The sequence below is a fragment of the Streptomyces lateritius genome, assembly GCF_014649715.1.
In the GTDB taxonomy this organism is placed as follows: domain Bacteria; phylum Actinomycetota; class Actinomycetes; order Streptomycetales; family Streptomycetaceae; genus Streptomyces; species Streptomyces lateritius.
The window spans coordinates 127,746-184,752 of the sequence record NZ_BMTO01000013.1; the positions used below are offsets into that span (position 1 = coordinate 127,746).

The 57,007-nt window shown below is 70.8% G+C and carries 49 protein-coding genes and 1 riboswitch; of the genes, 39 read left to right on the forward strand and 10 right to left on the reverse strand.

All coding sequences use genetic code 11. The features are described 5' to 3' along the window. A partial coding sequence (locus IE136_RS25285; protein WP_189601496.1) for a M4 family metallopeptidase occupies positions 1-1,983 on the reverse strand: 1,983 nt, incomplete at its 3' end. An 83-nt stretch (positions 1,984-2,066) separates the two neighbouring features. Here IE136_RS25285 and IE136_RS25290 point away from each other — a divergent pair. After that, positions 2,067-2,402, forward strand: a complete 336-nt coding sequence (locus IE136_RS25290; RefSeq protein ID WP_158990649.1) for a hypothetical protein — start codon at positions 2,067-2,069, stop codon at positions 2,400-2,402. A 44-nt stretch (positions 2,403-2,446) separates the two neighbouring features. On the opposite strand, the gene IE136_RS25295 is transcribed toward IE136_RS25290, so the two are convergent. The 3 genes from IE136_RS25295 to IE136_RS25305 form a co-directional block, all read right to left on the reverse strand. Then, a complete protein-coding gene (locus IE136_RS25295) occupies positions 2,447-2,617 on the reverse strand; it encodes a hypothetical protein (RefSeq protein WP_158990651.1) in 171 nt (56 codons plus the stop codon). A 195-nt stretch (positions 2,618-2,812) separates the two neighbouring features. After that, a complete protein-coding gene (locus IE136_RS25300; RefSeq protein ID WP_158990653.1) occupies positions 2,813-4,621 on the reverse strand; it encodes an ABC transporter ATP-binding protein in 1,809 nt (602 codons plus the stop codon). Then, positions 4,618-6,456: an ABC transporter ATP-binding protein gene (locus IE136_RS25305; RefSeq protein WP_189601497.1), complete on the reverse strand. Its 1,839-nt coding sequence runs from the start codon at positions 6,454-6,456 to the stop codon at positions 4,618-4,620. Before IE136_RS25305 ends, IE136_RS25300 begins: the two co-directional genes overlap by 4 nt. A gap of 178 nt (positions 6,457-6,634) precedes the next feature. Between IE136_RS25305 and IE136_RS25310 the strand changes: the two genes are divergently transcribed. Genes IE136_RS25310 through IE136_RS25325 form a run of 4 tightly spaced genes read left to right on the forward strand, consistent with a single transcriptional unit; the run spans position 6,635 to position 10,379 of the window. After that, positions 6,635-7,540, forward strand: coding sequence for an ABC transporter ATP-binding protein (locus IE136_RS25310; RefSeq protein ID WP_158990657.1), 906 nt, complete (start codon positions 6,635-6,637; stop codon positions 7,538-7,540). Further along, positions 7,537-8,319, forward strand: coding sequence for an ABC transporter permease (locus tag IE136_RS25315; protein WP_158990659.1), 783 nt, complete (start codon positions 7,537-7,539; stop codon positions 8,317-8,319). Before IE136_RS25310 ends, IE136_RS25315 begins: the two co-directional genes overlap by 4 nt. Before the next feature lie 7 nt (positions 8,320-8,326). Continuing rightward, the gene (locus IE136_RS25320; protein WP_189601498.1) at positions 8,327-9,709 is read left to right on the forward strand and encodes a sensor histidine kinase; all 1,383 of its coding nucleotides are present in this window, start codon (positions 8,327-8,329) and stop codon (positions 9,707-9,709) included. After that, positions 9,702-10,379: a response regulator gene (locus tag IE136_RS25325; protein WP_189601499.1), complete on the forward strand. Its 678-nt coding sequence runs from the start codon at positions 9,702-9,704 to the stop codon at positions 10,377-10,379. The genes IE136_RS25320 and IE136_RS25325 overlap by 8 nt, the downstream gene beginning before the upstream one ends. A 9-nt stretch (positions 10,380-10,388) precedes the next feature. Here IE136_RS25325 and glgX read toward each other — a convergent pair whose 3' ends face one another. Then, positions 10,389-12,623: a glycogen debranching protein GlgX gene (gene glgX, locus IE136_RS25330; RefSeq protein WP_189601500.1), complete on the reverse strand. Its 2,235-nt coding sequence runs from the start codon at positions 12,621-12,623 to the stop codon at positions 10,389-10,391. 165 nt (positions 12,624-12,788) lie between these two features. On the opposite strand from glgX, the gene IE136_RS25335 reads away from it, so the two are divergent. From IE136_RS25335 to IE136_RS25360, 6 genes are all read left to right on the forward strand, one after another. Beyond that, positions 12,789-13,997, forward strand: a complete 1,209-nt coding sequence (locus IE136_RS25335) for a L,D-transpeptidase (protein ID WP_229819124.1) — start codon at positions 12,789-12,791, stop codon at positions 13,995-13,997. A 175-nt stretch (positions 13,998-14,172) separates the two neighbouring features. Beyond that, a complete protein-coding gene (locus tag IE136_RS25340) occupies positions 14,173-15,420 on the forward strand; it encodes a L,D-transpeptidase family protein (protein WP_158990670.1) in 1,248 nt (415 codons plus the stop codon). A gap of 87 nt (positions 15,421-15,507) precedes the next feature. Further along, a complete protein-coding gene (locus tag IE136_RS25345; protein WP_158990672.1) occupies positions 15,508-16,275 on the forward strand; it encodes an enoyl-CoA hydratase/isomerase family protein in 768 nt (255 codons plus the stop codon). A gap of 99 nt (positions 16,276-16,374) precedes the next feature. Next, positions 16,375-16,890, forward strand: coding sequence for an ATP-binding protein (locus tag IE136_RS25350; protein ID WP_189601501.1), 516 nt, complete (start codon positions 16,375-16,377; stop codon positions 16,888-16,890). A gap of 401 nt (positions 16,891-17,291) precedes the next feature. Beyond that, a complete protein-coding gene (locus IE136_RS25355; protein WP_158990676.1) occupies positions 17,292-18,053 on the forward strand; it encodes a polysaccharide deacetylase family protein in 762 nt (253 codons plus the stop codon). Next, positions 18,053-19,234, forward strand: a complete 1,182-nt coding sequence (locus IE136_RS25360) for a YncE family protein (protein ID WP_158990678.1) — start codon at positions 18,053-18,055, stop codon at positions 19,232-19,234. The genes IE136_RS25355 and IE136_RS25360 overlap by 1 nt, the downstream gene beginning before the upstream one ends. A gap of 3 nt (positions 19,235-19,237) precedes the next feature. Here the strand turns inward: IE136_RS25360 and IE136_RS25365 are convergent, their stop codons facing one another. After that, complete coding sequence (locus IE136_RS25365; protein WP_189601502.1) at positions 19,238-19,876, reverse strand: GNAT family N-acetyltransferase; 639 nt, start codon at positions 19,874-19,876, stop codon at positions 19,238-19,240. Between the two features lie 74 nt (positions 19,877-19,950). Between IE136_RS25365 and IE136_RS25370 the strand changes: the two genes are divergently transcribed. Together IE136_RS25370 and IE136_RS25375 are read left to right on the forward strand one after the other, a co-directional pair. Continuing rightward, positions 19,951-20,178 (forward strand): EF-hand domain-containing protein, encoded by a 228-nt coding sequence (locus IE136_RS25370; RefSeq protein WP_158990683.1) that lies wholly within the window; start codon positions 19,951-19,953, stop codon positions 20,176-20,178. An 85-nt stretch (positions 20,179-20,263) separates the two neighbouring features. Further along, complete coding sequence (locus IE136_RS25375; RefSeq protein ID WP_158990685.1) at positions 20,264-21,172, forward strand: CopD family protein; 909 nt, start codon at positions 20,264-20,266, stop codon at positions 21,170-21,172. Positions 21,173-21,189: 17 nt separating this feature from the next. On the opposite strand, the gene IE136_RS25380 is transcribed toward IE136_RS25375, so the two are convergent. The 4 genes from IE136_RS25380 to gcvT all read right to left on the reverse strand — a co-directional run bounded on the left by IE136_RS25380 (position 21,190) and on the right by gcvT (position 25,592). Then, positions 21,190-22,560 (reverse strand): L-serine ammonia-lyase, encoded by a 1,371-nt coding sequence (locus IE136_RS25380; RefSeq protein ID WP_158990687.1) that lies wholly within the window; start codon positions 22,558-22,560, stop codon positions 21,190-21,192. 141 nt (positions 22,561-22,701) lie between these two features. Next, positions 22,702-23,961: a serine hydroxymethyltransferase gene (glyA, locus tag IE136_RS25385; protein WP_158990689.1), complete on the reverse strand. Its 1,260-nt coding sequence runs from the start codon at positions 23,959-23,961 to the stop codon at positions 22,702-22,704. 28 nt (positions 23,962-23,989) lie between these two features. After that, complete coding sequence (gene gcvH, locus IE136_RS25390; RefSeq protein WP_158990691.1) at positions 23,990-24,367, reverse strand: glycine cleavage system protein GcvH; 378 nt, start codon at positions 24,365-24,367, stop codon at positions 23,990-23,992. Between the two features lie 100 nt (positions 24,368-24,467). Beyond that, on the reverse strand, positions 24,468-25,592 hold the full coding sequence (gcvT, locus tag IE136_RS25395) for a glycine cleavage system aminomethyltransferase GcvT (RefSeq protein WP_158990693.1): 1,125 nt from the start codon (positions 25,590-25,592) through the stop codon (positions 24,468-24,470). Between the two features lie 146 nt (positions 25,593-25,738). Continuing rightward, a riboswitch (glycine riboswitch) is annotated at positions 25,739-25,851 on the reverse strand. A gap of 138 nt (positions 25,852-25,989) precedes the next feature. On the opposite strand from gcvT, the gene IE136_RS25400 reads away from it, so the two are divergent. The 26 genes from IE136_RS25400 to IE136_RS25525 all read left to right on the forward strand — a co-directional run bounded on the left by IE136_RS25400 (position 25,990) and on the right by IE136_RS25525 (position 56,951). Then, positions 25,990-26,661: an AAA family ATPase gene (locus IE136_RS25400; RefSeq protein WP_189601503.1), complete on the forward strand. Its 672-nt coding sequence runs from the start codon at positions 25,990-25,992 to the stop codon at positions 26,659-26,661. A gap of 222 nt (positions 26,662-26,883) precedes the next feature. Then, entirely contained in the window at positions 26,884-27,615 is a 732-nt protein-coding gene (locus tag IE136_RS25405; RefSeq protein WP_189601524.1) for an enhanced serine sensitivity protein SseB, read from the forward strand. 40 nt (positions 27,616-27,655) lie between these two features. Beyond that, positions 27,656-28,438: an enhanced serine sensitivity protein SseB C-terminal domain-containing protein gene (locus tag IE136_RS25410; protein WP_189601504.1), complete on the forward strand. Its 783-nt coding sequence runs from the start codon at positions 27,656-27,658 to the stop codon at positions 28,436-28,438. A gap of 331 nt (positions 28,439-28,769) precedes the next feature. Beyond that, the gene (locus tag IE136_RS25415) at positions 28,770-29,768 is read left to right on the forward strand and encodes an ABC transporter permease (protein WP_158990699.1); all 999 of its coding nucleotides are present in this window, start codon (positions 28,770-28,772) and stop codon (positions 29,766-29,768) included. Between the two features lie 26 nt (positions 29,769-29,794). After that, positions 29,795-31,558 carry an ABC transporter substrate-binding protein gene (locus IE136_RS25420; RefSeq protein WP_158990701.1) on the forward strand — a complete coding sequence of 588 codons (1,764 nt, stop codon included), beginning with the start codon at positions 29,795-29,797 and terminating at the stop codon, positions 31,556-31,558. 121 nt (positions 31,559-31,679) lie between these two features. After that, positions 31,680-32,693, forward strand: a complete 1,014-nt coding sequence (locus IE136_RS25425; protein ID WP_158990703.1) for an ABC transporter permease — start codon at positions 31,680-31,682, stop codon at positions 32,691-32,693. Continuing rightward, positions 32,690-33,814, forward strand: coding sequence for an ABC transporter ATP-binding protein (locus IE136_RS25430; protein ID WP_373309132.1), 1,125 nt, complete (start codon positions 32,690-32,692; stop codon positions 33,812-33,814). Before IE136_RS25425 ends, IE136_RS25430 begins: the two co-directional genes overlap by 4 nt. Beyond that, positions 33,811-34,974 carry an ABC transporter ATP-binding protein gene (locus tag IE136_RS25435; RefSeq protein WP_158990707.1) on the forward strand — a complete coding sequence of 388 codons (1,164 nt, stop codon included), beginning with the start codon at positions 33,811-33,813 and terminating at the stop codon, positions 34,972-34,974. The genes IE136_RS25430 and IE136_RS25435 overlap by 4 nt, the downstream gene beginning before the upstream one ends. Before the next feature lie 109 nt (positions 34,975-35,083). Further along, positions 35,084-35,761: a trimeric intracellular cation channel family protein gene (locus IE136_RS25440; RefSeq protein WP_158990709.1), complete on the forward strand. Its 678-nt coding sequence runs from the start codon at positions 35,084-35,086 to the stop codon at positions 35,759-35,761. 22 nt (positions 35,762-35,783) lie between these two features. Further along, entirely contained in the window at positions 35,784-36,638 is an 855-nt protein-coding gene (locus IE136_RS25445) for a thioesterase family protein (RefSeq protein WP_158990711.1), read from the forward strand. Between the two features lie 677 nt (positions 36,639-37,315). Further along, a complete protein-coding gene (locus IE136_RS25450) occupies positions 37,316-38,170 on the forward strand; it encodes a ParB/RepB/Spo0J family partition protein (protein ID WP_444545722.1) in 855 nt (284 codons plus the stop codon). Between the two features lie 149 nt (positions 38,171-38,319). After that, positions 38,320-40,821 carry an aminopeptidase N gene (gene pepN, locus IE136_RS25455; protein ID WP_189601506.1) on the forward strand — a complete coding sequence of 834 codons (2,502 nt, stop codon included), beginning with the start codon at positions 38,320-38,322 and terminating at the stop codon, positions 40,819-40,821. Continuing rightward, positions 40,821-41,876, forward strand: a complete 1,056-nt coding sequence (locus IE136_RS25460) for an NAD(P)/FAD-dependent oxidoreductase (protein ID WP_229819129.1) — start codon at positions 40,821-40,823, stop codon at positions 41,874-41,876. The genes pepN and IE136_RS25460 overlap by 1 nt, the downstream gene beginning before the upstream one ends. Positions 41,877-42,112: 236 nt before the next feature. Then, positions 42,113-43,087, forward strand: a complete 975-nt coding sequence (locus IE136_RS25465) for a 3-oxoacyl-[acyl-carrier-protein] synthase III C-terminal domain-containing protein (protein ID WP_229819131.1) — start codon at positions 42,113-42,115, stop codon at positions 43,085-43,087. Between the two features lie 27 nt (positions 43,088-43,114). Beyond that, entirely contained in the window at positions 43,115-45,001 is a 1,887-nt protein-coding gene (locus tag IE136_RS25470) for an HAD-IIIC family phosphatase (protein ID WP_158990719.1), read from the forward strand. Positions 45,002-45,023: 22 nt separating this feature from the next. Next, entirely contained in the window at positions 45,024-45,254 is a 231-nt protein-coding gene (locus IE136_RS25475; protein ID WP_158990721.1) for an acyl carrier protein, read from the forward strand. Between the two features lie 37 nt (positions 45,255-45,291). Next, a complete protein-coding gene (locus IE136_RS25480; protein ID WP_158990723.1) occupies positions 45,292-46,590 on the forward strand; it encodes a lysine N(6)-hydroxylase/L-ornithine N(5)-oxygenase family protein in 1,299 nt (432 codons plus the stop codon). 50 nt (positions 46,591-46,640) lie between these two features. Then, positions 46,641-47,009 (forward strand): cupin domain-containing protein, encoded by a 369-nt coding sequence (locus IE136_RS25485; RefSeq protein WP_158990725.1) that lies wholly within the window; start codon positions 46,641-46,643, stop codon positions 47,007-47,009. After that, on the forward strand, positions 47,006-48,604 hold the full coding sequence (locus tag IE136_RS25490; RefSeq protein ID WP_158990727.1) for a class I tRNA ligase family protein: 1,599 nt from the start codon (positions 47,006-47,008) through the stop codon (positions 48,602-48,604). The genes IE136_RS25485 and IE136_RS25490 overlap by 4 nt, the downstream gene beginning before the upstream one ends. After that, complete coding sequence (locus IE136_RS25495; protein WP_158990729.1) at positions 48,601-49,881, forward strand: ATP-grasp domain-containing protein; 1,281 nt, start codon at positions 48,601-48,603, stop codon at positions 49,879-49,881. Before IE136_RS25490 ends, IE136_RS25495 begins: the two co-directional genes overlap by 4 nt. Before the next feature lie 54 nt (positions 49,882-49,935). Beyond that, a complete protein-coding gene (gene ddaH / locus IE136_RS25500) occupies positions 49,936-50,814 on the forward strand; it encodes a dimethylargininase (protein WP_373309133.1) in 879 nt (292 codons plus the stop codon). Beyond that, positions 50,811-51,137: an avidin-fold protein gene (locus IE136_RS25505; RefSeq protein WP_158990731.1), complete on the forward strand. Its 327-nt coding sequence runs from the start codon at positions 50,811-50,813 to the stop codon at positions 51,135-51,137. Before ddaH ends, IE136_RS25505 begins: the two co-directional genes overlap by 4 nt. Further along, positions 51,134-52,960, forward strand: coding sequence for an ABC transporter substrate-binding protein (locus IE136_RS25510; protein WP_229819133.1), 1,827 nt, complete (start codon positions 51,134-51,136; stop codon positions 52,958-52,960). Before IE136_RS25505 ends, IE136_RS25510 begins: the two co-directional genes overlap by 4 nt. A 2-nt stretch (positions 52,961-52,962) precedes the next feature. After that, a complete protein-coding gene (locus IE136_RS25515) occupies positions 52,963-54,303 on the forward strand; it encodes a cation:proton antiporter (RefSeq protein WP_158990733.1) in 1,341 nt (446 codons plus the stop codon). 56 nt (positions 54,304-54,359) lie between these two features. Beyond that, entirely contained in the window at positions 54,360-55,664 is a 1,305-nt protein-coding gene (locus IE136_RS25520; RefSeq protein WP_229819135.1) for an ATP-grasp domain-containing protein, read from the forward strand. 6 nt (positions 55,665-55,670) lie between these two features. Then, positions 55,671-56,951: an MFS transporter gene (locus IE136_RS25525; RefSeq protein WP_158990735.1), complete on the forward strand. Its 1,281-nt coding sequence runs from the start codon at positions 55,671-55,673 to the stop codon at positions 56,949-56,951. Positions 56,952-57,007 lie beyond the last annotated feature (56 nt).

Sequence of the window (57,007 nt, forward strand, 5' to 3'; positions counted from 1 at the left end):
GTCCTGGACGCGGAGCTTCCAGGCGCCGTTGGCGACCTCGCTGGAGGCGTTGACCGTGTACGTGGCCTTCACGTTGTCGGCCGAGTCCGAGGACGAGAACGGCTTCAGGTTGTAGACCGAGCCGTCCGGGGCGAGCAGGTCGACGACCAGGTCACCGCGCCAGGTGTGGATGATGTCCACGTCCACCTTGAGGGTGGCGGGCGCGTTGCCGGTGACACCGGTGACGTTGACCGTGGAGGTCACCGCGGCGCCGTTGTCCGGGATGGAGACGTCGGCGGTGTTCTCGAAGATCTTGCCGGTGCCCGGGTCGCCGCCGCCGGGGCGGGAGCCCACGTTGACGCCGGCCCACGCGTGCTCGACCGCCTTCACCTCGGCGCTGCCGGCGCCGTACAGCTCGGTGGCCACCGCGACCGTACCGGTGCGGGCACCGGCGTAGTTGGTGTTCGAGCTGAACTTGGTGGTGAGCGCCTTGAACCAGATCAGCGAGGCCTTGTCCCGGCCGATGCCGGTGACGGGCAGGCCGTCGGAGGTCGGCGAGTCGTAGTTCACGCCGTTGACCGTCTTGACGCCGCTGCCCTCGGAGAGCAGGTAGTACCAGTGGTTCGCCGGGCCCGAGGAGTAGTGGACGTCGATCGATCCGATGCCCGAGTACCACGCGTCCTTGGACGAGCCGTCCTTGCTCGGCTTGTCCATGTAGCGCAGCGGGGTGCCGTTGCCGCGGATGTCGATCTTCTCGCCGACCAGGTAGTCGCCCTTGTCCTGGGCGTTGTTGGCGTGGAACTCGACGGCCGCCGCGAAGATGTCGGAGGTCGCCTCGTTCAGACCGCCGGACTCGCCGCTGTAGACCAGGCGGGCGGTGTTGGAGGTGAGGCCGTGCGTCATCTCGTGCGCGGCCACGTCGATGGACGTCAGCGGCTTGGCGTTGGCGGAGCCGTCGCCGTACGTCATGCAGAAGCAGGTGTCCTGCCAGAAGGCGTTGACGTACGCGTTGCCGTAGTGGACCCGGGAGTACGGGGCGACACCGTCACCGCGGATGCCGTTGCGACCGTGCACGTTCTTGTAGTAGTCCCAGGTGAGCGCGGCGCCGTAGTGGGCGTCGGCGCCCGCGGTCTCCAGGTTCTGCGGGGTGCCGTCGCCCCAGACGTCGTCGGAGCCGGAGAAGAGCGTTCCGGTGCCGGACGTACCGCGGTTGAGGTTGTACGTCTTGTGGTTGCCGCGGGCGGCGTCGGTCAGCGTGTACGGACCGGTGCCGCTGGTGCCGAGGGCGACCTGGCCGGCGTACTGCGTGTTGCCGGTGCCGGTGTGGACGGCCTGCCACTCGTAGAGCTTCTCGCCGGTGGTGGCGTCGGTGACGACGTGCAGCTCGTTCGGGGTGCCGTCGTGCTGGAGGCCGCCGACGACGGTCTCGTACGCGAGGACGGGCGAACCCTGGGCCATCCAGACGACCTTGCGCGGGGCCCGCTCGGTGGCGGCCTTGTCCGCGCCCTCTGCCTTCGCCTCGGCCAGCGCCTGCTTCTCGGCGGCGGCCGGGGCGACGTCGGCGCTCAGGTCGACGTTCTTCAGCTCCGCGCGGGACGCCTTGGTGACCCCGCGGGTCTGTCCGGCCTTGGTCTCGGCGACCACGAGGTCGCCGCCGAGGACGGGGAGTCCGGCGTACGTGCGCTCGTAGCGCGTGTGGGTCGTGCCGTCGCGGTCCTGGACGACGTCACGGACGACGAGTTTCTCCTGCGCGCCGAGGCCGAGGGCCTTGGCGGTCGCCGCCTTGTCGGCGTCGGCCGCGCGGATCAGCGCGGTGCGCTGGGCGGGGGAGAGGTCGGCCGGGAGGGCGCCGGGGTTGGCCGCGATGCCGGCCTGGGCCTTCGGGGCGCTGGTCCAGGGGTCGTCCGCGGCGGCGGAACCCGTCTGGACGGTGACGGCGATCATGGCGGCGGCAGCGATCAGAGCGCCGGTCGCGGTGGCGCGACGGCTGGGCGTGGATCTCACGCAGACTCCTTTTGCGAGGGGGGTACCGGACCACTGGGTGGGTCGGCCCGGGCGGAGCAAACAGAGCTGTGGAGCACGTACTCGTGAAGCGCGAACTCTGGTGCGAGGAACCGGGGGAGAGAGTGGCAGCCGTGAACGCTCCCTGTCAGGAGCGCGTCAACAAGTTGGCCGGAAATCGTCCGCTGCCCGAAAGGCCGTGTTCGTTAAGCGGACGTTTCGCCGGACGTTTCCCCGATCATGACCGCGATGCCGTCCAGCGTTCGCCGGAGCCCGAATTCGAAGAGCGTTCCGAGGCCGAGGTCGAAGTCCGTGCCCTCGGTGAGGCTGGTGAACAGGGGCTACGAGCCCCCGCCGAGATCGCGTCGGACCGTGGCTCGTTCCGGTCCGTCCACTCCCCGTCCGACATCCCGTTGGCCTGACGCGTGTGCTCCTCCAACTCCTCGGCCATGCCCAGCCCTTGGACTCATCGGGAGATCACCAGATGGGTCTGGATCTTCTCGAACGGGGTCAGGGACGTACCGCGCGGCGCCCCGGGGATCCACTCCAGGTACGCCGTCGCCTTCGGTGACGCGACCGGCCGCGTGAACGACGCCATCGCCCGGGCCGTCCACCGATGGCGCGTCCACTTCGCCATCCCCTCGATCAGCGCGGACCTCCACCCCGAGCGCCCAGCCGTGGATCCTGGGCGTCATGATCGCCGCGCCCGCCGGAGCGGGCCGGCCCGACGGCGGCGGTCCTCGCATCGGGCCAGGAACGGGGCGGGGCACTCGGCCTGGCGGTCCTCGGCGCCGCCGTCCACAGCTCGGCGATGCCGTCCTCGGCCCCGGCCTCAGCCCACCAGGCTGTCCCGCCAGGCGCGGTGGAGGTCCGCGTAGCGGCCCTCGCCGGTCACCAGGTCCGACGGGGCGCCGTCCTCGATCACGCGGCCGTCCTCCATCACCAGGACGCGGTCCGCGATCTCGACCGTCGAGAGGCGGTGCGCGATCACGACCGCCGTCCGGCCGGCGAGAACCGTGTCCATGGCCCGCTGCACCGCCCGTTCCCCCGGCACGTCCAGCGAACTGGTCGCCTCGTCCAGGATCAGGACCGCCGGGTCGGCGAGCAACGCGCGGGCGAAGGCGACCAGTTGCCGCTGGCCCGCCGAGATCCGCCCGCCCCGCTTCCGTACGTCCGTGTCGTAACCGTCCGGCAGCCCCGCGATGAAGTCGTGCGCCCCGATCGCCTTCGCCGCGTGCTCGATCTCCTCGCGGGTCGCGTCCGGCCGCCCGATCGCGATGTTCTCCGCCACTGTGCCGGAGAACAGGAAGGCCTCCTGGGTCACCATCACCACGCCCCGGCGCAGTTCCGGCGTCGACAGGTCCCGCACGTCGACCCCGTCCAGCAGCACCCGCCCCTCCGTCGGGTCGTAGAAGCGGGCCAGCAGCTTGGCGAGCGTCGACTTGCCCGCGCCCGTCGAGCCGACCACCGCCACCGTCTGCCCCGCCGGGATGCTCAGGTCGAACCGGGGCAGCACCTCACCACCGGTCCGGTAGGCGAAGCGCACCCCCTCGAAGACCACCTCCCGGCCCGGGATCCCCGGCCGGGCGGCCGGGAGTTCCCGCGGCGCGACGGCCTCCGGGACACCGGGCTCCTGTGCCAGCAGGCCCGCGATCTTGGCGAGCGAGGCGGCCGCCGACTGGTAGGAGTTCAGGAACATGCCGAGCCGGTCGATCGGGTCGTACAGCCGCCGCATGTACAGCACGGCTGCCGCCAGCACGCCGAGCGCCAGCGTCCCGCCGGCCACCCGGTACGCGCCCCACAGGCACATCCCCGCCACCGCCGTGTTCGCCACGAGCCGCGAGCCGACGACATAGCGGGCCATCTCCAGGAGCGCGTCCCCGTTGCTGCGCTCGTGCCGGTGGTTGAGTTCCGCGAAGACGGCGTCGTTGGCCCGCTCCCTGCGGAAGGCCCGCACCGGCCGGATCCCGTTCATCGTCTCCGCGAACTTCACGATCACGCCCGCGATGGCGGTGGACCGCTCGGCGAAGACCACGGCCGCCCGCCGCTGGTAGAGCCGTACGAGCAGATAGAGCGGGACGAAGGAGGCCACCGCCACCCCGCCGATGCCCAGGTCCAGCCAGAGCAGCAGCGCCGCGATGTAGACGAAGGCGAGGACGACGCCGATCAGCTCCTGCAGCCCCTCGGAGAGCAGCTCGCGCAGAGACTCCACGTCCGTGGTGGAACGGGAGATCAGCCGGCCGGAGGTGTACCGCTCGTGGAAGTCCACGCTGAGCGCCTGCGCGTGGCGGAAGATCCGGCCGCGCAGATCGAGCAGCACGTCCTGGTTGATCCGGGCGGCGCCGCGGACGAAGGCGTACTGGAGGAGAGCGGCGGCCGCCGCGCACAGCAGGTAGCCGACGGCGACGGCCACGACGGGGCCGTGGTCGCCCCTCCGGAACGCCGGGACGCCGCGGTCGATGGCGTACGCCACGAGCAGCGGACCGGCCTGGACGGCGGCCTGCTGGAGCAGCAGGACCAGCGCGGCGAGCGCGACGCGAGCGCGGTGCGCCCGGAGGAGCGACCGCAGCAGGGAACCGGTGGCCCCCGGGGCCACGGGCAGATCGTCCCGGTCGAAGGGGTCCGTGGTCGCGTCCGTCATCGTTCCTCGTTCCCCTTGCCGTACGTCTCGCCGTCGCCCTCGCCCGCACCCTCGCCCGACATCAGCCAGGCGTACTCGGCGTTGGCGCGCAGAAGTTCGTGGTGGGTGCCCACCGCGGCGATCCGCCCCTGCGACAGGAGCGCGACCCGGTCCGCGAGCATCACGGTCGACGGGCGGTGCGCCACGACCAGGGCGGTCGTGTCCCGCAGGACCTCGCGCAGGGCGGCCTCCACCAGCGCCTCGGTGTGCACGTCGAGCGCCGAGAGCGGATCGTCGAGGACCAGGAAGCGGGGCCGCCCCACGACCGCGCGCGCCAGCGCGAGACGCTGGCGCTGTCCGCCGGAGAGGCTCAGGCCCTGCTCGCCGACCTGGGTGGCCGCGCCCTCGGGGAGCGCCGCCACGAAACGGTCCGCCTGGGCGACGCCGAGCGCCCGCCGCAGCTCGGGCTCGGCGGCCCCCTCCGCAGCCCCCATCAGCACGTTCTCGCCGACGCTCGCCGAGAAGAGCGTCGGCTCCTCGAAGGCCACCGACACAAGGGCGCGCAGCCGCTCTCGCTCCATGAGGGTGATGTCCTCGCCGTCGAGCAGGATGCGCCCGCCGGTCGCCTCGTGCAGCCGCGGTACGAGGGCGGTGAGCGTCGTCTTGCCGGAACCCGTCCCGCCGACCAGGGCGAGGGTCTCCCCGGGCCGGATGTGCAGATCGATCCGGTCGAGCACGGGCGGCGCGTCGGCGGGCGCGTCCGGGTAGCGGAACGAGACGCCCTCGAAGCGCACCCCGTCCGCGACGGGGGCCGGGGTCTCGGGCACGCTCGCGGGCGACGCGGGCCCCGGTGTCTCCTCCCGCTCGTCCATCACCTCGAAGTACCGCTCGGTCGCCGTCGCCGCCTCCTGGCTCATCGCGAGCAGGAAGCCGAGGGACTCCACCGGCCAGCGCAGCGCGAGCGCCGTCGACAGGAAGGCGACGAGCGTGCCCGCCGACAGGTCACCGTCGGCGACCTGGACGGTACCGAGCACCAGCGCCGCGCCGATGGCCAGCTCCGGAACGACCGTGATGAACGCCCAGATCCCCGCCAGCAGGCGGGCCTTGGCCAGCTCGGTGGAGCGCAGCCGCTCTGCCAGCTCCCGGAAGGCGAGCGCCTGGCTGCGGTGACGGCCGAAACCCTTGACGATCCGGATGCCGAGGACGCTCTCCTCGACGACCGTGGTCAGATCACCCACCTGGTCCTGCGCCTGCCGCGCGACGACCGCGTACTTCGTCTCGAACAGCGAGCACAGCACCACGAGGGGGACCACGGGGGTGAGCAGCACCAGGCCGAGCGTCCAGTCCTGGCTGAGCAGCAGGACGAAACCGGCCAGGATCGTCACGGCGTTGACCAGCAGGAACGTCAGCGGGAAGGCGAGGAACATCCGCACCAGCATCAGATCCGTCGTGCCGCGGGACAGCAACTGACCGGAGGCCCAGCAATCGTGGAAGGCGATCGGCAGCCGCTGCAGACGCCGGAACAGATCGGCCCGCATCCGCGCCTCCACACCGGCCAGCGGCCGCGCCACCAGCCAGCGCCGGAAGCCGAACAGCAACGCCTCCGCGACGCCGAGCAGCAGCAGATACAGCGCCCCGAGCCACACCCCGCCCGGATCGCCCTCGGCCACCGGCCCGTCCACCATCCACTTCAGGACGAGCGGGATGACGAGCGACAGACACGAGGCGACGATCGCGACCGCGGCGGCCGCGGCCCACCGCCCGCGCACCGGCCGTACGTAGGGCCACAGCCGCGCCAGCGAGCGCACGGCCGATCGGTCGGGGGAGTCTTTGTCAACTGCGTGTTCTCCGGGCATCGGTCCCGAGCCTAGGGTCCACCACCGACATCGCTCACCCCGTTTTCCGTCCGGCCGGGCACCGGCCGCCGGCCCCCTGGCGGCCGGATGGTCGTACTCCCCGTCAACCGATCGGTTGATCGTGGTTCGAGCGTGATGGCCGATGTCCGGGAACCACCTCCGCGGCGACGCTCGATGCATGGCAATGATCGAAGTTCAGGGCCTGCACAAGGCCTACGGCGGCAGGAAGGTCGTCGACGACGTCTCCTTCGAGGTCGCCGAGGGGGAGATCTTCGGGATCCTCGGCCCCAACGGCGCCGGCAAGACCACCACCGTCGAGTGCGTCGAGGGGCTGCGGACCCCGGACTCCGGCACCGTGCGCGTCGGCGGGCTCGACCCCGTCACCCGTCACGACGACGTCACCCGGATGCTCGGGGCGCAGCTCCAGGAGAGCGAGCTCCAGACGAAACTGACCGTCCGTGAGGCGCTGGAACTGCACGCCTCGTTCTACGAGCGGCCGGCGGACTGGCGCGGGCTCGTGGCGAGGCTCGGGCTCGAAGCGCACCTGAAGGCCCGGTTCGGGAAGCTGTCCGGGGGTCAGAAGCAGCGGCTGTTCATCGCGCTCGCCCTCGTCGGCAACCCCCGCGCCGTCGTCCTCGACGAACTCACCACCGGCCTCGACCCGCGCGCCCGCCGCGACACCTGGTCGCTCGTCGAGGACATCCGGGCGGGCGGTGTCACCGTCCTGCTCGTCACCCACTTCATGGAGGAGGCCCAGCGGCTCTGCGACCGGATCGCCGTGATCGACCGCGGCCGGCTCGCCGCCCTCGACACCCCCGACGGGCTGATCGGCCGCGCCACCGCATCCAAGGTCATCTCCTTCGCCGCGCACACCCCGCTCGACCCCGCCGAGCTCCGCGCCCTCCCGCACGCCGTCTCGGTCGGGACCAGGGACGGCCGGACCGCCGTCGAGGGCACCGACGAGACCGTCAACGCCTTCGTCGCCCTCCTCGCCCGCCGGGGCGTCACCGTCCAGCAGCTCCGGGTCACCGACGCCACCCTCGACGACGCCTTCCTCGACCTGACAGGAGCCGACCAGCGATGAGCAGCCCAGCGACGAGCGGAGCGGAGATGCTGACGAGCCCGAGCGCCACCACCATGGTCCTGAGAACCGAGGCCCGTCTCTTCGCCCGCGAACCGGGCTCCCTGTTCTGGATGATGGTCTCCCCGACCGTGCTCCTGGTGATCCTCGGCCTGATCCCGTCCTTCCGCGAGGCCTCCGCCGACCTCGGCGGCCGTCGCGTCATCGACCTCTACGTCCCTGTCTCGGTCCTCTTCGCCCTGATCATGTCGGGGCTCCAGGCCATGCCGCCCGTCCTCGCGGGCTACCGCGAACGCGGCATCCTGCGCCGGATGTCCACCACGCCGGTCCGCCCCGCCTCGCTCCTCACCGCCCAGATCGTCCTGCACGCGGCCGCGGCGCTCGGCTCCTCCGTCCTCGTCGTCACGGTCGGCCGGCTCGCCTTCGGCGTCCTCCTGCCCGAGAACCTCGCCGGGTACGTCCTTGCTCTGCTGCTCGCGGTGGCCTGCGGCCTCGCCCTCGGCGCCGCTGTCTGCGCGCTCTCCCGGACGCAGAAGATCGCCACGGCCGTCGGTTCGGTCGTCTTCTTCCCGACGATGTTCACCGCCGGGGTCTGGGTCCCGGTGCAGGCCATGCCCGATACGCTGCGGGACATCGTCCAGCTGACGCCGTACGGGGCCGCCTCGCAGGCTCTCGACTCCGCGACGTCCGGCGGCTGGCCCGGCTGGGTCCCACTGGGGCTGATGGCCCTGTGGACGGTCGTCCTGACCGCCACGGCGGCCCGCTGGTTCCGCTGGGAGTGACACGTCCATGGGGGAGGGCACGCGGGTGGCGACGACGGTCGAGGAGCGCTGGCAGCAGTTCTTCCGCTGGGGCCCCTACGGCCTGCTCGGGATCGCCACGGTCGTCGCCGCGGTCGCGGCGGACCTGGTCATGGACGGTACGGAGAAGGCCGCGGCAGCCGTCCTCGTCCCGGCGGCCCTCCTCCTCCAACTCTGGTGGGGCGTCCACCAACGCCGCCGCCCGGCCGAGACAGACGAGGCGGCCGAGGCAGGCGAGACGGACGAGACGGCTGAGACGGACGAGACGGCTGAGACGGCCGAGGAGGCCGTCCCGCGTCACCCCGCCCCTCTCGCGCTCATACCCGGCGCCCCCGGCCCCGCCTCCGCCGTCTACTTCACCCTGCGCGCCACCCTCGCCTTCGTCCTCACCTGGCTCAACCCCTTCTTCGCCGTATACGCCTGCGTCGGCTACTTCGACGCCGTCCAGCTCCTGCCCCGTCACGCCGCCCGCGCCGGCCTCCTCTTCACCGCCGTCACCATGGCCGGCTCCCAGTCCGGTGGCCTGCCACCCGTCTCCGTCGTCCAGTGGATCGGCTTCGGCGGTCTGTTCGCGCTCAACGCCGGCCTCGCCGTGGGCTTCTCGCACCTCGGCGCGAAGGAGGCCGAGAAGGCCGCCGAGCGGGCCGCCGCCCTCGCCGAACTCGCCCGCGCCAACGCCCGCCTGGAGCGGGCCCGCGACGAGAACGCCGCCCTCCAGGCCCAGCTCCTCCTCCAGGCCCGCGAAGCGGGCGTGGCCGACGAGCGGCGGCGCCTCGCCGCCGAGATCCACGACACCATCGCCCAGGGCCTGACCGGGATCATCGCCCAGCTCCAGGTCGTCGCCGCCACCCCCGACCCGGACGTGGCCCGCGTCCACCTCCAGCGCGCCGCCGACCTCGCGCGGCACAGCCTGGGCGAGGCCCGCCGCTCCGTACAGAACCTCAGCCCGGCCGCCCTGGAGCACGACACCCTCCCCGAGGCGCTGGAGAAGACCGTCGCCCAGTGGTCCGAACGCACCGGCATCAGCGCCCGGTTCACGGTCACCGGCACCGAGGAACCCCTCCACGACGAGGTCGCCGCGACCCTCCTGCGGATCGCCCAGGAGGCCCTCGCCAACGCCGAACGCCACTCCGGCGCCTCCCGCGCCGGCGTCACCCTCTCGTACATGGGCGACGAGATCACCCTCGACGTACGGGACGACGGCATGGGCTTCGACCCGGCGGCCGTCCCCGCCCGGACCGGCGGCGGCGGGTTCGGCCTCGACGGCATGCGCGCCCGCGCCGAACGCCTCACCGGCTCCGTCGCCCTGGAGACCGGCCCCGGCGAGGGAACGGCGATCTCCGCTCGCGTACCGTTGGTCCGCCATGGCTGAGCACAGGACCATCACGCTGCTGATCGTCGACGACCATCCCGTCGTACGGGACGGCTTGCGCGGCATGTTCACCGCCGGTGACCCCGATCCCGCGGGGCCCCGCTTCGAGGTCCTCGCAGAGGCGTCCGACGGCGTCGAGGCCGTCGCGCTCGCCCAGCGCCTGGACCCCGACGTCGTCCTGATGGACCTGCGTATGCCGGGCGGCGGCGGGGTCGAGGCCATCGCCGCGCTGGCCCGGCTCGGCGCCCGGAGCCGGGTCCTCGTCCTCACCACGTACGACACCGAGACCGACACGCTCCCGGCGATCGAGGCGGGCGCCACCGGCTACCTCCTCAAGGACGCTCCCCGCGAAGAGCTGTTCGCGGCGGTGCGCGCCGCCGCCGAGGGCCGGACGGTCCTCTCGCCCGCCGTCGCGACCCGCCTGGTCACCCGCGTCCGTACACCCGCCGCCCCCGCCGTCCCGGCGGACCAGGCCCTCTCCGCCCGCGAACGCGAAGTCCTCGAACTCGTCGCCAAGGGGACCCCCAACCGCGAGATCGCCGCCGAACTCTTCATCAGCGAGGCGACCGTCAAGACCCATCTGACCCACATCTACGGGAAGCTGGGCGCCAAGGACCGGGCCGCCGCGGTCGCGGTGGCCTACGACCGGGGCATCCTCGGCCGCGCCTGAGCGCCCCCTTCACCCCCCGACCCGCAGCAGCAGCACCGACCGGGGCGCCACCGTCACCGTCTCACCGCCCCGGTGCTCCGTCCCCGGGGCGTGGGTCTGGTCCTCCAGGGAGGTGTCCAGGACCAGTTCGTACGTCTCGGCCCACGGCGGGGCCGGCAGCCGGAACTCCACCGGACGGTGGTCCGCGTGCAGGACCGCCAGGAAGCTGTCGTCGGTGACCTGCTCGCCCCGCGCGTCGCGGCCCGGAATGTCACGGCCCGAGAGGTAGAGGCCGAGCGTGGCCGCGGGCGCGTACCAGTCCTGCTCGGTCATCTCCGAGCCGTCCGCCGTGAACCAGGCCAGGTCCCGCAGCCCGTCCGCACCCTGCGGCCGTCCCGAGAAGAAGGCGCGCCGGCGCAGCACCGGGTGGTGGTGGCGCAGGGCCAGCAGCCGGCGGGTCAGGGCCAGCAGCTGGGCGCGACCGGGGTCCTCGGGCAGCGACCAGTCCAGCCAGCTCGTCTCGTTGTCCTGGCAGTAGGCGTTGTTGTTGCCGCCCTGGGTGCGGCCCATCTCGTCGCCCGCGACCAGCATCGGCACCCCGGTCGACAGCAGCAGGGTCGTCAGCAGGTTGCGCAGCTGCCGCAGCCGCAGCGCGCCCACCTCGGGATCCTCGGTCTCGCCCTCCGCGCCGCAGTTCCAGGCCCGGTTGTCGTTCGTCCCGTCCCGGTTGCCCTCTCCGTTGGCCTCGTTGTGCTTCCGCTCGTACGACACCAGGTCCCGCAGGGTGAAGCCGTCGTGCGCGGTGATGAAGTTGACCGAGGCGTACGGACGCCGGCCGCCCCACGCGTACAGGTCGCTCGATCCCGAGAGGCGGTAGCCCAGGTCCCGTACGTCCGGCAGCGCACCGCGCCAGAAGTCCCGTACCGCGTCGCGGTAGCGGTCGTTCCACTCCGTCCACAGCGGTGGGAAGGCGCCCACCTGGTAGCCGCCGTTGCCCACGTCCCACGGCTCGGCGATCAGCTTGACCCGCCGCAGCACCGGGTCCTGGGCGATGACCGCGAGAAAGGGGGAGAGCATGTCGACGTCGTGGAACGACCGGGCGAGCGCCGCCGCGAGGTCGAAGCGGAAGCCGTCCACGCCCATCTCGGTCACCCAGTAGCGCAGTGAGTCGGTGATGAGCCGCAGTACCTGTGGCTGGACGACGTGCAGGGTGTTGCCGCAGCCGGTGTAGTCGGCGTACCGGCGGGCGTCGGACTGCAGCCGGTAGTACCCCCGGTTGTCGATGCCCTTCAAGGACAGCGTCGGCCCCAGCTCACCGGCCTCCGCCGTGTGGTTGTAGACCACGTCGAGGATGACCTCGATGCCGGCCGCGTGCAGCGCCCGCACCATCTTCTTGAACTCGCCGACCTGCTGGCCCGCCGTCCCCGAGGCGGAGTAGCCCGCGTGCGGGGCGAAGTAGCCGATCGAGTTGTAGCCCCAGTAGTTGCGCAGTCCGCGCCGCAGCAGGTGGTCCTCGTGCGCGAACTGGTGCACCGGCAGCAGCTCGACGGCCGTCACCCCGAGCCGTACGAGATGCTCGACCGCCGCCGGATGGGCGAGGCCCGCGTAGGTGCCCCGCAGGGGCTCCGGGATGCCCGGATGCAGCCGGGTGAAGCCCCTCACATGGAGCTCGTAGATGACCGAGTCCGGCCACGGCGTCTTCGGCCTGCGGTCGTCGGACCAGTCGTCGTCGTCATGGACCACGACGCCCTTCGGCACGAACGGAGCCGAGTCCCGGTCGTCCCGCACGGTGTCGGCCACATGCTGCTGCGGCCAGTCCCGCACATGACCGTAGACCTCCGCCGGCAGCGCGAAGTCGCCGTCCACGGCCCGGGCGTACGGGTCGAGCAGCAGCTTGGCCGGATTCCAGCGGGCCCCCGTCCACGGGTCCCAGCGGCCGTGGACCCGGTATCCGTACCGCTGCCCGGAGCCCACCCCCGGCACGAAACCGTGCCAGATCTCATGGGTGAGTTCGTTCAGCGGCAGCCGTCTCTCCGTCCCGTCGGCGTCGAAGAGACAGAGCTCGACGGCCTCCGCCCCGCCCGCCCACAGCGCGAAGTTCGTGCCCGCCACCCCGTCGGGGCCGACCCGGCAGCGCGCCCCCAACGGCGTCGGCGCGCCCGGCCACACCACCGGCGCGGCACGCCGGCCGGCCTGTTCCACGGCAGGGGAGGGCCGCACGCCGTCCCGTACCGCCTCCGCCTTCTGCTCGGCTGCGCTCGCCACCTGTCGGCCTCCCGCGGCTCGTCGGGCCCCGTGCCCGGCGGAGCGCGGCGCCCCGGCCACGGCTCCCCGCACGGAGTCCTCCCACCTGTTCTGCCCGGACTGGTGTCCTCCCAACATGACCCGCACGCACGTTTCCCCTGGAGGGTGGCCGTCGTTGGGCCGGTCGTGAAACACGTACTGAAGCGGGTGACGCTCGCCCTGGTGGCAGCGGGACTGACGGCCGGGCTGACGGGCTGCACGGGGAACGGCGGCGTGGACCTCCCGTTGCCCGGCAAGGCGCGGGCGCCCGGCGACGTCATCAGAATCAGCCCGGAGGACGGCAGCAAGGCCGTACCCCCCGACGGGCCGATCGAGGTCAGGGTGGACAGCGGGCGCCTGGAGCGCGTCACGGTCGTACAGGTCGAGGACGCCCAGCGGGCGGCGGTGCCCGGGGAGATCAGCCCGGACGGGTTGCGCTGGCGGCCGCGCGCGGACTCCCGGCTCGCGCTGGCCGCGAAGTACAGCGTGGACGCGGTGGCGCTCGACGGGCACGGCCGGCGCTCCGCCCGGCACACCACCTTCACCACCGTGGTCCCCGAGCGCCGGTTCATCGGTTACTTCAAGCCGGAGAACCGGTCCACTGTGGGCACCGGCATGATCGTGTCCTTCGGCTTCAACCGGGCCGTCGAGAACCGCGAGGCCGTCGAACGGGCCATCAGGATCACCTCCGAGCCGCCCGTGGAGGTGGTCGGCCACTGGTTCGGCAAGGAGCGGCTCGACTTCCGCCCCGCCGAGTACTGGAAGCCCGGCACCAGGGTGACCGTCGACCTCGCGCTGCGCGATGTCGAGGGCGCGCCGGGGGTGTACGGAATCCAGCGCAAGAAGGTCGGGTTCACCGTGGGGCGTTCCCAGGTCTCCCTGGTCGACGCGGCCGAGCACACCATGGAGGTACGCCGGGACGGCGAGGTGCTCGCGACGCTGCCCATCACGGCCGGGGCGCCCAAGACCACGACATACAACGGGAAGATGGTGGTCACCGAGTTGTACGACGTGACGAGGATGGACGGCCGGACGGTCGGCTTCGGCGGCGAGTACGACATCAAGGACGTGCCGCACGCGATGCGGCTGACCGACTCGGGGACCTTCCTGCACGGCAACTACTGGGCGGCGTCCTCCACCTTCGGTACGGCCAACGTCAGTCACGGCTGTGTCGGGCTGCGGGACGTGAAGGGCGGCAGCGCCGACTCCCCGGCGGGCTGGTTCTTCGACCGGACGCTCATCGGCGACGTGGTGGAAGTGGTCAACTCCCGTGACCGAAAGGTCGCTCCCGACAACGGCCTCGGAGGCTGGAACATGGACTGGAAACAGTGGAAGGCCGGTTCCGCCCTGCGATGAGCCCTTCGTCCCCCTCGGCGACCTGCACACCGCCCGCACAACTGGGACTGAACGGTGACATTCGCGAGGATCTTTCGTGTCCTGCGGTGTGATTATCTAACGCCGTGTGCGCGAAAGATGCGCGCGGGGGTGCGGGCCGTGGCGAGACCAGGCCGTGCGAGGGGAGAACACCACAGTGAACGGGCAGCCGATATCGGGGGCATCGGCCGGGTCGCGGCGGAAGCGCGGGGGAGCGCGACTGCGGACTCTGGCGGCGGGGGCGATGCTCCTGGTGCTCACGGCGTGCGGGGGCGGGGACCCGGCCCCGGGGAGCGCGGGGGGACAGAATCCGTCGCAGGGCGGACAGCAGGAGAACGCGGCCTCGCAGGCGGTCGTGACGATCGCCCCGAAGGACGGGGCGGACTCGGTCGCCACCAGCGGCGCGCTGAAGGTGACGGCGGAGCAGGGCAAGCTGACCACGGTCACGGTCGCCGACTCCAAGGGCACCGAGGTCGAGGGCAAGCTCGCGGCGGACGGCACGAGCTGGCAGCCCGTCGGTCACCTGGCGGCGGGCACGCAGTACAAGGTCCACGCCGTGGCCAAGGACGCCGAGGGCCGTGAGTCGGCGAAGGACACCACCTTCACCACCCTGGTCCCCAAGAACACCTTCATCGGTCACTACACGCCCGAGGACGGTTCGACCGTCGGCGTCGGCATGCCGGTATCCGTCAACTTCACCCGGGGCATCACCAACCCGGAGGCGGTGGAGAAGGCCATCAAGGTGACCGCCGAGCCCGCCGTGCGGATCGAGGGCCACTGGTTCGGCAACGACCGTCTCGACTTCCGCCCGGAGAAGTACTGGGCCGCGGGCACCAAGGTGACCGTCGCGTTCAACCTGGACGGCGTCGAGGGCCGCCCGGGGGTCTACGGCAAGCAGAAGAAGACGATCTCCTTCACCATCGGCCGTCGCCAGGTCTCCACGGTCGACGCCAGCGCGAAGACGATGAAGGTCGAGCGCGACGGCAAGATCATCAAGACGATCCCGATCACCGCGGGCGCCCCGTCGACGACCACGTACAACGGTCAGATGGTCATCAGTGAGAAGTACAAGGTGACCCGCATGAACGGAGCCACGGTCGGCTTCGGCGGCGAGTACGACATCAAGGACGTGCCGCACGCGATGCGTCTGTCCACCTCGGGCACCTTCGTCCACGGCAACTACTGGGCCTCGGCCGGGACCTTCGGCTCGGCCAACGTCAGCCACGGCTGCGTCGGCCTGCGCGACGCCCGCGGCGCCGGCGACGGCTCCACCCCCGCCGCCTGGTTCTACGACCGCTCGCTCATCGGCGACGTGGTGATCGTGAAGAACTCCAAGGACAAGGAGATCAAGCCGGACAACGGCCTCAACGGCTGGAACATGGACTGGTCGGAGTGGATCAAGTAGTCACAGTCGTAGACGACTGAGTGCGGACCCGGTGCTGTGACCAACGGCACCGGGTCCGCCGCCGTTAACGGCCGCTAACCTGCCTCTATGACTGTGAATCTCGAAGTCACCGAAGGTGTCGGCGTCATCCGCCTCGACCGCCCCCCGATGAACGCCCTCGACATCGCCACCCAGGACCGGCTGCGCGAGCTCGCCCAGGAGGCGAGCGACCGCGACGACGTACGGGCCGTCATCCTGTACGGCGGCGAGAAGGTGTTCGCGGCCGGCGCGGACATCAAGGAGATGCAGGTCATGGACCACGCGGCCATGGTCAAGCGGTCGCGCGCGCTCCAGGACTCCTTCACCGCGGTCGCCCGCATCCCCAAGCCGGTCGTCGCCGCGATCACCGGCTACGCGCTGGGCGGCGGCTGCGAGCTGGCGCTCTGCGCCGACTACCGGATCGCCGCCGACAACGCCAAACTCGGACAGCCCGAGATCCTCCTCGGCCTCATCCCGGGTGCGGGCGGCACTCAGCGCCTCTCCCGTCTCGTCGGCCCCTCCAAGGCCAAGGACCTCATCTTCACCGGCCGGATGGTCAAGGCCGACGAGGCCCTGACGCTCGGTCTGGTCGACCGCGTCGTCCCCGCGGCCGAGGTGTACGAGCAGGCGCACGCCTGGGCCGCCAAGCTCGCCCAGGGGCCGGCCCTCGCGCTGCGCGCCGCCAAGGAGTCGGTCGACCAGGGGCTCGAGGCCGACATCGACACCGGTCTCGCGATCGAGCGCACCTGGTTCGCGGGCCTCTTCGCGACCGAGGACCGTGAGCGCGGGATGCGCAGCTTCGTCGAAGAGGGCCCGGGCAAGGCGAAGTTCGTCTGATCGGACCGCCTCCAGGATGTGCGGGGCGAATCCCCTGGAATTGCCGATTCCAGGGGATCGATTCCCTCGGAACGGCCACGCGGCCCGTTCCGTACGGCCATGATGGTGGGCATGGCGGGCCTGGAGGGTACGGAACAGCCGCGGCAGCACAGCGGTGCGACCGCCGCACGGTGGACACCGGCCGTCGAGGACGAACAGGCCCTGAAGGTGCTGGAGTTGTTCGGTAATCCGGCCGAGGAAGACGTCCGGCTGCCGTCACGGCCGCAGTCCGCCGCCATCGCCCGCCGGCTCACCCAGTGCGTGGTCCTGCGCCAGTGGTCGCTGTCCCCGCACATCGCCGAGCACGCCGTGTTACTCGTCTCCGAACTGGTCGGCAACGCCGTCCGGCACACCGGCGCCCGGGTTTTCGGCCTGCGGATGCTGCGCCGCCGCGGCTGGATCCGGATCGAGGTGCGCGACCCCTCGCGCGGCCTGCCCTGTCTGATGCCCGTCCATGAACTGGACGTCAGCGGCCGCGGTCTCTTCCTCGTCGACAAGCTCTCCGACCGCTGGGGCGTGGACCTGCAGCCGCGCGGCAAGACCACCTGGTTCGAGATGCGGGTCGCCGACCGCTGACCCCCCCGCTCGCGGACTCCCCGCCGCGGACGCACAGAAGCCCCCGTCCGCCGCGGTGAGGCGCCTGGGGGCTGCTGTGTGGAGCGCCGTGGACGGGGGGGTGTATCCACGGCGGCTTGGACGACCTGGCCCGGGTCAATGGGGGTCGTGTCTCCGACTATGACAGACGGGGGCCGTACCACCAAAAGTTCCTAGTGGGGCATTTCTGGACACAGTGGGACTGATTGCGAGTGAATCGTTGGTGACATAGCGCACTGACCTTGTAAACGATGAACAAGTATGGTGTTCGTCGATTGTTTCCTCCTCATTGCTGCTGCCCGGTGCGGGCGGATCGCGACCCGCCCACACCTCGAATGGGGTCAATCGTGATGAATCGCTCATAAGGGGACTTAAATGGCCGGGTGACCCTGACCGACCGCCGTGGCGCCCTACGAGCGGGTGCGGCCGTCGCCGTCGCCGGAGCCCTCACCGCCGCCTGCGGCACGGCCCCCCGCCCCCGGCGCACCCCTCCCGAGGCCGCGCCCACGCCCACGCCCGCGCCCGCGCCCCGCCGCTTCCCCGGCCACCCCGTCGAGATCGTCAGCGGCCCCCGTGACCGCGCCCGGGTCGCCCTCACCTTCCACGGCCACGGCGACCCGGCCCTCGCCCGCGCCGTGCTCGGCGCCGCCGAGAAGGGTGGCGCCCGCGTCACCGTCCTCGCCGTCGGCGAGTGGCTCGACCGCTACCCCGACATCGCCCGCCGGATCCTCGACGGCGGACACGACCTCGGCAACCACACCCAGCGCCACCTCGACATCGACACCATGACCGAGGACGAGGCGTACGCCGAGATCAGCGCCTGCGCCACCCGGCTGCGCCGCCTCACCGGCTCCGTCGGCACCTGGTTCCGGCCCTCCAGGACCCGGCACGCCGGCCCGGCCGTCCAGCGCGCGGCCCGCCGGGCCGGCTACCCGCACGTCCTCTCGTACGACGTCGACTCCCTCGACTTCACCTCACCCGGTGCCGCGGCCGTCGTCCGCAACGTCACCGGGCCGATCCGCGGCGGATCAGTGGTGAGCCTGCACTTCGGCTACGCGGACACGGTCACCGCACTGCCGCCCCTCCTCGCCGAACTCGACCGCCGCGGCCTGCGCCCGGTGACGACCACGGAGCTGCTGACCTGATGCTGCCTCTCACCAAGCGATCGAAGAGCCTCGTCGCGGCCGCGCTGCTCGTCGCGCTCGCCGGCTGCGGCACCCCGGACGACACGGCCCCGCCCGGCGCCGGCGCCAGGAAGGAGGCGGCGCCCGCCGTACCGAAGAAGACCGCCCCGGCGGGACTGCCCGGCATGCCGCCGGTCCTCGACCCCAAGGACGTGTACGCGGCCGACCGGCCGAACAAGCTCTCGCCCGTGGTCAAGGACTTCCCCTCCCGGGTCTACGTCCCCAACACCAACTCCAACACCGTCTCCGTCATCGACCCGGCGACCTACCGGGTCATCGAGACCATCCCGGTCGGCATCCAGCCGCAGCACGTCGTCCCCTCCTGGGACATGAAGACGCTCTGGGTCAACAACAACCGCGGCCACACGCTCACCCCGATCGACCCGGCCACCGGCACCGCCGGCAAGCCGGTCGAGGTCCACGACCCGTACAACCTCTATTTCACGCCCAACGGCAGGTACGCCGTCGTGATGGCGTCCCTCGACCGCGAGCTGGTCTTCCGCGACCCGCACACCATGGAACGGAAGAAGACCGTCCCCGTCTCCTGCTACGGCGTCAACCACGCGGACTTCTCGGCCGACGGCCGGTACTTCATCGTCTCCTGCGAGTTCTCCGGCGAACTGCTCAAGGTCGACACGGAGAAGATGGAGGTCGTGGGCCAGCAGAGGCTGCCCCTCGAGGGTGCGATGCCGCAGGACGTGAAGATCTCGCCGGACGGCAAGACCTTCTACATCGCCGACATGATGGCCCACGGCATGTGGGTCCTGGACGGCGAGAAGTTCAGCACCCCGTCCCTGATGCCGACCGGCAAGGGCTGCCACGGCCTCTACATCTCCCGCGACTCCAAGGAGATGTACGTCCCCAACCGCGGCGAGGGCTCCATCTCGGTTTTCGACTTCGCGAAGAACAAGCTGACCAAGAAGTGGTGGCTGCCGGACGGCGGCTCCCCGGACATGGGCGGCGTCTCGGCCGACGGCAAGGTGCTGTGGCTGTCCGGCCGCTACGACTCCGAGGTCTACGCGATCGACACCACGACCGGCAGGCAGATCGCCCGCATCCCGGTCGGCGGCGGCCCCCACGGCCTCGCGGTCTACCCGCAACCCGGCCGATACTCGCTCGGCCACACCGGAATCTTCAGGTGACCTTCAGCCGGCGACCAGGAGGGCCTCGGAGGCCACGGGGCGGTAGCCGGCCGCCTGGAAGACGCGGACGCTGCGGGCGTTGCCGGGGGACTGCTGGGCCCAGACGACCGAGCCCGGTGTCAGGTGGCGGGCGGCGAGGGCCAGCGCCCGGCCCAGGCCGCGGTGCCTGACGTGTTCCTCGACCTCGATCGCGGCCTCCCAGCGACCGGCGACGCCCCGGCCCAGGATCACCACGCCGCCGTCGGCCGCCCACACCCGTACCTCGTCGCGGAACTTCATCGCCCGCGCCACCCGGGGATGCCCGGGGTCCTCGATCTCGCGCAGCGGCAGCTCGGGGGCGCCCGGCAGCGCGCCCGCCACCGTCAGCAGGTCGACGGTGTTCATGTGCCGGCCCGTGCGCGCCATCAGCGCCGCGAGGAAGCCGGGGTTCATCGAGGCCGCCAGCGGGTCGCTCGCGGTCGCCGCCAGCTCCGCCCGTACCCACTCCGGGTCCTCGCCCGTGAAGACCACCGAGTGCGCGGTGAAGGCGAGGACACCGGCGTCCCGCGCGTTCGGCTGCGGGACCACGGTCGTACGCCCGTCCGGGGGAGGAAACTCCCCGCGGGCCGCCGCTGCCAGGATCCGTGCCACATCACCGCTCATACCCCCATCATCGGCCACGCCCGGGACCGATAATCTGACCCCCGTCATCGAAGCACCAAGAAGGGGCGGCAGCAGTGGCGGACATCGAGTCGGCACGCAAGGCATTCGAGCGGTTCGACGTGGACGGGGACGGCCTCATCACCGCCGCCGAGTACAAGAGCGTGATGGCCCAGCTGGGTGACTTCCACGTCACCGAGACGGTCGCCGAGGCGCTCATCAACCAGCGTGACGGCAACGGCGACGGCAAGCTCTCCTGGGACGAGTTCTGGGCCCACCTCGACAAGGGCTCCGCGCAGGCCTGACCGGCCGGGTGAGGGCGGGCGGCGCCGTGCCACGTGCGTACGTACGTGAGTTGCCGCCCGCCCGGCCCGAGGTGACGATCGACCGGTGACGCCTCCCGGTCCCGCAGGTGCCCCCATACGTCGGACGGCAGCCGTACTGGCCGCTCTCGCGGCCCTCACCGTCGCCTTGCTCGGCGCCGGTGTCGCCCAGACGGGCACAGGCGAACTCCGTATTCCGGCGGCCGGCACCACCAGCGTGCTGCGCGTGTTCGTCCTGGTGGCGCTCGCGGTCCACCTCGGTGAACTCGCCGGCGTCCGCATGGCCCGTGAGGGCCCGCTCCCGCGCCGCTGGTCCCCGGCCGCGGCCCTGGCCGGAGCGGTGGCCTCCGCCGGACTCCTCGTGCTCTTCGCGGCCGTCAGCGGCCTGAGCCTCGCCACCGTCTACGGCATCCGCGAAGGCAGGCTCCTCCTGATCACGGCCAACGCCTTCGCCCTCGCGTCCCTCTGCGCCGCCTCCCGCCGCCCCGCGCTCGCCCTCGTGCCGCTCACCGGGGTCGTCTGCGCCGAGGCCCTGCGCGCCCACCCGGAGGCGTACGCCCCCGCGATCGGCACCGGGCTGACCGTCGTCCACCTGACGGCGGCCTCGCTCTGGTTCGGCGGCCTGCTCCACGTCCTGCGGACCATGCGGCTGCGCGGTGGCGGCCGTGACGTCCTCGTCCGCTACGCCCGCACGGCGGCCTGGCTGTTCGCCGCCCTGGTGATCACCGGCACCTGCTCGACCCTGCGCCGCCTCCCCCTCGACGTCGTCCTGACCACGGCGTACGGCAGGGTGCTCCTTGCCAAGCTCGCCCTCTTCGGCCTGGTGAGCCTGCTGGCGCTCACGGCCCGCCACCGGATGCTGCGCGGCGGCGACGCCCGGGCACCGGCCCGGATCGAGCTGGGGGTGCTGGCGGCGATCGTCGTGGTCTCGGCCCTCCTGACGGTGGTACCGGACCCCCACTGGCTCTCCCCCTGATCAGCACCCCCGTCCGCTCAGCACTCGATGATGTTCACCGCGAGCCCGCCGCGCGCGGTCTCCTTGTACTTGACCGACATGTCGGCGCCGGTCTCCTTCATCGTCTTGATGACCTTGTCGAGGGAGACCAGGTGGTTGCCGTCGCCGCGCATCGCCATCTTCGCCGCCGTGACCGCCTTGACCGCCGCCATGCCGTTGCGCTCGATGCACGGGATCTGGACGAGGCCGCCGACCGGGTCGCAGGTCAGGCCCAGGTTGTGCTCCATGCCGATCTCGGCCGCGTTCTCGACCTGCTCCGGGGAGCCGCCCAGGACCTCCGCGAGCGCGCCGGCCGCCATCGAGCAGGCCGAGCCGACCTCGCCCTGGCAGCCGACCTCGGCGCCGGAGATGGAGGCGTTCTCCTTGAAGAGCATGCCGACCGCGCCGGCCGCGAGCAGGAAGCGGACCACGCCGTCCTCGTCGGCGCCCGGTACGAAGTTCATGTAGTAGTGCAGGACCGCCGGAATGATGCCGGCCGCGCCGTTCGTCGGGGCGGTGACCACGCGGCCGCCCGCCGCGTTCTCCTCGTTCACGGCCATCGCGTAGAGGGTGATCCACTCCATCGCGAGCGCCGCCGGGTCGCCCTCGGAGCGCAGCTTGCGGGCCGTGTTCGCGGCGCGGCGGCGGACCTTCAGGCCGCCGGGCAGGATGCCCTCGCGGGACATGCCGCGCGAGACGCAGGCCTGCATGACGCGCCAGATCTCCAGGAGGCCCTCGCGGATCTCCTCCTCGGTGCGCCAGGCCTTCTCGTTCTCCAGCATCAGCGCGGAGATCGACAGACCGGTCTCCTTCGCCAGGCGCAGCAGCTCGTCACCGGTGCGGAAGGGGTACTTCAGGACCGTGTCGTCCGGGACGATCGGGTTCTCGCCCTGGACGGCGTCCTCGTCGACGACGAAGCCGCCGCCGACCGAGTAGTAGGTCTTCTCCAGGACCGGGGCGCCCTCGGCGTCGTACGCGAAGATGGTCATGCCGTTGGCGTGGTACGGCAGCGCCTTGCGGCGGTGCAGGATCAGGTCCTCGTCGAAGTCGAAGCCGATCTCGTGCGCCCCGAGGAGCTGCAGCCGGCCGCTCGACTTGATCCGCTCGACCTGCTCGTCGGCCGTCTCGACGTCGACCGTGCGAGGAGAGTTCCCCTCCAGGCCCAGCAGGACGGCCTTCGGCGTGCCGTGGCCGTGGCCGGTGGCGCCGAGCGAGCCGAACAGCTCCGCCCGTATCGAGGCGGTGTGGGCCAGCAGGCCCTCGTTCTTCAGCCGGCTGGCGAACATCCGGGCCGCCCTCATCGGGCCCACCGTGTGGGAGCTCGACGGACCGATACCGATCGAGAACAGGTCGAAGACCGAGATGGCCACGGGAGACTCCTTGTGGGGGTGGTAGACGCCGTTGTCTGCCGGGGTGGAGCAGAAAAGCGCTGGAACATGGGGTGGGGCACCGCGCTCACAGTCCAGTGTGCGCGGTGCCCCGGAGGTTCGTCCGAACAAAAGGGTACGAAATTACTTCAGGCCGGGGTACAGCGGGTGCTTGTCGGCCAGCGCGGTCACACGCGCCTTCAGGGCCTCCGCGTCGAAACCGGGCTTCAGGGTCTCCGCGATGATGTCGGCGACCTCGGTGAAGTCCTCGGTGCCGAAACCGCGGGTGGCGAGCGCCGGCGTACCGATCCGCAGACCCGAGGTGACCATCGGCGGCCGGGGGTCGTTCGGGACGGCGTTCCGGTTGACCGTGATGCCGACCTCGTGGAGGCGGTCCTCGGCCTGCTGGCCGTCGAGCTCGCTGTCGCGCAGGTCGACGAGGACCAGGTGCACGTCCGTGCCGCCGGACAGGACCGACACGCCGTACTGGGTGACGTCGTCGCGGACCAGGCGCTCGGCGAGGATGCGGGCACCGTCGACCGTGCGCTGCTGGCGCTCCTTGAACTCCTCCGAGGCCGCGACCTTGAAGGAGACGGCCTTGGCCGCGATCACGTGCTCCAGCGGGCCGCCCTGGAAACCGGGGAAGACCGAGGAGTTCAGCTTCTTCGCGAACTCCTTCTTGGCCAGGATGATGCCGCCGCGCGGGCCGCCGAGCGTCTTGTGCGTGGTGGAGGTCACCACGTCCGCGTACTCGACCGGGTTGGGGTGCAGACCGGCCGCGACCAGGCCCGCGAAGTGCGCCATGTCGACCCACAGGTAGGCGCCGACCTCGTCCGCGATCCGGCGGAACTCCGCGAAGTCCAGCTGACGCGGGTAGGCGGACCAGCCCGCGATGATCACCTTGGGGTGGTTCTCCTTGGCCAGGCGCTCGACCTCTGCCATGTCGACCAGGCCGGCCTCGTCGACGTGGTAGGCGACCACGTTGAACTGCTTGCCGGAGAAGTTCAGGCGCATGCCGTGCGTGAGGTGGCCGCCGTGGGCCAGGTCCAGGCCGAGGATCGTGTCGCCGGGCTGGGCGATCGCGAAGAGCGCGGCCTGGTTGGCGGAGGCGCCGGAGTGCGGCTGGACGTTGGCGTACTCGGCGCCGAACAGGTCCTTGACCCGGTCGATCGCGATCTGCTCGGCGACGTCGACGTGCTCGCAGCCGCCGTAGTAGCGGCGGCCGGGGTAGCCCTCGGCGTACTTGTTGGTGAGAACGGAGCCCTGGGCCTCCATGACCGCGACCGGAGCGAAGTTCTCCGAGGCGATCATCTCGAGGGTGGACTGCTGGCGGCGGAGCTCGGCGTCGACGGCGGCGGCGACGTCGGGGTCCAGCTCGTGGAGAGGGGTGTTCAGAAGCGACATGAATCGATCCCTGGGGTCTCGGTCTCGGTTAGCCGGCGGTGAAAGCGGCGTACTCGTCGGCGGTGAGCAGATCGTCCGGCTCGTCCGTGATGCGCACCTTGAACAGCCAGCCGCCCTCGAACGGAGCGGTGTTCACCAGGGAGGGGTCGTCCACGACGTCCTGGTTGGCCGCGACGACCTCGCCGGTGACCGGGGCGTACAGGTCGCTGACGGACTTGGTCGACTCCAGCTCGCCACAGGACTCGCCCGCGGTGATGGTGTCCCCGACCTCGGGGAGCTGGGCGTAGACGACGTCACCGAGCGCGTTGGCCGCGAACTCCGTGATGCCGACCGTCGCGACGCCGTCCTCGGCGGTCGACAGCCACTCGTGCTCCTTGGTGTAGCGCAGCTGCTGGGGGTTGCTCATGGCCTGATTCTCCTGGATCGGGGGAGTGCTGATGAACGTGGGTCTTGCGAGGTGAGACACACCGTGAGACACCGGTGCGGGACCGAGTGGGACGGAAACGTCACTTCTGGCGCTTGTAGAACGGCAGCGCAACGACCTCGTACGGCTCGTGCGTGCCGCGGATGTCCACACCTACACCCTGCGTCCCGGGCTCGGCGTGCGCCGCGTCCACGTACGCCATGGCGATCGGCTTGCCGAGTGTCGGGGAGGGGGCGCCGGAGGTGACCTCGCCGACGACCTCGCCGTTCGCCACGACCGGGAAGCCGGCGCGCGGGACCCGGCGGCCCTCGGCGATCAGGCCGACGAGCTTGCGCGGCGGGTTGGTGGCGGCGCGCTCGGCGGCGGCCTCCAGGGCCTTGCGGCCGACGAAGTCGCCGCCGTTGGTCGTCTTCTCGAACTTGACGACCCGGCCCAGGCCCGCGTCGAACGGGGTGAGGGAGGTGGTCAGCTCGTGCCCGTACAGCGGCATGCCCGCCTCCAGGCGGAGCGTGTCACGGCAGGACAGGCCGCAGGGGATCAGGCCGACGGGGGCGCCGGCCTCGGTCAGCGCCTTCCAGACGCCCTCGGCGTGCTCGGGCTTCAGGAAGAGCTCGAAGCCGTCCTCGCCGGTGTAGCCGGTACGGGCGATCAGCGCGGGCACCCCGGCGACCGTGCCGGGCAGCCCCGCGTAGTACTTCAGCCCGTCCAGGTCGGCATCGGTCAGCGACTTCAGGATGCCGGGGGACTCCGGGCCCTGGACGGCGATCAGGGCGTACGCGTCACGGTCGTCGCGGACCTCGGCGTCGAAGCCGGCCGCGCGCTCGGTGAGCGCGTCGAGGACGGTCTGCGCGTTGGAGGCGTTGGCGACGACCATGTACTCCCGCTCCTGGAGCCGGTACACGATCAGGTCGTCGAGGATGCCGCCGTCCTCCTGGCAGATCATCGTGTAGCGGGCGCGGCCGAGGCCCACCGTGGAGATGTTGCCGACCAGCGCGTGGTCGAGCAGCTCGACGGCCTGCGGGCCGGTGACCGTGATCTCTCCCATGTGGGAGAGGTCGAAGAGACCGGCCTTGGTGCGGACGGCGTTGTGCTCGTCGCGCTCGCTGCCGTAGCGCAGCGGCATGTCCCAGCCCGCGAAGTCGGTCATGGTCGCGCCCAGGGAGCGATGCAGGGCATCGAGGGCGGTCAGGCGGGGGGCAGTGCTCATCGGTGTGGCTCCCGGGTCCCAGGGCAGAAATCATGACGGAGGAGGACGTCCTCCCCATCTGTCATGGAACCTGAGAGGTTCACCGAGGGCATCCCCGGCTTGCACCTTGGGTGGGGCGCGACGACGCGCCCGCTTTTCAGATCTGCCTCATCCACGCGGTACGGGGCCTGAGAGATTCAAGGGAGGGTCTTGCTCCTTCGGCGCCCGGACTGCTACAGCACTGCTACAGCCCTGTCCGGGACTCTCCCGCGCGGATTCGAGCGGCCAGTATGTGGTTGTGTGCGCTTGGCGCGCACATCATTGCACGCGGGGTCTGATCGGCAAATCGCTTGTGCCTCATTACCGTTTCTTTACACTTCTTGGGAAGGGTCCTCAGGACCCGACAGGGGGAGAGGCGATGACGTTCCACCACACCGGCGCATACGCGACGGGCACGGGGATACCGGCCCAGCGCGCCCGGGCGAGAACCCGCAGGCGCCACTCCGTCACGCCCCTCCTCCGTGACCTGCGCGAGCGGGGCGGCCGGGGCCCCCGCACCCTCGCCTTCGCCCTCGGTGACCTCGTGGTCGTCTCCGGGCTGCCCGGCAGCGGCAAGTCGACGCTGATGCGGCGCGCGGCCGACGGCCTGGGCATCGATTCGCAGGACGTCCGTGAGCGGTGGGAAGCGCGGATGCCCCGCTTCCTGCCGTACGCCGTCTACCGCCCGCTCGTCCGGATCGCCCACTACGCCGGGCTGCGCCGTGCCCTGCGCGCGGGGCGCAGCGTGATCGTCCACGACTGCGGCACCCAGTCCTGGGTGCGGAACTGGCTGGCGCGCGAGGCGCGGCGCCGGGGCCGCTCCCTGCATCTGATCCTGCTCGACGTCCCCCCCGCCACGGCCCGCGCGGGGCAGCGGGAGCGCGGCCGCGGGGTGTCCGGCTACGCCTTCGCCCGCCACCGCCGGGCGGTCGGCCGGATGCTGCACTCCGTCGAGACCGGCCGCCTGCCCCGAGGCTGCGACTCGGCGACCCTCCTCGACCGGGACGCGGCCGGCGCCCTGCGGACGATCGGTTTCCGCGACGCGGACTGACACCCGTACCGACACCCGTACCGACGCCCGTACCGACGGCCCGGCCGACGGCCGGATCACCCGGACGGGCGCCCGGGCCGACGAGGCGGTACCGGCCGCCGATGCGGACCGGCGCGCTCCGTACGCTTTTGGCCACGACGGCGTCAGGGCGGCGTTAGGGTTCTGCCCGGAAGGCGCCGTGACTAGGGCGCGTGAGAAGAGGAACCGAGGACCGTGGACGTCATGTGGCCGGGCAATGAGCTCGAAGAGGTGCTGGCCGCCTCGCTCGGCAACCCCGCCGCAGGGGGCCGGCTCGTCGAAGTGCTCGGACGGAGCCCCGTCTGGGTGCCCCTGCCCAACGGCGGCGGGCCCGACAGCACCGATCTCGACCTGCCCACCCTGGAGATCGACGGCCTCCCCTACGTCCCCGTCTTCAGCTCCGAGCAGCAGTTCCTGGCCTGCGTCGGCAGTCACATGTCCTTCACCGTCGCGCCCGCCCGTGACTTCGCCCGCGGACTGCCCCCGCAGCTCGGCATCGCCGTGAACCCGGGCGGCACCGTCGGCGCCCCGCTGCCGCCGCCCGCCGTCGCCGAGCTCTGCCGGGTCGGCCGCACCCCGCTGGACGGCCCCGCGAGCGGCGGCCGGGTCCGTCTCTTCGAACCGGACTGGCAGGACGACCCCGTCGACTTCCTCGCCGCCGCCGCCGCCGAGTTCGAGGCCACCGGCGTCGTCGTCAGCGCCCGCCGCGCCCTGGCCAGCGTCGAGGGCACCGAGCCGGCCCTCTTCGTCGGAGTCCAGCTCGCCGGCTGGGACGGCGTCGACCGCAACGCTCCGCTCGACGCCCTCGGGCGCGCGCTCGGCCGGGTCGAGGTGGCCTGGCCGGTCAATCTCATCCTCCTGGACGTTGCGCAGGACCCGGTCGGCGACTGGATGCTGGAGAAGGTGCGCCCCTTCTACCAGCGGGCCTCCGCATAACTAAGCTGATTCGGTGGACGAAAGAGGGGCGGAACCCAGGGTGAGCGCGTCAGGCACCGCTGCGGCCGGACAGGTCGAGCACATGCTGCGCCAAGTGGCACCCGGACGCTACGACGCGTACGAGCAGCTGCTGCACGCCCTGGCCGACGGCCGTCTCTGGATGCTGCTCTGGTCCGGTGCGCCCGGCTCGCCGGACGCCCAGTACGGAAACATGGAGGTCGACGGCCTCGGGTACGCCCCCTGCGTCACCTCGGCCCAGGAGCTCGCCGCCTCCGGCTGGAACCGCGCCCACGAGGTGGTCACCGGCCACGACATCGCCCGTGCGCTCTACCCCGACCGCTGGGGCGTCTGGCTCAACCCGCACGACCCCGGCGGCGGCGTCGGCATCCCGTGGGCCGACCTCCGCAGGATCGCCACGGGCCTGGACCGGATGCCCGCCGGACCCCTGCGGCTCTCCGAGCCCGCCCTGGAGATCCCGCAGTTCTACGCCCTGCTGACCCAGAACGCCCACCGCACCCCGTCCGTACGGACGCTGCGCCGCGCCTGGGTGCAGCCCGCGCTCGGCTCCCCGTACCTCGCCATCGGTCTCGACCTCTACGACACCTCCGCGGCCTCGGTCGAGGCGGTGCGCGCCATGATGCGCCAGTCGATCTCCGCGGTCCCCGACGGCCTGCCCGTCTCGACGGTCGCCATGTCCGACGCGTACGACCCGGTGGCGATGTGGCTGCGGGCCAACGCGCGCCCCTTCTACGACCGGGACGCGCACGCCGCCCCGGCCGCTCCGCACCAGGGCTCCGGCTACGGGTACGGGTACCCCAATTAGCCGTCTCGCCGTGGGCGTTGGCCTTATGTCCGACTTGATGGATTAGTGGCCGAGATGGTCCGCTGAGGCGATCGCCCCGTCCGGATAACGGAAGTTCACGAACCGCATCACGGTTGAGCAAACATTCCCCGTGAGGTCTGGCGGGTGATCGTAAACCCGTTGAAGACTCCCCGCTAACGAAGGACGTCGGTCCTTTGTGCGAGCCGCATCACATGCGGCGTTCTGGGTAATTTCCGCACCATCGGTACCGCTTGCACCACTGATGCGAGAACGGCCGTTGCGGTGACGGGGTATGGGCCGGCTACCGCCGGCCGGGAGGGGTCTAGGCACTGTGACCGCACCGATCGAGACCACCGGACCGGCTGCCGAGGCGCAGCCGGAGGCAGTACTCACGGGGGCCAAACAGAGCCAGATCGAGGGGCGTTCTCTCGGCCAGATCGCCTGGGCGCGCTTCAAGCGCGACAAGCTGGCGGTCGCGGGCGGCGTCGTCGTCCTCCTGCTGATCCTGCTCGCCGTCCTCGCCAAGCCGATCCAGGCGATCTTCGGTCTCGACCCGAACGAGTTCCACCAGGACCTCATCGACCCCGCACTGCTGGCGCCCAAGGGCGCCTGGGGCGGTATGAGCTGGGACCACCCGCTGGGCGTCGACCCGCAGTTCGGCCGCGACCTGCTGGCCCGCATCATCGAGGGCTCCTGGGTCTCCCTGCTGGTCGCCGGCGGTGCCACGGTCCTCTCCGTGGTCATCGGCGTGGTCATGGGCGTCGTCGCCGGCTTCTACGGCGGCTGGGTCGACACCGTGATCAGCCGCATGATGGACACGTTCCTGGCGTTCCCTCTCCTCCTCTTCGCGATCTCCCTCTCGGCGACCCTGCAGGACGGCGCGTTCGGCCTGAGCGGTCTTCCCCTGCGGATCAGCGTGCTGATCTTCGTGATCGGCTTCTTCAGCTGGCCGTACATGGGCCGCATCGTGCGGGCGCAGACGATGACCTTGCGCAACCGCGAGTTCGTCGAGGCGGCCAGGTCCCTCGGCGCCCGCGGTCCGTTCATCCTCTTCCGGGAGCTGCTGCCCAACCTGGTCGCGCCGATCCTGGTCTATGCCACGCTGCTGATCCCCACCAACATCCTCTTCGAGGCGGGTCTCAGCTACCTCGGCGTCGGCATCGCACCGCCGCAGGCCTCCTGGGGCGGAATGCTCACCACCGCGGTCGACACCTACCAGGCCGATCCGCAGTACATGTTCGTGCCGGGCCTGGCGATCTTCATCACGGTCCTGGCCTTCAACCTGCTGGGCGACGGGCTGCGAGACGCCCTCGACCCTCGCAGCAAGTAACCAACGATTGAGGGGGCTTTCCTCAGGTGAAGACGAGAAAAACGACTCTTCTGGTCGCCACGACAGTGGTGCTGGCGCTGGGGGCGTCCGCGTGCGGTGGTTCCAAGGACGACGAGGGCGGCAAGGGCGGCAAGGGCGGTTCGGCCGCGGCCGACGCCGCGCTGACGTCGATCGTCAACAAGTCCGAGAAGAAGGGCGGCACGGTCTCGTTCGAGATGTCGGACGAGCCGGACTCCCTCGACCCGGGCAACACGTACTACGGCTGGGTGCAGAACTTCTCCCGCCTGTACGGCCGTACGCTGACCTCCTTCAAGCCGGCCGCCGGTAAGGAAGGCCTCAAGGTCGTCCCCGACCTCGCCGAGTCCCTGGGCAAGCCCAGCGCCGACGCGAAGACCTGGACCTACACCCTGAAGAAGGGGCTGAAGTTCCAGGACGGCACGCCGATCACGTCGAAGGACGTGAAGTACGCCGTCGAGCGTTCGAACTTCGCCCCCGAGGCGCTGTCGAACGGCCCGACGTACTTCAAGGCGCACCTCGTGGGCGGCGACAAGTACCAGGGTCCGTACAAGGACAAGAACCCGGCCGGCATCGCCTCCATCGAGACGCCGGACGACACGACGATCGTCTTCAAGCTGAAGAACGCCTTCGCGGACTTCGACTACCTGGCGACCTTCTCGCAGACCGCTCCGGTGCCGCGCGCTGCCGACAAGGGCGCCGAGTACGTCAAGCACATCGTCTCCAGCGGTCCGTACAAGTTCTCCTCCTACGAGGAGGGCAAGGGCGCGACCCTCGTCCGCAACGAGAACTGGGACGCGAAGACCGACCCGATCCGCCCGGCCCTGCCGGACAAGATCACGGTCCGCTTCGGTGTGAAGCAGGAGACGGTCGACGCGAACCTGATCTCCGACAACCTCACCGTCGACGGCGCCGGCACCGGTGTCGCCCCGGCGACCCAGCCGAAGGTCCTCACCGACCCCAAGCTGAAGAAGCAGACGGACAACCCGTACGCGGGCGCCACGTCCTACATCGGCCTGAACGTCAACGTCGCGCCGTTCAACAACATCGAGTGCCGCAAGGCCGTCCAGTGGGGCCTCGACAAGGCGTCGGTCCAGGCCGCCGCCGGTGGCGACCCCAAGGGTGACGTGGCCAGCACGCTGATCCCGCCGAGCGTCGCGGGCTACAGCAAGTTCAACCTGTACGAGACCGCCGGCAACAAGGGCGACGAGGCCAAGGCCAAGGCCGCCCTCGCCAAGTGCGGCCACCCGAACGGCTTCAAGACCAACCTGTCGGCCCGTTCGGACCGTCCCTCCGAGATGGCCATGGCCACCGCGGTGCAGGCGTCGCTGAAGAAGATCGGCATCGAGGCGGAGATCAAGTCCTTCCCGGCCGGTAAGTACTTCCAGAACTTCGCGGGCAACCCGAGCTACGTCAAGGCCAACAAGCTCGGCATGATCATGACCGCGTGGGGCGCCGACTGGCCGACCGGCTTCGGCTTCCTGGACCAGATCATCAACGGCTCGGCCATCAAGCCGTCCGGTGGCAACAACGTCCAGGAGCTGAACGACCCGGCGATCAACAAGATGCTGAACGAGGGCATCGCGACGACCGACACCGCCGCCCGGGAGAAGATCTGGGGCGAGGTCGACAAGGCCGTCGCCGAGGGTGGCACCGCGGTGCCGCTGCTCTACCGCAAGAACCTGCTCCTGCGTCCCGCGTCGGCGACCAACGTCACCGTCAGCGAGGCCTACCTGGGCATGTACGACTACCTGCTCATGGGCTCCGCCAAGTAGCAGCGGGTTCCGCCACCCCGAGAGTTCGAAAGGCAGGTGATGGCTTCGGTGCCCGCCGTGCCGGCCAAGTGATCCCCATAAGGGACCACCGGCCGCCGGCGGGCACCGAAGCCGGATAGCTGTGGCTGCGTACTTCATCCGACGCGTCTTCGGCGCGGTGCTCCTGCTGCTGGTCGTCAGCGCGGTCACCTTCGCGATCTTCTTCCTCGTCCCCCGCATGGCGGGCCAGACGATGGACCAACTGGCGGCCCAGTACGTGGGCAAGGACGCCAACCCCGACACGGTGGCAGCGGTCAAGAAGAACCTTGGCCTCGACCAGCCGCTCTACGCCCAGTACTGGGACTTCATCCGGCAGATCTTCGTCGGCGCCGACTACAAGTTCGGGCCGGACGTCCAGCACTGCGACGCCCCCTGCTTCGGCTACTCGTTCAAGCGTCACATCGAGGTGTGGCCCGAGATCGTGAGCCGTATCCCGGTCACGTTCTCGCTCGCCATCGGCGCGGCGGTCATCTGGCTCATCAGCGGGATCGCCACCGGTGTCGTCTCGGCCCTGAAGCGCGGCTCCTTCCTGGACCGCTTCTTCATGAGCGTCGCCCTCGCCGGCGTCTCCCTGCCGATCTTCTTCACCGGCATGCTCGCCCTCGGCGTCCTCACCGTGCAGTGGCCGATCTGGTCGGACGGCATCAACTACGTGCCGTTCACCGAGAGCCCGCTCGACTGGGCCTGGAACCTGCTGGTCCCGTGGTGCTCGCTCGCCTTCCTCTACTCCGCGCTCTACGCCCGGCTCACCCGGGCCGGAATGCTGGAGACGATGAGCGAGGACTACATCCGTACGGCCCGCGCCAAGGGCCTCAAGGAGAGCCGGGTCGTCGGCAAGCACGGTCTGCGGGCCGCGCTCACCCCGATCGTCACCATCTTCGGCATGGACTTCGGTCTCCTTCTCGGCGGCGCCGTCATCACCGAGACGGTCTTCTCCTTCCAGGGCATGGGCAAGTACGCCATCAAGAGCGTGCAGGACAACGACCTGCCGATCGTGATGGGCGTGACCCTGACGGCCGCCTTCTTCATCGTCTTCTGCAATCTGCTGGTGGACCTGGTGTACGCCGCCATCGACCCCAGGGTGAGGTACTCGTGAGCGAGGTTTCCAAGGAGCAGACGGTCGGCACGCCGGCCGCCGCGGCGCTGGGAGAGCCGGTGCCCGCCCAGCGCTCCGGCACCGAGGACACCTTCCTCTCCGTCCGTGACCTGCGGATCCACTTCCGCACCGACGACGGCCTGGTCAAGTCGGTCGACGGCGTCAGTTTCGACGTCAAGGCCGGCGAGACGCTCGGCATCGTCGGCGAGTCGGGCTCCGGCAAGTCGGTCACCTCGCTGGGCGTGATGGGACTCCACCACGCCGCGCCGAACGCGCGGATCTCCGGCGAGGTCTGGCTGGACGGCGAGGAGCTGATCGGCGCCGACCCCGAGCACGTACGGCAGCTGCGCGGCCAGAAGATGGCCATGATCTTCCAGGACCCGCTCTCCGCGATGCACCCGTACTACACGGTCGGCGCGCAGATCGTGGAGGCGTACCGCGTCCACAACAAGGTCACCAGGAAGGTGGCCCGTGCCCGCGCGATCGAGATGCTCGACCGCGTCGGCATCCCGGAGCCGGGCAAGCGCGTCGACTCCTACCCGCACGAGTTCTCCGGCGGTATGCGCCAGCGCGCGATGATCGCGATGGCGCTGGTCAACAACCCGCAGCTGCTCATCGCGGACGAGCCGACGACCGCGCTCGACGTGACCGTGCAGGCGCAGATCCTGGATCTGATCCGGGACCTCCAGAAGGAGTTCGGCTCCGCGGTCATCATGATCACCCACGACCTGGGTGTCGTCGCCGAGATGGCCGACAAGCTGCTCGTGATGTACGGCGGCCGATGCATCGAGCGCGGCACCGCCGAACAGGTCTTCTACGAGCCGCGGCACCCGTACACCTGGGGCCTGCTCGGGTCGATGCCGCGCATCGACCGGGACCAGACCGAACGGCTGATCCCCGTCAAGGGCTCCCCGCCGTCGCTGATCAACGTCCCGGACGGGTGCGCCTTCAACCCGCGCTGTCCCTACGCGGACATCCCGAAGGACAACATCACGCGGACCACACGCCCCGAGCTGACGGAGACCGGGAGCGGCTTCGGCAGCGGGCATTTCTCCGCCTGCCACATGTCGCAGGAGGAGCGGACCCGGATCTGGACCGAAGAGATTGCGCCGAAGCTGTGACCGATAACAACGCAACCGACAGCGCATCCGTCGAGCCGCTGCTCAAGGTGGAGGGGCTGGTCAAGCACTTTCCGATCAGGAAGGGCCTGCTCCAGCGCCAGACCGGCGCGGTCAAGGCGGTCGACGGTCTGTCCTTCGACGTCCGCCCGGGCGAGACCCTGGGCGTCGTGGGGGAGTCCGGCTGCGGCAAGTCGACGATGGGCCGGCTGATCACCCGGCTGCTCGAACCGACCGGTGGCAAGGTCGAGTTCGCGGGCCACGACATCACCCACATGTCGGCGGGTCAGCTGCGGCCGCTGCGCCGTGACATCCAGATGATCTTCCAGGACCCGTACTCGTCGCTGAACCCGCGCCACACCATCGGCACGATCGTCGGCGCGCCCTTCAAGCTGCAGGGCGTGCAGCCCGAGGGCGGGGTCAAGAAGGAGGTCCAGCGTCTGCTGGGCCTGGTGGGTCTCAACCCCGAGCACTACAACCGCTATCCGCACGAGTTCTCGGGCGGTCAGCGGCAGCGCATCGGCATCGCGCGGGCCCTCGCGCTCAATCCGAAACTGGTCGTGGCCGACGAGCCGGTCTCGGCGCTCGACGTCTCGATCCAGGCGCAGGTGGTGAACCTGCTGGACGATCTCCAGGACGAGCTGGGCCTCACGTACGTGATCATCGCCCACGACCTGTCGGTGATCCGCCATGTCTCGGACCGGATCGCCGTGATGTACCTGGGCAAGATCGTCGAGCTGGCGGACCGGAAGTCGCTGTACGAGGCGCCGATGCACCCGTACACCAAGGCGCTGATGTCGGCGGTGCCGGTGCCGGACCCGCGGCGCAGGGGCGCCAAGAGCGAGCGCATCCTGCTCAAGGGTGACGTGCCCTCGCCGATCGCGCCGCCGAGCGGCTGCCGGTTCCACACCCGCTGCTGGAAGGCGACGGAGATCTGCGGAACGCAGGAACCGCCGCTGCTCGAGCTGAAGCCGGGCCGGCGGGTGGCCTGCCACCACCCGGAGAACGCGGAGGACCAGGTGCCGGACGACAAGGTGCTGCCGTCGGCACGAGAGGCGGTGGAGATCGTCTCGGTGTCGAAGGCGGAGCCGGCCTCGACGACTGAACCGGCGTCGAAGCCCGGGCCGGTGTCGAAGACCGAGCCGGAGCCGGACAGCGTGTAACCCTGGGGCTCCGGGAGCCCCTCGGGGGCCGTGAGGCCCCTGTCGTGTCCGCCCCCGGCCGTGCAGGCCGGGGGCTGGCCGCCGTCGCGGCGGGCGGCACAATGTCCTGGTGCTCCACGAACTGTTCACCCCCTCCGTTCAACACGCGCTCGACCTCGTCGGCATCTTCGTCTTCGCCATCTCCGGCGCCCTGCTCGCCGTCCGCAAGAACTTCGACGTCTTCGGCATCGCCGTCCTCGCCGAGGTCACCGCCCTCGGCGGCGGCCTCTTCCGCGACCTGATCATCGGCGCTGTGCCCCCCGCGGCCTTCACCGATCTCGGCTACTTCCTCATGCCGCTGGTCGCGACCGTCCTCGTCTTCTTCCTGCATCCTCAGGTGGAGCGCACCCAGACCGCCGTCAACGTCTTCGACGCGGCCGGCCTGGGGCTGTTCTGTGTCGCGGGAACCGTCAAGGCGTACGAGTACGGGCTCGGTCTGACGTCCTCGGCCGCACTGGGGCTCGCCACCGCCGTCGGCGGGGGTGTCCTGCGCGACGTGCTCGCCAACGAGGTGCCGTCGCTGCTGCGCTGGGACCGTGATCTGTACGCCGTCCCGGCGATCGTCGGAGCCACGATGGTGGTGCTGTGCATCCGCTTCGAGGTGCTGAACGGCGTCACGAGCGGCCTCGCGGCACTGACCGCGTTCGTGCTGCGGCTGCTGGCCATGCGCTTCCACTGGCGGGCCCCGCGCGCCTGGAACAGACGCTCGTCCGCGACGGAGGAGACCGAAAAAGCTACCGCTTGGTAATCAGTTGTTGTAGCGTGCCACCATGGCACAGGCAGCGCAGGTCAAGGCGACCATCGGGGACAGTGAGTTCGACCGCGACACGGCCGTCACACCGCGCGAACCGGGCGTGTACGACGCGGAACTCTCCGCGGGCTGGACCATCATCCACGCGGTCAACGGCGGATACCTCCTCGCGCTCCTCGGCCGCGCCCTCGGCGACGCCCTGCCGCACCCGGACCCCTTCACGGTCTCCGCGCACTACCTCACGCCCTCCGTGCCCGGCCCGGCCGTCGTCCGCACCCAGGTGATCCGGACCGGCCGCACCCTCTCCACCGGTCAGGCCTCGCTCTTCCAGTACGCCGAGGACGGCACCGAGGTCGAGCGCCTGCGGGTCCTCGCCTCGTACGGAGACCTCGACGCGCTCTCCGACGAGGTCCGCACCACGGCGACACCGCCGGCCATCCCGCCGCGCGAGCACTGCCTCGGGCCCTCCGACGGACCCGCGCCCAAGATCCCCGGCTCCTCCGCGATCACGGAGCGCCTCGACATCAAGCTCGACCCGGCGACGGTGGGATGGGCCGTCGGCGCTCCCTCCGGCAAGGGTGAGATGCGCGGCTGGTTCGGTCTGGCCGACGGCCGCGACGCCGACCCCTTCTCGCTGCTGCTCACCGTCGACGCGCTGCCGCCGACCTCCTTCGAGATGGGCCTGAAGGGATGGACGCCGACCGTGGAACTGACCACGCACATCCGCTGCCGTCCGGCCCCCGGCCCGCTGCGCGTCGCCATCACCACCCGCAACCTCGCGGGCGGCTTCCTCGAGGAGGACGCCGAGGTGTGGGACAGCGCCGGCCGTCTGGTCGCCCAGTCCCGCCAGCTGGCCAGGGCGCCGCGCGCCTGAGAGGCGTTCCGCCTCCTCGCGCCGCGCGCGGCGCGGCCGCGCGCGTCTTGGGACATATGCCCCAACCTCATGCCGATCCGGTATGCCCAACCGCTTCCCCGCTTGATCCATTGCGCGTTCGCATCACGTATGCGAACGCGTAAATTTTTGCGTAACCATCCCGTGACCTGGCTCGTACCGGTCGGTCGCGAGGCCCGGGTGAAGCAATGGGAATGGCGACCGTGCCGCATTTGTATTCGTTTGGGTGTGTCCTCTCTCCATCTGTGTGAGACGTGGCATCCGTCTCACCTGTCCGCTAGTGTGTTCGCCGTATCCAATTTCCGACCAAGTGGCGCAGATTCGTTTCAAGAGAATGAATAGGCGTTGCGGGTGGAAGAGCTGATTCCTAGGAACGGTGCGCGCGTAGTCGGTTCTCAGGAGAGGGATCCTCAATGGCTGGAGCGGGGGCGCGATTGTCCACTGCGGACAGTTCGCGTGGACGCGGTGGGACGGGTTCAGGGGGACGGGCCGCCACGAGGAATGGATTATCAATCGAATTGAGCCCGGTGGAATCCGTTCCTATAAGGTCGATCCTCCCCGGAGATTCCCCTCGTCTGGCCGGTGAGGATCACGCCCACGCCCAGCTTCTCGCGGATATCGAAGACCGGCTTCCGCCCATTATCGTGCATCGCCGTTCTATGCGCGTCATCGACGGGTCGCACAGGCTCCGCGCCGCCCTGATGAGGGGGCAGGAGACCATCGACGTCCGCTTCTTCGACGGACCCGAGGACATGATCTTCCTCATCGCGGTCCAGGAGAACGTCGCGCACGGCATGCCCCTCTCCCGGACAGACCGCGAGGCCGCCGCGCGCCGGGTGCTCAGCACGCAGCCCCAGTGGTCCGACCGGGCCGTCGCCACGCTGACCGGACTGGCGGCGAAGACCGTCGGCGCACTGCGCCGGACCGTGGCGGAGCGTTCGACTGATGCCGGTCCGCAGTCGAACACCCGCGTCGGCAGGGACGGCCGGGTCCGGCCTCTCGACTACACCCAGGGGCGGCTGCGCGCCGGCGAGGTGGTCACCGCCAATCCCGAGATGCCGCTCCGGGAAGTGGCACGTCAGGCGGGAGTCTCGGTGTCCACGGCGCGGGATGTCCGCCAGCGGATCCAGCGGGGTGCCGACCCGCTGCCCGCCAAGCTGCGGCTGGTCGGCAAGGACACCGCGGCCGACCGGCGGGACCGGGAAACCGAACAGGAGTGCCAGGCGGCCGACCAGCCGCCCACTCAGCGCCGCAAGCCCGTCGCCTTCCCCGTGGCCGAGTGGTCCGCGGTCCGGCCCAAGCTGCTGCGGGACCCCCTGCTGAAGTACTCCGAGTCCGGCCGGGCCCTGCTGCGCTGGTACGACACGCACGCGATCGACGGCCAGGACCTGATGGCGAGCGTCGAGAACGTGCCGCCGCACTGGACCGCCGAGATCGCCGCCGTCGCCCGGTCCTGCGGGGAGCGGTGGCTCCGGATCGCGCGCGAACTCGACAGCCAGCAGCAAGAGGCCTGACACTCCGGGGCGGCGCCGGTCCGCCGGGGGGAAGCCGTGGGGCCGAGGTACCGGACAGGTTCTCGGCCGCCCGGATCTCCGTTGATTCCCTTGACCGGGAAACCGCATTTGTACAACGCTTTCCGGGCCCATCGTGAAAGGACGCGCAAATGCCAAGCCTGACCCATGAGGAAGCCCGTGGACGCGGTTCCTTGCTGAAGGTTCGCGGCTATCACGTCGATCTCGATCTGACGACCGGACCGACGGTTTTCCGATCGACGACGAAAATTTCTTTCGATACGCTCGAGCCGGGCGGGGAAACGTTTCTCGACATCGACCCGGCAGTACTGCACTCGATCACGCTGAACGGCCGCGGACTCCCCACCGAGAATCTGTCGGACGGCAGGTTTCCGCTGACCGGTCTCGCACCCGAGAACGAGGTCGTGGTCGTCGCCGACATGAGCTACTCGAATGAGTGCGAAGGGCTCCACCGCTACGTCGATCCGGCCGACGGTGAAACCTATGTTTATTCCTTCGTGTACGTGGACAACGCGCCACGAGTCTTCGCCTGCTTCGACCAGCCCGACCTGAAGGCCCCGTACGAGTTTGCGCTTCAGACCCCCGAAACCTGGCAGGTGCTCGGCAACAGCGACGCCGTCCGCACGGGTCCGGGACGCTGGACGCTGACGGAGTCGCCCGCGCTCGCCAGCTACCTGACCGCCGTCGTCGCCGGGCCGTACGCCTCCTTCCGTACCGAGCACGACGGCATCCCCCTGGGCCTGCACTGCCGGGCCTCCCTGGCCGACTCCCTGAAGGCCGACGCCGACGAGCTCTTCGAGATCACCGCCCAGTGCCTGGACGCGTGCAACGAACTCTTCGGCGTCCGCCACCCGTTCGGCAAGCTCGACCAGGTCTTCGTCCCCGAGTTCAGCGTGCTCTCGCTCGACCACCCAGGCTGCGTCCTGCTCCGCGAGCAGTACCTCTTCAGCTCGGCGGCCACCGACAGCGAGCGGGAGACCAGGGCCGTCGTCCTCGCCCACGGCATCTCGCTGATGTGGCTGGCCGGCCTGGTGACCAACACCTGGTGGGACGATCTGTGGCTCGGCCAGTCGCTCGCCGACTACATGGCGCACCGGATCACCAGCGAGGCCACCCGGTTCACCGGGCCGCCCACCACCTTCGCCGCCCGCAGGAAGGGCCAGGCCTACGTCCCCGACCAGCGGCCCTCCACCCACCCGGTCAGCCTTGAGGGCCCCGACGTCCGTACGGTGCTGCTGGACCTGGACCGGATCTCCTACTTCAAGGGGCACTCCGCGCTGCGGCAGCTCGCCGCCCATGTGGGCGACGACGCCCTGCGCGCCGGACTGCGCACCTTCTTCGACCGGCACGCCTACTCCACCGCCGGCTTCGCCGACTTCCTCGCCGCGATGGGCGAAGCGGCGGGCACCGACCTGACCGCCTGGGCCCGCGCATGGCTCCAGTCGGCCAACGTCAACACGCTCACCCCGGAGATCACCGTCGCCGACGGGCGCATCACCGCCGCGGCCGTTCTCCAGAGCGCCCCGGACACCCACCCGGTGCTCCGCCCGCACACCATGGACGTCGGTCTCCACTACGCCGACGACAGCGCCACCGTCCGCGTCCGCGTCGACGGAGCCCGCACCGAACTGCCGGAACTGGTCGGCCGCCCGGCACCCGACCTGCTCCTCCTCAACGACGGCGACCTGACCTACGCCAAGATCCGTTTCTCGGCCGGCTCGATGGCCGCGCTCCCGGACGTGCTTCCCCGGCTGTCCCCCCTGAACCGCGCGATGGTCTGGTGCCAGCTGCTGCTCGGGGTCCAGGACGGGACGTTCCCCGCCGCCGACCATCTCGCGCTCGTGACCGACATGGTCCGCGAGGAGACCGAGCTGTCGATCCTGGCCGAGGTCCTCGAACAGGCCCGCCACGACGTCGCCGACCGGTTCCTCGAGCCCGGGGCGCGGCCCACGGCGACGGCCCGCGTCGCCGACGCCCTGCGGGCCAGGCTGGCCCGCACCGACGCGGACGACGAACGGCTGATCACCCTCTTCCGGGCCCTGACCGACTTCACCGCGGACGCCGGCGAACTGCGCCGCTGGCTCGGGGGGAAGGGACTGCCCGAGGGGCTGGCCCTGGACACCGATCTGAGCTGGCGCGTCCGCTACCGGCTGGCCGTGCTCGGCGAACTGGACGCGGCCGGCATCGCCGCCGCCCGGGACGCGGCACCGGGCGCCACCGCCGACCAGTACGCGGCCAAGTGCCGGGCGGCCCTGCCCGACCCGGCCGCGAAGGAGTCGGCGTGGGCGGCGATCACCTCCGACCCGGGCCTGTCCAACTACGAACTGTGGGCGCTGGCCGAAGGGTTCTGGCAGCCCGAGCAGGCCGCGCTCACCGCGCCGTACGTCGACCGGTTCTTCACGGAGATGCCCCGGGCCGCCCGGCTCCGCGGCGACCTGGTCCTCGACCTGCTGCTGCGCTTCCTCTACCCGCGCTACGCGGCCACGCCCCGGACCCTCGAGGCCGCGGAGCGGATGCTCGCCCTCGACGACCTCCCGGTGACGTTGCGCCGCCGGGCCGCCGACCACACCGACGACCTCCGCCGTGCGGTCGCGGCCCGGGCGCTCCTCGGATCCGGGCGGGCGGGGGAGTAGTGGGCGCGACGCGGCGGCCCGCGCTGCGGGTGGCGATCGTGGGAGGGGGAGTGGCGGGCGCCCTGCTCGCCCTCCGGGCGGTCACGGCCCCGGCGGCGGCCCGGGTCGATCTGTTCACCGCCGGCGCCCCGGGGCAGGGCGACGCCTCGGGGGTCTCCGGCGGCCTCGTGCGGGGATTCGAGGCCGGCACGGACGCCTGCCGCGCGGCCGCGGAGAGCGTCGCCGAGATCCGCGACAGCGCCGTCCTGCGCGACTGGACCGGCTACCGGGAGACCGGATCGCTGTACGTCCTGCCCGACGGGGCCGAGACCGAGGGGCCCGTCGCCGTGCTCGCCGCGTACCTGCCCGGTTCGGCCGAGGTGATCGGACGGGACCGCGTCCTGCGGGACTTCCCCTTCCGTACGCTCCCCGACGGCGCCGTCGCCGTGGTGGAGCGGCACGCCGGCCACATCTCCCCGCAACGGCTGCGGACGGCCGCGCTGCGGGAGGCGGTCGCGGCCGGAGCGACCGTCCGCGCCACGCCCGTCGACGTCGTCACACGGGGCCCGTCGGTGCGGACCGCGGACGGCGGCGAACACCCCTACGACCACGTGGTCCTCGCCGCGGGCGCGTGGACACCGCGGCTGCTCACCCGCAGCGGACTGCCGGCGGGAGGGCTGCGCACCAAGCAGATCCAGTACAGCGTCGGCGAGACGTCCCTGGCCGGGCTCGGCTCCTTCGTCGACGAGAGCTCGGGACTCTACGGCCGGCCCTACGGGGACGGCGCCTTCCTGCTCGGGTTACCGACGGACCGCTGGGACGCCGACCCGGACACGGTCAGGCCGGACGCGTCGCTGGCGGAGCGCGTCGAGCGGTGCGCCGAGCGGGTGTTCGGGGTCCCGTTCACCGCCGGCCGTACCGTGGCCGCCTGCGACTGCTACCACGACACACCAGGGCTGCTCCTCAGACGGGTCGGCCCCGGCCTCCACACCTTCACCGGAGGGAGCGGGGGAGCGGCCAAGACCGTCCTCTCCGCGAGCAGAACAGCGGCCGCGACTCTCCTGACGTCCACCTGACGGAAAACGCACCACACAAGAGTGCCCACCGGGTCAATTCCCGGTGGGCACTCTTTTTTTTGCTCGTGTTCGACTTCGGATTACGTGTTCAACCCCGCCGGCTCCGCACGCTGTTGATTTGTGAATCGAAAGCGGCCAGGATTCCTGACGCCCCCAGAAATCGCGGTGAGAGAGAGGCAGTAATGGCGCAACTTCCCGCTGAATTCGGGATTACTGGTTTCGGTTACGCGTTCGGCGTGGACCAGAACGTCGCGGAAGTCGCCGGACAGTATGTTCCGGATCCGGAGCGCATCGTGAGGTGGGGTTACCACACCTTCCACCGGGCCCCCGACGACGTCACCGCGACCGACCTGGCAGCCCGCGCCGCCCAGGACGCGCTGGCCCGCACGGGCGTGGCCGCCGACGACGTCGACCTCCTGGTGCTGGCCACCTCCGAACACCCGGAGTACCCGCACTGGGACGGCTCGGCCGCGCTGGGCCGCGCCCTGAAGATGGAGAACCGGCAGACGCTGCTGCTGAACGAGGGCTGCGCCTCGGGCGTCACCGGACTCGGCATCGTGGCCGGCCTCCTCGCTGTACAGCCGGAGATCAACACCGTCCTGTTCGTCGCGGTGAACCGCGTGAGCGAATTCCACCGCAACCGCATGACGGTCAACAACGCGGTCCACAGCGACGGCGCCGTGGCCGCGGTCCTGCGGCGTGGCCACGAGCGCAACACCTGGCTGGCCACCGAGCAGTTCACCGTCACCGACCTGTGCGACTGGTTCCGTACGGACTACGGCGGCGCCGTCACCCCGCTGCCCCCGGAGGGCTGGTCCAGCAAGACCGCCCCCGCCGGCCACATCCAGGTCCAGGAGCACTTCCAGCGAGACCCCAAGCGCCTGCGGGAATTCGGGCAGCAGGCCGTCACCCGCGTCTTCGACGCCCTCGACGGTGCCTGCAAGCGCGCCGGCGTCAGCCGCGACGACGTCACGCACCTGATCTACATCAACGACCCCGACGGCATCACCGACCTCGCTCAGCCGCTGGGCATCCCGCTGGAGCGGACCAGCTACGACATCGCCAAGGCCCACGGCCACATGGGCTCCGCGGACCAGCTCACCGCCCTCGGCCGGCTGATCGAGCAGGGCACGGTCGCCCCGGGGGACCTCGTCGCGCTGACCGGGATCTCCATCGGAATGCGCTGGTACTGCTCCCTCGTCCGGGCCTGATCCGACCCGAAGGAAGGCAATTTCACCGTGAGTGAGAGCGAGACCCCGCTCGCCGCGCTGCGCGCGGCCGTGCGGGAACACCGCATGCCCGACCCGCCCCTGCGCCGGGCGCTCCTGGAGAGCGACGACACGGCCCTCGCCCGGCAGGCGGGCAAGGCCCTCAAGCAGCTGACCGTCGACGGGGACCAGCCCCGCCAGGTCGAGGTGGCCCTCCTGGCCACGTGCACCATCGGATCGTACGAGCCGCTGCTGCGAGCCCAACTGGTGGGCGCCGGCTTCCTGCCCACCCTGCGGGCCGCCGACTACGGCACCTTCGGGATGGCCCTGGCGACCGGCCGGCTCGCCCCCGAGGGCGACCCTCAACTGGTCTCCCTGCTGATGGACGCCGGGTACTTCCTGCCGGGCGACTGGCACGCCGGCGATCCGGACGCCCTGGAGAAGCACGTCGAGGCCCGCCTGGACGAGTTCCGGGCCCAGCTCGCCGCCTGCCTGGAGCACACGGCCGCCACCGTCGTCGTCCACACCGTTCCCCTTCCCGCGCAGGTCAGGGACGGTGTCATCAGCCTCGGGGCCCGGGCCAGGGTGGGCCGGATGTGGTACCGGGTGAACGCGGCGCTGCTCGGCCTCGCCGAGGAGCACGCCCAGGTGGTCGCCGTCGACCTGGTCGGTGAGCTGGCCGAGGCCGCCGTCCCCGCCCGGGACGCCCGCCTGCACCGGTACGGCGACATGCCGCACACCGACGGAGCCCTGCTGCTCCTCGCCCGGCTCGTCCGGCGCGTCGCCCAGGCCCAACTGGGCCTCTCCCGCAAGGTGCTCGCCCTCGACCTGGACAACACCCTGTGGGGCGGCGTCCTCGGCGAGGTCGGCGCCCAGGGCGTCCAGCTCGGCGGGCTCTACCCGGGCAACTGCTACCTGGAGCTCCAGCGCACCGTGCACCGGCTCCGCGAACAGGGCGTCATCCTGGTCCTGGCCAGCAAGAACGACGCGGACGCCGTGGAGCGGGCCCTCACCGACCACCCGGACATGGTCCTGCGCCCCGACGCCTTCTCGGCCCGAGTGGTCAACTGGTCCGCCAAGGCCGGGAACCTGCGACAGGCATCCGAGGCGCTGTCCCTGTCGACCGAGTCCTTCGTCTTCATGGACGACTCCGACTTCGAGCGCGGGCAGGTCGGCGACGAGCTGCCCGAGGTGGCCGTCGTCTCCGCCGCCGGCGACCCCGCCCACCTGGTGGACGCGCTGCTGCGGCAGGGCTGGTTCGACGTCATGGAACTCACCGACACGGACCGCAAACGCCCCGAGCTGTACCGCAAGCGCGCGCAGCGCGGCGACTTCTCGGCCGGCTTCGGATCGTCGGAGGAGTTCCTGCGGGCGCTGGAGCTCAGCGTCGAGATCGCCCCCGCGAACGAGTTCACGATCGGCAGGATCGCACAGCTCGCCGCCCGCACCAACCAGTTCAACCTGACCGGGATCCGTTACGACGAGGCCACCACCCGGCGGATGAGCGAGGACCCCGGTCATCTCGTGCTCTCCGTCTCCGTGACCGACCGGTTCGGGGACGAGGGCATCGTCGGCGCCCTGTGGGTGGAGCGCCGGCCGGACGTCTGGCGCGTCCTCAACATGGTCCTCAGCTGCCGCGTCCTGAGCCGCGGCGTGGAGAACGCCGCGATCGGCTGGCTGGCCGGCCAGGCCCGGGAGGCCGGCGCCACGGCCGTCGAGGGCCGGTACGTCCGCTCGCCAAAGAACAGCGTCGCCGCGAGCTTCTGGACCGACGCCGGATTCGCCCCGGTCGGCTCCCCTGACGGGGATTCCGCCGAATCGGCGCCCACCGACTTCACCGTCGCCCCGGCGACCGCCGCCGCGGTCACGCCGGAATGGATAGCACTGAACAAAAGGAGTGGATTCTCGGATGAGTGAGCCGGATTCGGTGGAGGAGACAGTGACCGGAATCATCGCCGATGTACTCGGCACCGACCCCGCCGACATCGAAAAGGACACGGCGCTCGCAGCCCTCGGCTGGGACAGCATGAATTCCATCGAAGCCCTTGTGCGGCTCGAGGCGACTTTCGCCGTCGATCTGGATCTGCGGTCCTTCCACGCCGCTCACACGGTCGAGCAGATGGCGGCGCTCGTGGAGAAGCTCCGGGCCGGTGCCTCACGTCATGCGTGAGACGACCCCACCGCATTCACCCACCAGGGAGGACATCGTGCAGCCCCAGGAAGTCGAACTGCTGGCCATCGGAGCCGGACCGGCCAACCTCGCGCTGGGCATCGCCATGGAGGAGCTGGCGCCCAAGGAGCTCGCCGCCGGCACCCTGATCATCGAGCAGCACGAGGACATCGTGTGGCAGCGCGGCATGCTGCTGCCGTGGACCCAGAGCCAGGTCTCCTTCCTCAAGGACCTGGTGACGCTGCGCAATCCGCGCAGCGAGTACTCCTTCGTGAACTACCTCCACTCGATCGGCCGGCTCGACGATTTCATCAACCTCGGCACGTTCACGCCGTACCGCTCGGAGATCTCCGGATACCTCCAGTGGGTGGCCTCCTCCCTGCGTGACGTACGGGTCGAGTACGGCCGCCGGTGCCTGTCCATCGAGCCGGGACCGGTCGAGAACGGCGAGGTCTCCCGTTGGCTCGTGCGCACCGAGGACGGCGGGCTCATCTCCGCCCGGAACCTGGCCGTCGGCGCGGGCCGGGACGCGCACATCCCCGCGGAGTTCACCGCGCTGCCGCAGGAACGCGTCATCCACAGCACCCGGTACTCCGAGCGGGTCGACCGGCTCGACCCGGCCGCCGTCCAGCGAGTCGTCGTCGTCGGCGGTGCGCAGAGCGCGGCCGAGCTTCTCTGGGCGACGTACCAGCGCTTCCCCGCGGCGCAGTGCACGATGCTGATGCGCTCGATCGGACTGAACGCCTACCAGTCCAGCAAGTTCACCAACGAGCTGTTCTACCCGTCCTTCATCGAGGAGTTCCACGCGGCGTCGGCCGACGCCCGCCGCCAGATGCTCCGCGAGATGCACGTCACCAACTACGCGGGCCTGGCCCCCAGCATGCTGGAGACCCTCTACCGCGAGATGTACCAGGAGCGCCTGCAGGGCACCGAACGACTCCGGATGATCACGATGACGGACATCACCGGCGCCCGCATGGACGGCGACGACGTCGTCATCGACACCGTCGACCGCAAGACCGGCCGCTCCGACGAGCTGCGCTGCGACATCGTCCTGCTCGGCACCGGATTCGTCCCCGAGATGCCCGCCCTGGTGAAGCGGCTGGCCGAGAAGGCCGGCGTGGGCGAGGCCACCGTCGACCGCAACTACCGCATGCGGCTGCCGCAGTCGTACACCGCCAACTGCTACCTCCAGGGCGTCAACGAGGCCACCCACGGCATCGCCGACTCCCTGCTGAGCGTGCTCGCCATGCGCGCCCAGGACATCGTGTCCGACCTGCTGGCACGCCAGGGCGCCTCGTCGTCCGGCGGAGCACTTCTCGCCAACGCCCTGTGACACGGGGCGGCCGACCGGCCCGCCCCACCCCACCCGTGGAGGAGAGAACGTTGGAAATCCATGAGCTCGACCGCGACAACCTCAAGCCGGACAACGGACTGCGCGCCCAGCGCCTGTTCCCCTGGCCGGCCCTGAACGCGCCCTTCGAAGGCTCCTGGTGCGTCGTCCCGCCCGGCGCGCAGTCCGGCCCGCACGGCCACCACGAGTACGAGATCTGGGTCGCCATGACCGGCGAGGCCGAGATCATCAGCGAGGGCAAGCGGGTGCCGTTCACCGCCGGCGACGTCGTCCACTTCCAGCCGGGCACCCGCCACCAGGTCGTCAACGACGGCGACGCCGAGTTCCAGATGTACGCCGTGTGGTGGGACGCCGAGCTGGCCGAGCGGTTCACCGCCCGCCACAAGGAGGAGACGGCGTGAGCGGTCGGACGGGGCGCCCCGCCGTCGTCGTCGCCGCGACCCCCACCCCCAACGGTGACCTGCACGTCGGGCACATGGCGGGCCCGTACCTCGCCGGAGACGTCTACAGCCGCTATCTCGCGGCCAACGGCCGGCCGGTGATCTACACGACCTGCACGGACGACAGCCAGACCTACGTGACCACCACGGCCCGCCGTCTCGGCGTCCCGGCCGAGGAGCTGTGCGCCAGGTCGACCGAGCAGATCGAGCGGACCGTCACCGCCATGGGCCTGTCCATGGAGGGGCTCCCGCCGATCGACGACCGGTACCGCGCCACCGTGCTGGAGTTCTTCACCGACCTGTACAAGGCCGGACGCCTCCAGGAGCGCACCGTACGGATGCCGTACGCCGAGAAGCCGGGCATGTACCTGTACGACGGCCTCATGACCGGCACCTGCCCGGTCTGCCTGACCGGCAGCAGCGGCGGCGTCTGCGAGGGCTGCGGACACCCCAACAACGCGGACGAGCTCCTCGACCCGCGCTCGGTACTGGACCCGGACTCCCCGGTGTCGACCCGCGAGGTCACCCACCTCGTCCTGCCGATGGAGGAGTACCGGGAGCGGCTGACCGCGTACTTCGCCGAACGCTCCGCGCGCTGGCGGCCGCACGCCGCCCAGCTCATCCGCGAGCTCCTGGCGCGTCCCCTGCCGGACATCCCCGTCACCGTCCCCGGCGAGTGGGGCATCCCCGCGCCGTTCCCGGAGACACCAGGACAGATCCTCTACCCCTGGGTCGAGGCCATGCCGGCCGTCATGTACAGCACCTGGTGGTCGGCAGCCCGGCGCGGAGAGCGCACGGACACGGTCGACGAGCACTGGCGCGCCGAGCGCGACCCGGAGATCGTCTACTTCCACGGGTACGACAACGTCTACCACTGGGGCCTGATGGACCTGGTGCTGCTGATGGCGCACGGCGACCGCTACGCCCTGCCGGAGACCAACATCAGCAACGAGTTCTACGACCTGGACGGCGAGAAGTTCTCCACCAGCCGCAACCACCTGATCTGGTCGGCGGACCTGCTGGCGGACGTGCCGCGCGACGTGGTCCGGTTCTATCTCGCGCTCACCGCGCCGGAGTATCAGCGGACCAACTTCAGCGCCGCCGCGCTGTCCGAGGTGGCGACCCGGCGCCTCATCGACCCGTGGAACCGGCTCGCCGAGGCCCTGGCCCTCGCCGTACCGGCCGGGACGGGCACTCCGCTGCCCACCTCGGCCCAGGGCAGGACCCGGGCCGCCGGGATCGTCGAGCGCTTCCGGCTCGGCTACGAGCTGGAGGCCTTCAGCCTGGGCCGCGTCGCCGAGAGCGTCGCCGGCGCCCTCGACCGGCTGACCTCACTGGCCCGTTCCGTGGCCGGCGGCGACACCGCGATCCTCCCCGGCGACCTGCTCCTCGAGGTACGGGCCCTGCTGGCCTCGGCCGCGCCCCTGCTCATCGACACCGCGGCGGCGGCCGAGCGGGCCGGTGTGGACCTGGCCCTGAACACGGCCCAGCCCGAGGAGATCGCCCCGTTCGCCCTGCCGACCCTGCCGAGCCTGAGGAGGACCGAGGCGTCATGAAACTGCTCACGATCGAGACGGTGCAGTACCTGACCTACTACCACGGCCGCTATCAGCAGGTGGAGGAGCTGGGCGCGGAGCTCTTCGTGCTCAACGGAGAAGGCACGGAGGACTTCTGGCCGGCCGACCGCTACCGCCTGGCGGGCTCGAAGAAGATCGACGACATCATCGCCGTGGCCCGGGAGTGGCACGCCCAGGAGCACTTCGACGGCGTGATCACCTTCTCCGAGTCCTCGGTCATCACGGTCGCGGCGGTCGCCGAGGCGCTCGGGCTGCCCGGCATCGGCGTCCCGGCCGCGGTGTGCAGCCGCAACAAGTACCTGATGCGGCGGGCGTACGAGCGGGCGGGCGCCCCGATCCCGTCCTTCCGGCTGGCCCGGACCCTCGACGACGCGCTCACGGCCGCCGCCGACTTCGGTTATCCGGTCATCCTCAAGCCCACCCTCGGAGCGGGGAGCCACTTCGTCTTCCGCGTCGACAACCCGGCGGAGATGGCCGAGCACTACGCCGAGGCGGCCGAGGGGATCAGCGACCTCTTCTGGGTCAACTCCGAGGCGGACGGCGTCGATCTGGGCCCCAACGGGCTGCTGGTCGAGTCCTTCCTGTCCGGCCGCGAGTACCTGATGGAAGCGGTCGTCTGGGACGACGAGGTCTACCTCGGATCGGTCGTGGACCGGATCACCGCCGAGGGCGGCACCTTCGACGACGACGTCCACCACGCGCCCACCTCGCTCGGCGACGAGGACCTCGCCAAGGTGCGCGCGGCCGTCAAGGCCGGGGCGCACGCCCAGGGTCTGCGGCGCAGCGTGATGCACGCCGAGGTCAGGTTCCACGAGGGCGAGCCGTACCTGCTGGAGATCGCCGCCCGCGTCGGCGGCGGCGGCCTCGACCTCATCGCCCGCAAGACCGCCGACCACGACCCGATCAAGGCGGTGGTCGACATCGGCCGCGGTGTCCGCCCCGACGTACGGCACTTCCGGCCGACCGGTGTCCACATCACCGCGATGTGCCTGATCAGCGAGGCCGGCGTGGTCGAGCACGTCGAGGTGCCGGCCGAGGTCAGCGAGTCGGACAAGGTCTTCCTGCTGAAGATCACGGCGCGGCCCGGCGACGTCATCCGCCGCCCCCCGCACGGCAACACCATCCTCGGCTTCCTCGGCACGACCGGCGCCTCGCAGGAGGAGGCCTTCCGGACGATGAACGACTTCGCCTCCAAGATCCGGGTGACGTTCGCACCCGGGGTCGCGCCCGGGCCCGAGCCCGTCCACGCCTCCTGAACGTCCACGCCCTCCTGAACGACCCTCTTCACACCTTCCCAAGGAGAACCGACAGTGCAGCAGGACATCCCCGCACGCCAGGCCGCCGCGACCACGGGCGACCGCCCGGTCCGCACCGTACGGCCCCGGCGCTATCTGATGTGCGCACCGGTCCACTTCGACGTCGTCTACTCCATCAACCCCTGGATGGAGCCGGAGAAGCCCACCGACACGGAGCTGGCCGTCGCCCAGTGGGAACGACTGCGCAGTCTCTACCTCGGCCTCGGCCACCAGGTCGAGCTCATCGACCCGATCCCCGGCCTGCCGGACATGGTCTTCGCCGCCAACGGCGCCACCGTCGTGGACGGCAAGGTCCTCGCCTCCCGCTTCCGTCACGCCCAGCGAGTCGACGAAGGCCCGGCCTACGCCACCTGGTTCCGCGACCGCGGCTACGAGGTGTTCGACGGGGCCCACATCAACGAGGGCGAGGGCGACTACCTCGTCACCGGCGACCGGATCCTGGCCGGCACCGGCTTCCGCACCGACCGTCGCTCGCACGCCGAGGCGGAGCGCTTCCTCGGTCGCCCGGTGGTCACGCTCGACCTGATCGACCCGCGCTTCTACCACCTGGACACCGCGCTCGCCGTCCTCGACCACGAGGAGGTCATGTACTACCCGGGGGCGTTCAGCGCCGAGAGCCGCCGGACGCTGCGCGAGCTGTACCCGGACGCGATCCTCGCCACCGAGGAGGACGCCGCGGTCTTCGGGCTCAACGCCGTCTCCGACGGCCGGCACGTCCTCCTGCCCGAGCAGGCCAGCCACCTCATCGACGCCCTGTGGAGCCGCGGCTTCGTGCCGATCGGCGTGGACCTGTCCGAGCTGCTCAAGTCCGGCGGCAGCTCCAAGTGCTGCACGCTCGAGATACGCGACCGGGTTCCGGGGGCATCGGCGTGATCAATTACGACGGGCGGCGATTCCGCCCCGCCGAACCGGAGGCCGAGGGCCGTACCGCGGTCTACCGGCAGGAGGGCGACCTGCTCTGGGGCACGTTCTCGGGCGGCCGTGCCCGGCACGGCACCCTGGCGGGCGTCTGCGCCCCCGACGGCACCCTCGACTTCGCCTACTCCATGGTCCTGGAGGACGGCGAGATCGTGTGCGGGCGCTGCCACAGCGAGCCCGAGCTCCGCGAGGACGGCGGTGTCGACCTGCGCGAGGAGTGGGAGCGCTACGGCGGCCACGCCGCCGTGGGCGTCTCGTACCTCAGGGAGATCAGGTGAGCGCCCCGGTGACCGGCCAGGAGAAGGAGGAAGCCATGTCGGAGGAGTCGAGGAAGCCGAAGAAGGGCGGCACGGTGACCTGGGCCTGCGCGCCCGGGTTCCCGCCCGCGGTGATCTTCCCGTTCACCCCGGCCGAGCGGATGGGCACCCGCAACATCTACGAGTTCCAGATGCTGATGTACCGGCCCCTGTACTACTTCGGCAGCCGCGGCACCCCGGACGTCGACTACGACCAGTCCATCGGTGAGCCGCCGGAGTGGAGCGAGGACGGCCGGACCGTCACCCTGAGGATCAAGCCCTGGAAGTGGTCCAACGGCGAGACCCTGTGCGCGGACAACGTGCTGTTCTGGGTCAACCTGATGAAGGTCAAGGGCGACCGGTACGGCGAGTACGTGCCCGGATACTTCCCGGACAACCTCACCTCGTACGGCAAGCTCGCCGAGGACACCGTCTACTTCACCTTCGACAAGGCCTACTCGAAGAAGTGGGTGCTGATGAACCAGCTCAGCACCATCACCCCGCTCCCCAAGGCCTGGGACCGCACCGCGGACGGCCCGGCCGACGCCTCCGGCGGGGTGGCCGACGTGCCGGCCGTCTACGACTACCTGATGGCGGAGCAGGGCGACATCATCGACGAGACCAACGAGCACCGCACCCGCTGGGCCGACAGCCCGGTGTGGAGCGTGGTCAGCGGACCGTGGCGGCTGAAGAGCTACACCCTCGAGGGCCTCGTCACCTTCGTGCCCAACGAGCACTACTCCGGGCCCGACAAGCCCTATCTGGACGAATTCCGCCAGGTGCCGACGTTCTCGGACGACGAAGAGTACGAGATGCTCAAGGCCGGACCGCGCGGAGAAGGTGCCGTCCAGGTCGGCTATCTGCCGCTGAGCTTCGCCTCGGAGCCGACCACCGACCCGACCGTGGGCGGCGCCAACCCGCTCGGCGACCACTACACCCTGGTCCCGCAGGCCGCCTTCTGCATCCGCTACTTCTGCCTCAACTACAACAACCCGACGGTGGCCGGGAAGATCTTCAAGCAGACGTACTTCCGGCAGGCGCTGCAGAGCACCCTCGACCAGGACGGCGCCGTCCGCGACATCTACCAGGGGTACGCCTACCGGCAGAACGGGCCCGTGCCCATGGTCCCGGAGACCGACCTGGTCTCCCCGCGCCAGCGGGAGGGCGCCTGGCCCCTCCCGTTCGACGTCGAGCGGGCCAAACAGCTGCTGGAGGCCAACGGGTGGGACACCAGCACCACCCCGGCGGTCTGCGTGAACCCGGGCACCGGTCCCGGCCAGGCCGGTGAGGGCATCCCCGCGGGCACCCGGCTGAGCCTCTCGCTGCGCTATGTCGAGGGGCGGCCGGCGCTGACCACGCTGATGGAGAAGTACCGCAAGGACGCCGCCGCCGCCGGCATCGAGCTGCGCATGGAGGAGGTCTACGGCTCCGTGCTCGTCGCCGAGGACGCGCCCTGCGTCCCCGGTCCCGACTCCCCGTGCCTGTGGGAGCTGACGTGCTGGAACGGCGGCTGGGCGTACCACTACCCCAGCGGCGAGATCCTCTTCCGTACCGACGCGGGCGGCAACTTCGGCCACTACAGCGACCCCAGGGCCGACGAGCTGATCGAGGCGTCCGTCACCTCCGACGACCTGGACGCGCTCTACGCGTACCAGGACTACATCGCCGAGCAGGTACCGGTCATCTTCACGCCGAACTTCCCCATCCGGCTCTTCGAAGTCTCCAACGACCTCGGGGGGTTCGGGCCCGTCAACCCCTTCGGGATGATCAATCCCGAGAAGTGGTACTACCTCGAGGACGATTGAGCATGTACCTGTCCGCTTCTCCGATCGCTCCCGTGGGCGCCCACTCGCTCCTGGTGTTCCTGCTGCAGGTGGGCGTTCTGCTGGGCGCGGCCCTGCTGCTGGGGCGGCTGGCCCGGCACCTGGGGATGCCCTCCGTCGTCGGCGAGCTGTCGGCGGGCGTGATCCTGGGGCCGTCCCTGCTCACCCACGTGGCCCCCGCCTTCTCGGCCTGGCTGCTGCCGCAGCAGGCCGCCCAGATGCACCTCCTCGACGCGGTGGGGCAGATCGGCGTGCTGCTGCTCGTGGGCATCACCGGGATGCACATCGATCTCAACCTGGCACGGAGCAAGGGAAGGGCGGCCGCCCTCGTCAGCGCGGGCGGCCTCGTGGTGCCCTTCGCCGGGGGCGTCGCCATCGCGTTCGCGCTCCCGGCCACCCTGCTCACCGAGGGCGGCGACCGTACCGTCTTCGCCCTCTTCACGGGCGTCGCGCTGTGCGTCAGCGCGATTCCCGTGATCGCCAAGACGCTGCTCGACATGGGCCTGCTGCACCGCGACATCGGACAGCTCACCGTCACCGCGTCCGTCGTGGACGACATCGCCGGCTGGATGCTGCTCTCGGTGGTCTCGGCGATGGCGACCACCGGCGTACGGGGCGGGGACATCGCCCTGACGCTGGTGGCGCTCGTCGCCCTCGTGGCCGCCGCCTGGTTCGTCGCCAGGCCGCTCGTCCGCCGACTCCTGCGCTGGGCCTCCCGGTCCTCCGACCGGGACACGAGCGTCGCCCTGTGCACCGTGCTGATCGTCCTGGGAGCCGCGGCCAGCCACGCGCTGGGCATGGAGGCGATCCTCGGAGCGTTCCTGGTGGGCATCCTCATCGGTTCCTCCGGGGAGATGGACCGCGAGCGCCTCGCTCCGCTCCGGGTCTTCTCCATCGGCGTCCTGGCCCCGCTGTTCTTCGCCACCGCCGGACTGCGGATGGACCTCACCGCCCTGGCCCGCCCCGCGGTCCTCGGCGCGGCCCTCGTCGTCCTGCTCGTCGCCATCGTCGGCAAGTTCGTCGGGGCGTACACCGGGGCGAGGGCCGGCCGGCTCAGCCACTGGGAAGGCCTGGCGCTGGGTGCCGGGCTGAACGCCCGCGGGGTGATCGAGGTGATCATCGCCATGGTCGGCCTGCGCCTGGGCGTCCTGACCACCGAGATGTACACGATCGTCATCCTGGTGGCGATCGTCACCTCCCTCATGGCCGCCCCGACCCTGCGGTTCGCGGTGCGCCGGATGCCCGTCACCGAGGAGGAACGCGAGCGGGAACGGGTGCTGCTGGGCAGCGTGAGCGGCAGCCGGCCCGTGGAGTCGAATTCCTGACGCACCACCGCCGAATTTCCGTCCTCGGACATCGACTCGCCGAAAGGAAAGGCAACATGACACAGGTGCACTCGACGACGGAGCAGCCGCCGCTCCTGCTCCTGATAGCGACGGGTATGCGGACCTACCGCGAGTATCTGCTGCGCTCCCTCTCCACCGAGTTCCGCGTGCACCTCTTCCATGTGGACGAGCCCTCGTGGGAGAAGGAGTTCATCTCCGGCTGGACGGTGCTCCCCAGCACCCTGGACGGCCCCGAGATGGCCCGGGCCGCGCGGGAACTGCACGAACGGGAGCCCGTCTCCGGTGTGCTCTGCTGGGACGAGGGCCGTATCCACGCCGCCTCCTACACGGCCGAGGCGCTCGGGCTGCGCAACGGCGACCCGGCGGTGATCTGGCGCCTGCGCGACAAGGGCCAGACCCGCGCCGCCCTCGACGCCGCGGGGGTCGCCCAGCCCCGCTCCGTACCGGTCAAGTCGCTCGACGAGGCCCTGGCCGCCGCCGACCAGGTCGGCTACCCGGCGATCCTCAAACCGCGCGGCCTCGGCGCCAGCCTCGGCGTCGTACGCGTCGACGACGCGGGCCAGCTGCGGGAGAGGTTCCCCTTCACCGCCGGCATGAAGGGCCCCGACCCCGAGCCGCTCCTCTACAGCACCGACCAGCCCGTCCTCGTCGAGGAGTGGGTGACCGGCGAGGAGATCAGCGTCGACGCGGTCGTCCAGGACGGCAAGGTCGTACCGCTGTTCATCGGCCGCAAGGTCGTCGGCTACCTGCCGTACGCCGAGGAGATCGGCCACTACGTCGACGCGGGCGATCCCCTCCTCTCCGACCCGGAGCTGCTCGACGCCCTGCAGGACACCCACACCGCACTCGGCTTCCGCGACGGCTGGACGCACAGCGAGTTCATGCTGACCGCCGCGGGACCGCGCCTCATCGAGGTCAACGGGCGGCTGGGGGGCGACATGATCCCGTACCTGGGCATGCTTGCCACCGGCGTCGACCCCGGTCTGGCCGCCGGCCGGGCCGCGTGCGGACTGACGCCCGAGATCACCCCGTCACGGCACCAGGTCGCCGGCATCCGCTTCTTCTACGTCGACCGCGACGACACCCGCATCGAGTCGGTCTCGTTCCGGGAGACGGACCTGCCCCGCGGCGTCGAGCGCCTGGTACCGGTGGCGCGGCCCGGTGCCGTGGTCTCCCCGCCGCCCAAGGGCACGGTCTGGGGACGGATCGCCTTCGCCATCGCCACGGGGAGCACCACCGACGCATGCAGGGCGGCCCTGGACGCCGCCGAGTCCACCCTCGTCGTACGGACGGGCCAGGACGACACCCCCGACGACACCCCCAGTGAGAGAGAAGAGTGAACAGGCATGGCAGCAACTGAGGAGACGCGGGAAGAGGACGCGGACAAGAGCGCGCGGATCTGGGCCACGTTCCGGGACTCGTCGGTCGCGGTGAAGACCCTCCTCGTCGGCGTCCTACTGAGCCGGCTCGGCGGATTCCTCAACATCTTCATCGTGCTCTACCTGTCCTTCCGCGGGTACTCGGAGGAAGAGGCGTCGTACGCGCTCGGCGCCTACGGCGCGGGCGGCGTGGCGGGGGTGCTGCTCGGCGGCACCCTCGCCGACCGGCTCGGTGCCCGCAACGCCACGGTGCTTGGCATGGGCGCGACCGCCGCGCTCACCGCCTCGCTGCTCTACCTGCCCAACTACCCGGCCCTGCTGGTCGCGGTCGCGCTGGCCAGCCTGATGGCCCAGCTGTACCGCCCGGCCGCGGCCTCGCTGCTCTCCGAACTGACCTCGGAGAGCAGCCAGGTCATGATCTTCGGCATGTACCGCTTCGGTCTGAACGTGGGCGCCATGGCGGCGCCGCTGGTGGGCCTCGGGCTCTACCACCTGGGCGGTGAGAGCTACAGCCTGGTGTTCTGGGGCGAGGCGGTCATCGCTCTCGTCTACACGTTCGTGGCGGCCGCCGCCCTGCCACGGCGGTCCGCGCCCGGTCCCGAGGAGGCCGCCGCGGACGCGGAAGGGCCGGCGGGCAGCTACCGGGCGATGCTCGCCGACCGCCGGTACATGCTGTTCCTGGCCGCCACGCTCTTCAACGCGATCATCTACGTGCAGTACCTCTCCACGCTGCCGCTGGACGTGGAGGCCAACGGCATCGACCTGTTCTGGTACACGGCCGCGGTCTCCCTGAACGGCTTCATGGTGATCGCGTTCGAACTCCCGCTGGCCAAGGTCACGCAGAAGTGGAAGACCAAGATCACCGTGGGGCTCTCCTTCGGTCTGGTCGGTCTGGGTGTGGCGCTGTACGGCATGCCGATCGGCGCCGGCGTGATCATCGGCGCGACGCTCGTCTGGACGCTGGGCGAGATCATCGGCGGTCCCGCGGTCTTCGCCTACCCGGCGACGGCCGGCCCGGCGCATCTGCGCAGCCGCTACATCGGCGGCTTCCAGTTCATGCACGCGCTCGGCACGGCGGTCGGCCCGGTCATCGGCGGTCTGCTGTTCGTACGACTCGGCCACAACGTCTGGCCGTTGCTCGGTCTGATCGGGCTGGTCGCCGCCGTCCTCGGCGCGGCCGCGATCCGTCGGCCGGCCGCCGAGAAGGAGGAGCCCGCCAGGGACGTGCCGGAGGCGGCGGACGCGTAGCCCGGCCGGCCCGAACCCCCACACGACAGGACCGCCGCCTCGTCACGAGGCGGCGG

Bases quoted from the DNA above. Each gene is read 5' to 3' on its own strand.
- IE136_RS25295 (WP_158990651.1), bottom strand. From the start codon at position 2,617: ATGGCGAAGTGGACGCGCCATCGGTGGACGGCCCGGGCGATGGCGTCG.
- IE136_RS25300 (WP_158990653.1), bottom strand. From the start codon at position 4,621: ATGACGGACGCGACCACGGACCCCTTCGACCGGGACGATCTGCCCGTG.
- IE136_RS25305 (WP_189601497.1), bottom strand. From the start codon at position 6,456: ATGCCCGGAGAACACGCAGTTGACAAAGACTCCCCCGACCGATCGGCC.
- IE136_RS25310 (WP_158990657.1), top strand. From the start codon at position 6,635: ATGGCAATGATCGAAGTTCAGGGCCTGCACAAGGCCTACGGCGGCAGG.
- IE136_RS25315 (WP_158990659.1), top strand. From the start codon at position 7,537: ATGAGCAGCCCAGCGACGAGCGGAGCGGAGATGCTGACGAGCCCGAGC.
- IE136_RS25320 (WP_189601498.1), top strand. From the start codon at position 8,327: ATGGGGGAGGGCACGCGGGTGGCGACGACGGTCGAGGAGCGCTGGCAG.
- IE136_RS25325 (WP_189601499.1), top strand. From the start codon at position 9,702: ATGGCTGAGCACAGGACCATCACGCTGCTGATCGTCGACGACCATCCC.
- IE136_RS25345 (WP_158990672.1), top strand. From the start codon at position 15,508: ATGACTGTGAATCTCGAAGTCACCGAAGGTGTCGGCGTCATCCGCCTC.
- IE136_RS25350 (WP_189601501.1), top strand. From the start codon at position 16,375: ATGATGGTGGGCATGGCGGGCCTGGAGGGTACGGAACAGCCGCGGCAG.
- IE136_RS25360 (WP_158990678.1), top strand. From the start codon at position 18,053: ATGCTGCCTCTCACCAAGCGATCGAAGAGCCTCGTCGCGGCCGCGCTG.
- IE136_RS25365 (WP_189601502.1), bottom strand. From the start codon at position 19,876: ATGAGCGGTGATGTGGCACGGATCCTGGCAGCGGCGGCCCGCGGGGAG.
- glyA (WP_158990689.1), bottom strand. From the start codon at position 23,961: ATGTCGCTTCTGAACACCCCTCTCCACGAGCTGGACCCCGACGTCGCC.
- gcvH (WP_158990691.1), bottom strand. From the start codon at position 24,367: ATGAGCAACCCCCAGCAGCTGCGCTACACCAAGGAGCACGAGTGGCTG.
- gcvT (WP_158990693.1), bottom strand. From the start codon at position 25,592: ATGAGCACTGCCCCCCGCCTGACCGCCCTCGATGCCCTGCATCGCTCC.
- IE136_RS25400 (WP_189601503.1), top strand. From the start codon at position 25,990: ATGACGTTCCACCACACCGGCGCATACGCGACGGGCACGGGGATACCG.
- IE136_RS25405 (WP_189601524.1), top strand. From the start codon at position 26,884: ATGTGGCCGGGCAATGAGCTCGAAGAGGTGCTGGCCGCCTCGCTCGGC.
- IE136_RS25445 (WP_158990711.1), top strand. From the start codon at position 35,784: ATGGCACAGGCAGCGCAGGTCAAGGCGACCATCGGGGACAGTGAGTTC.
- IE136_RS25450 (WP_444545722.1), top strand. From the start codon at position 37,316: ATGCGCGTCATCGACGGGTCGCACAGGCTCCGCGCCGCCCTGATGAGG.
- pepN (WP_189601506.1), top strand. From the start codon at position 38,320: ATGCCAAGCCTGACCCATGAGGAAGCCCGTGGACGCGGTTCCTTGCTG.
- IE136_RS25495 (WP_158990729.1), top strand. From the start codon at position 48,601: ATGAAACTGCTCACGATCGAGACGGTGCAGTACCTGACCTACTACCAC.
- IE136_RS25515 (WP_158990733.1), top strand. From the start codon at position 52,963: ATGTACCTGTCCGCTTCTCCGATCGCTCCCGTGGGCGCCCACTCGCTC.
- IE136_RS25520 (WP_229819135.1), top strand. From the start codon at position 54,360: ATGACACAGGTGCACTCGACGACGGAGCAGCCGCCGCTCCTGCTCCTG.
- IE136_RS25525 (WP_158990735.1), top strand. From the start codon at position 55,671: ATGGCAGCAACTGAGGAGACGCGGGAAGAGGACGCGGACAAGAGCGCG.